The sequence below is a fragment of the Paenibacillus plantiphilus genome, assembly GCF_927798095.1.
Classification (GTDB): domain Bacteria; phylum Bacillota; class Bacilli; order Paenibacillales; family Paenibacillaceae; genus Paenibacillus_Z; species Paenibacillus_Z plantiphilus.
In genome coordinates, this window is the sequence record NZ_CAKMMF010000005.1 from 114737 (window position 1) to 172407 (window position 57671).

Below are 57671 nucleotides of genomic sequence, written 5' to 3' on the forward strand. Positions count from 1 at the left end.
CATAGTTCCAATACTGCGTATATTCCGCTCCCTGCTCCAGAACAATTTGTCCCTCCTGCAGCTTTGTCTCCTGAATACAGAATATATCCGCGTCCATCTCGCTGAAATAATCGTTGAAGCCCTTGTTGACACAGGCTCTAAGTCCATTCACATTCCATGATACGAGCTTCATAATCGTCGGTCTCCCTGCTGTTCTCAGTGAATTCTATCTTTTAGTATTTGGATTCTATTGTAAATGAAGAGACGTTTCGTGCTGCCAAGCAGCACTCCACTCTATCTGCCAAGAACCATTGAATGCTATCTACCAGTGTATCATAGATTCTTCGACTAGTTGCGAGTGACAGGAGAGTGTATGGCGATGCTTGACCATGCCCGTGCCAACAGCTGAATTCCCTGTTCCATGTCCCGATCATTAATCCCCCCAAATCCAAGGTATAACCTTGGATTTCCACTGCCGTTCCCGCTACTCTCGCTACAGCGCTCACTCCCACTCCCGCTACTGATCTCTTCCTCAGTCTCGCTGTCGTTACGGCTATCGCTGCCGTTATCTTGTCCAGCCTCCAGCAATTGTGATCCATAGACACGCACACCTGCGGCTGCGGCGAGCTTGATCAGCTCATCGACGCTGCATGCGGCATTCACGGTTAGCTCGACATAGAGGCCTGCGCCTTCCCCGCTAACCTCTGCCGTGCCGGCCAAATGTGCAGCTATAGCCTGCAATAATTTTGCATGTTTCTTGCGATAGAGCATGCGCATTCTTCGAATATGCCGATACCAGTGTCCCCTCTCAATAAACAATTGCATAGCCCACTGATCGATGCGCGATGGGCTGGATAGAGTATGCTCGATGGCAGGGAGCTGTTCCAGCAGTTTCCTCGGAAGTACCATGTAGTTCATTCTCAAGGCTGGCGTCAATGCTTTGGAGAATGTCCCCATATAGATGACAACGCCTTGCTGATCCAAGCCTTGGAGCGATGGAATTGTTTTGCCGCGATAACGGAATTCACCGTCATAATCATCTTCAATAATATAGGCGTCATTATGGTCTGCCCAGTCCAATAGCTGCTGTCTCAGAGAATAGGGCAGCGGGCTGCCTGTAGGACGATGCGAGGGTGTTACATAAATGGCATTCTTATTGCCCTTGTCCGGCGCATTTGCGTGGATGGCCTGCAGAGGCACAGGAGCAACCTTAAATCCATACCCGTGAAAAATATCTCTAATTCCAGCGAAGCCAGCCTCTTCAACAGCAATCGTGTCCACATCCGCTAATAGCTTCGAGAGAACGTGAATGCTATAGGAGATGCCAGAGCCGACGATGATCTGCTCAGGGGAGCAGTTCACGCCTCGTGAATGTTTTAAGTATTCACAGATGGATACGCACAAGGAGTATTCGCCCTTGGGATCCCCATACTGATGAACGGCGTCGAAATGTTGGGATAACGCTTCATTCAGGACAGACTTCCATGCACGCACCGGGAAGGACGCTCTATCGATGGCTAATAAATTGAAATCGATAGGCTGTTGTCCATTCCCGTCCTGAGATATCGGGAGATGCCGATGCGGACGATCCCGCTGTATAATGTCAGCAGCATTGTTATATGGCTTGACCAATGATGAAGCAAGTCTCTCAGGGTTCACGACAAACAAGCCCGAGCGGGGCTTGCTATAGACATAACCCTCCTCCAAAAGCATCTGATACGCTGTCTCAATGGTCGTCTTACTCAGGCCCGCTTGTTCCCGCAGGGAACGTATGGAGGGAAGCTTCTTGCCATCCTTGATGAGTCCGCTTAGAATAAGCTCTCGAAGCCGTTTATATAATGCCAGGTAAAGCGGCCCCTCATTTTTATCGGGCAGCATAATATCGATCATTGTCCCCTCGCAATCTGACCCTTAAAATGGATATCCAACTGACTCTATAACAAGGGTCAGCAATAGTATAAACTTTACCATAGTATCCCATCAACTGGGATTTATGAATTTACTGTAGGGGGCGTATCAATATGATGGAATCCGTGGAGAACAGGCTGATCAAGCTTGGCATTAAGCTTCCAGAGGCAAGCGTACCGGCGGCGAAATATGCTAATCTCGTCCGTGTTAACGGTCTGCTGTTTGTTTCAGGCAAAGGGCCTGCGGGCAATCCCAGTGGCAAGCTGGGCCAGGATTATTCAACAGAGGAGGGCTATCAGTATGCCCGGTTGGCTGGCATTGAGGTGCTTGCTGTGCTGAGGGGAGCGCTGGGCAGTCTGGACAAGGTGGGCAGGGTTGTCAAAATTCAAGGCTTCGTCAATGCTGATCCAAGCTTTCAAGAGCATCATCTTGTATTGGACGGAATATCCGATCTTATGCTGGAGGTATTCGGCGAAGAGCAGGGCTTGCACGCGCGGTCCGTGCTGGGAGCCAATTCGCTCCGCAATAATCTGCCGATTATTGTGGATACGATCTTTGAGGTTGCTGAATGAGCGGAGCTGCAAGCAGGGAGGGGGATGGCATCATCTATCCGAGGCTAAAACATAGTATATAATGAAAGAAATGCATATGAAATCGGAGTGATTGCCATGTCAGCGGAACAGGGAACGGCCTTGCTCGCGGGAGCCAGCGGTTTAGTAGGGGCCGAGCTGCTGCAGGAGCTGCTGGAAGGACAGCAATATTCGAAGGTGAAGGCGCTCGTCCGCAGCCCACTAAGTATGGAACATCCGCGTTTAGAACAAATTGTCGTTGACTATGATAATCTAGACAGCTACATGGAGCATTTCAGCGTGGATGCTGTTTATTGCTGTCTGGGGACGACGATCAAGAAGGCCGGATCGCAGGAAGCGTTCTAAAGGGTGGATCTTGAATATCCGCTAACACTCGCCAAGCTGGCAAAGCAAAATCGCGTGCAGAGGTTCCTGATAGTCACGGCGGTGGGCTCGAATCGCGGTTCGCGGAATTTTTATTCCCGTGTGAAAGGCGAGGTGGAGGAGGGGGTGATGTCGATCGGGTTACCTTCTCTGCACATATTTCGGCCTTCGCTGCTGCTGGGCGACCGTCAGGAATTTCGGCTGGGCGAGAAGCTTGCGATCATGCTGAATCCATTATTCAAGCTGATTATGCGGGGCCGTCTCCGCAAATTCAAGCCCATTCTGGCTGCGGATGTTGCACGAGCTATGGCGAAGAAAGGCCAGGCATCGCAGAAGGGCTGTTTTATCTATGAGTCCCATCAAATTTATGATATAAGCCGGGCTCCGCTGTCATGAAGCGGGAGAGGCTGCTATCTGTTGCTCTCCGGCAGACTGTTCGCTATCCGTACATAAGTATAGATGCCAAGTATCCGCGAAGGCGTTTGCTGATTCAGACGGCCTGATTATGTTAGCGGCATTGTCTTGCAATAACCAGTGAAGGGAAGCGAATGTATTGAAGGTCGAGCTTGGGCGTTGCCTGCTGCAGGAGCGGCTGGACGAAGCGGGAATGACAATTGAAGAGCTGGCGCAGGAGCTGCTGTTCAAGAAGGAGCGTATCGTCGATTTTATCGAGAATAAGAGAGTGATGTCTCTGAAGATTGCATTGTCGGTTGCAGATACAATTGGCTGCGCTGTAGAACGCTTGTATGAGAGGATTGACTAGATGTCTAACCGACCGAGAGTTTGCGCCGCCATTATTAGAGACAATGAAATACTGATGGTTTATCACGATAATGGACCTCACGGCCACAGCTTCTGGACCTTGCCAGGAGGAGCCATAGAGGATGGTGAAACGCCTGAAGAAGCTGCCATTCGCGAGGTTCGAGAAGAGGTTCTGCTGAACGGCAAAGTGGAGAGGCTGTTATATGAGAGCAGCTATGAGCTGGGCCCTGAGTGCTGTTATTTGGTGCAGGTCAATGCTCATGAGGAGGCTCGGCTAGGCGCGGACCCCGAGCTCCCGCCCGAGGGACAAATTTTGAAGGGAATCGCATGGATTCCCTTGGACCAGTTGAAGGATGATAGTCAAGTATCGCTAGTCTTGAAGAGCTTGGAGCAGCATGCGAGCTCTATGTAAGCATGGTTGCAAGCTCTATGCAAGCAGGGCTGCGAGCTCTTGCACTGACCTTACGCAATACGTTGGTTTAATGGCAGCGAGCTCACTTTCGCTGCCGTAGCCGTATCCGACACCTATGGAGGCAATGCCGGCATTATGAGCCCCGATAATATCATGCTTCCGATCGCCAATCATAACGGTCGCGGGTTTCTCAAGCTTGTATTCCCGGATGAGGTGCTCAATAATCTCGGTCTTGTCGGACCTTGTGCCGTCCAAATTACTGCCGCATACGGCTTGGAAGTAAGAGGCAATCTCGAAATAGCTTAAGATTTTCTCCGCAAAAACAGTCGGCTTTGAAGTAGCTACCATCAAGACATGACCTTGATTCACCAACGCTTCCAGAAGCAGCCGAATCCCCGCGTAGATTTCATTCTCATACATGCCCTTTTCCCGAAAATATTCTCGATAGTATTCTACTGCTTGCACAGATTTACTGTCTGAGAATGCATAGATGTCCTTGAAAGACCCCGCCAGCGGCGGTCCAATGAAGGGCTCAAGCTTGTCCAGATCATCCTCCGCAATGCCGAGCTTCGCGAGTGCGTACTGAACGGATCTTGTAATCCCCAGCTTGGGGTCTGTTAAAGTGCCGTCCAAGTCAAAGAGTAGGGTCGAATAGTGCAATGTCATGCCCTTCTTTCAAGGTTAGTATGAGGGATGCCAGCGGTCTGCATAGCACCTGACTCAGAACACTAATACTTCTTCCCGCGCCGGTTGTCCCACATCTAATAATTTAATATATATAATGGTCTTCTTGCTCTCTTCCAGCTGGCCAATGGATATGGAATATGATTGGGCCATTTCCTCTTGGAGCGTCCAGGTGTGCCCATTCCATCTTCCTGTCACCTGCTGCTCGTCTGAAGCGCTGATCTCGTTGCTATACGTCAGCTCTCCCAGCTCAGTCGTCAGGATGTTGGCATCTAACGCAAGATTCATTTTTTTCAGTATAGGGGATGCGCTGTTAAGGATCTCAATGCTGGAACGGTTATACTTGATTTCAACTGTGGTGTCGCTTTCCTTGATTAAGGACATATGATCATTCAAATTCAGAATGAACTGATAATCATCCTCTGAAACACCTAGTCTTTTGTCATACGGAAAGGGCTCCCCGCTCTTCAGCTCACCAAGTGTTTTCATGTACCACTCACTATGAAGCTCTAAATTTTCCTTCATTTGCTCGGTGAGGGCGGCGGCCTTTTCATTCAGCTCTCTCGGCAGTGCAGTGATCATTACATCTGCTTGATGAGATTCTTCTATTAAGTAGCTTTTAATAGACGCGATGCGGCTGTCGGCGGTTGTAATCTCCGTATCGGAGGGCTCCCCCGTATCCGGCGTGACCGTGTTCTGCTCGGTGTTCTCAATCGGAGGGCTGCTTGTATCGCTGCTCTCTCCACAGCCGGATAATAGTGAGGCGGCGAAAACAATTATAATTAGCAGATGTGCAATTTTATTCGGGGCATTCATGGTTATGCTCCTTCGGAGGGTATGTATTCAACTGCGGTATGATTGGAATTAAATTCAAATATAACATGGTCCATACTAAAGATAAACCTAAACCAGCAACAGGATGTCACAGAGGAGGGCTTTCGTTTGTTATATAAGCAGCTTTAGCAGAGAGGAGGGAGAGAGTTGGATGCTCAGCAATTGCACGAGGCTGTTCAGTGTGTCAAAGCAGGGGATAAGGCGTCTTATGCATGCATTGTGAAGCACCACCAGCAGGCGCTGTATATTTATTGCTATCATTTGCTCATGCAGCGGGAAGAGGCGGAGGACGCCCTTCAGGAAGTGTTCATCAAGGCTTATGAGAAGATTCACACGTACACCTATGGGCAATCGTTCACGGCTTGGCTGTACACAATAGCTTATCACCAATGTGTCAATGTGCTGCGGAGGAGGAAGCGTTCCCAGCTTATGAAGCTGTTCGTAATGCGCCAGGCCGGGAGTCAGTCGGAGGAGACAGGGTACGAGAATATCGAGCGAGAGTCGTTCGATCCGCTGCTTCGTCGCGCTTTGCTGCGATTGTCCCCAGCGGAACGGGCGCTGGTTGTCCATCGCATTATTGAAGAGAAATCCTATGAGGAGATTAGCGTAATTCTGAATAGCAGTCCGGCCAACCTCCGCAAGAAGGTGGAGCGGGTAAGAAGGAAGCTTAGACATATTTGGAGTGAGATGGAGGAGAAGGAATATGGACAGGAACGAAACTATCAATCATCAGCTGAACCAACGGTTGGCAAAAAATAAGCTCCCCATTGTTGATGTGACAGCGCGTGTGATGGCGAGAATTGACGGAATTCGGCCACAACGCTCGTTTGCCGCTCGCAAGCCGTTAAGGGTCGCCTCGATTGCAGCGGCAATCTTGATCATAAGCGGCTTCGGATATGCGATGGTTAATTGGCAGCTTCATCGTGCCGATGGCTCGGTGAGTCTGGAATACCGCAATTTCATGCCTGGTGAAGAGTCTGCGGACAGTTTGGATATATCGGAGCTGAGAAAACAGCTGAACCCTGGAGAAGCTGCATTTTTTGTCACGCTGAATAAGAAGGGCGAGGCAGAGATCAGTGGTACTGAGAATTATCTTCTGTATAACTCACTGGAGCAGTTAAAAGCGGTATTGGAGCTGCCTCTGCACGTGACGGATTCCCTGACAGGGACGATGGTGTTCAAGGAAGGACATCTTATTCATTCCCTTGATAATCTTGACCTCGACCTCTTGCGTGCCGAGTTGGAGCAGTCAGGCTTGGACATCTACATGAAGAAAGTGGGGCTAGGGGACCCTCAGGGAGTCAGCCTTCTGTATCAAAATGATGGTGGCGGCGAGATTCGGGTTACTGCCTTCAAAGGCGATATGTGGCGAACGGTAGTTAGCGACTTGGAGGATCAGGAAATAGAGAAGATTATGGTTCATAATCAGGAGGTCCTTGCCGTCACAGAACATCATACTGGAAAACGGGAGCTTCATTGGATGGATGAGGGAAGCAGTATCCCGATGTATGTCACGGTCACCACGGAGACTCCGGAATTCGTGTCACAGGATGAGCTGCTTGCAGCCGCTCGCACCATCCTGCAATAAGGAACTGGGGCTGCTATGTCATGGATGACGTAGCAGCCCCTTGGTTTATTTTCTCATGCGCACGATATGAATGATGACAGTACCGAAGATCACGATCAGCGTGACAGGCAGCAGCCAGATTCCTAGTCCTGAGGAATGCCCGGCGGCGTTCTGTATAGTGGACCATTGCAAGTATCCGAAAAGGATAACCAGCTCTACCTTAATCCAGCTTAACAGCGACTTTGCTGTTCTGTACTGATGGGCAGCGTTCTGCGCTGTGATTGGACGGAGATAGTTGAATTTATGCGGTATTTTGCTCAAGAGGGATAGTCCAATGAACAGGACGATAGTTAATAGCGGCATGAAAAGCAGGAAAGCTCTGCTGCCCCATCCATCAGCATTCCCGTGTCCGTCGAAGTGAATAGGAATCGTCTCAGGAAGATCCGTCCATCTCAGAATCAAGTACACGACAGAATACACCAGCACAACAACAGATATGCTGTCATGCAATCGTTCAAGCAGTGTTTTTGGAACTGATAGAATAGGACGTTTTTCCATAGTAACAGCACCACCAGTCCTTCTTTTGATAGTGTTAGTATAGCTTAAAATCCAGCTTGTGGAAACGATTGCGGAATCGGAAGAAAGGCAACGTGCGTTTGATTTTGTTGAAAGCGAGTATGCTGTTCCTAAGGAAGTGCTGCCGGGAGTGAGGGGAGTGAGAGAGCAGCCGGCCTTTATTCGGCACGAGGGCTGCCCTCTTGGGGAGATAAATGGCGGATGGCGCTGAAATGATCGATCATCGCGTAGATTAAGCCTGCGGTCAGGAAGAGTATAATGGAGGCAGCAGAGTTCAGCCCATACTCGCGTATGAAGCGTTCGTCGTATAGCGAGTTAAAGACCCAACGGCCAATAGCGGCGCCTGCGGCGGTGTAAATGAGGATAATGATGAACGATATTCTCACCCATTTGCGGATAAGCAGGGAGACGGGAACCAGTGTTAAGGGGAACAGCAGGAAGGCGGTTAAGCCAATCATAACGATCAGGATAGGGCACATATCCATGAGTCCCATGTATTCGGTGGTGCGAATTTTATTGCCCTCCAGCAGCTCCAATCCGAGCACCGCTGCGCTCAGCAGAAGGGTCGAGCTCACCCATAGCAGAAAATAATGTTTAACCATATGCCAACCATCGCATCCTTTCAAGCTCCTGAAGAAGCGCATCAATGGATCTTATAAAGTCTATCAGAGATTCGAAATTGTTATCTGCATTATTTCATTGTATGTTAATAATAGACTGCAAACGGATCGAATTTGTTGCGCGAGTGTAGGAGATTGGCGGATTTGAGGCACACCGGAAGCGGGTTGAATATATGGACGGGTTAGGAGGAAGCTGCTGTGAACATGAATTATTATAATACATTCATTACAATTGCATCGGATTGTCCGGCAGATTATGGAGTGATCCCGCCTGAGAAGAAGAGCGGAAGAACGAAACCGAGAATTGAATATGATTTGATCACCAGCCACCCCTATACGTACACGCAAGAGGATCTGCTGTATGAGGTGCATGTGCTGCACAAGGAAATTCCAGCGGAGGAGCTGGCGGAGCGAGGGACATCGCTTAGGGACGAGTTCTTCCAGAAGTCGCATGCTTGCCTTCGCGCTTCCATGCTGCCGAAGAAATACGGGTGGGGCATTCACTTCAATACAGAGGGGAAAATAGCGCTCGTCGCGATGGAATCCCCTGATTACATGCATTTTGTAGAGGGAGACAACGGCGACTTGAAGCTGGTGCCGGCTATGCGGAGCAGCAGGAAGAAGTAAGAGATGAATCCGCAAGCTACGGGGTTTAATTCCGAATGGAGTGAAAGTGAAGCTCTGTCCATCAGAAGGTTCCCTACCCCAGCTCGATCGCTACAAAAGCTGCTATAAAATTCATTTTTAAGGCTCCCCTGGTGTGGAGCTTTTTTTGCTTGGCTTGAAGAACTCATCGGTCCTCCAAAACGATCACGCTCTCTTGGACAGTTTCCGATGACAACGACAGCTATCCCAAGGTGTATGTGAATGATCAATGCGTTTAACTGAATAATTGCTTATAAATTACAGAAAGGCAGGTGCGGGATGGTTTTTGGCGAGAAACTAAAACGCGAAAGAAATAAAAGAGGCTGGTCCCAGGAAGAGTTGGCGGAATGGGTTCTAACCTGCTGAAAGATAAGTATAAGGAATAGACGATAACTGATCAGGGCCGCGATAGGGCATTGCTTTTGCCCAGCAGACTCTAAGTAACGGCAAGTTTTTTGGTGACACCCTTGATCCGCGTCAGCTTCTCCGGGTTGGAGATCAGATAGACGGAACGAACCTTGTTGAGGCCACTGTTTGGCTCGAATGTAAAAGCGAAAGGGGGACCATCCGCGCGCTGCAGGAGCAGTCCCCGCTGTCCGCTGATCGATACTTGAATCATCGTCCCTTTGAGCGAGCCTTTGCCGGCAATGCCGGAGAAGAAGGCGCCGATCCGATCCCGGCCTACGATTGGATTAAGCGCCGCGCGTACGACGCCTCCGCCATCGCTAAGCAACACGGCATCTTCCGCTAGCAGATGGATGAATGATTCGAATCGGCCGGTGTCGGTCGCTTGGATGAACGATTGCACGAATCGGTCGATCGAAGCATCGAGTGCGGCTTCGTTATCGATACGCGACCGATGGCCGATTTTTGCTATGGCTCGACTATAGATTTTGCGGCATGCGGCTTCAGATTTATTCAGAATCGCCGCGATGTCGGCGTAATCGTGGCCGAGTGACTCGCGCAATACGAAAACGGCCCGCTCAGGCGGCGTACATGTCTGCAATAAAACGAGCAGCGCATAACCGAGCTGTTCACGGCGGAGGATATGCTCCTGCGGTTCATTCTCCGAACCGGGCTCGATGACAGGCTCTGGAAGCCATTGTCCGGGATAGTTCTCACGGTTGCGTGGAGCGGCCTTCATCATATTTAATGTGCGGTTCGTGATCATTTTGACAAGATAGGCTTTCGGATTCGTGATGTCGGCCATGTCGAGCTTGCTAACGGCTACGAATACATCCTGTACCGCGTCCTCGGCTTCGCTAACTGAGCCGAGCATTTGATAGGAGATGGAAGTAAGCAACGGCTTGTATTCGCGGTATAGCTGTTCGACTTGAAGCGTCATTCCGTTCGATGACATGGGGCATCGACCTCCGATCCGTATTTATATCATCTTATCCATGCACGAACAACTTATCAACTTCACAGTGGTAGTGGTGGTGGTGACACCCGTACCGCCCCACCGCGCGCTGGGTGCTGCGCGCGGTGCAGAGAATGGCTGAATTTGCTTGCTCAGATGTCGAAGCAGCCTGGATACATGCCAGTAGAGATTGCGATGCGGTTCCAGCAGTTGATGGCGTTGATTGTGATGATTAATGCGACGAACTCGCTTTCGCTGAAGTGCCTCCGCACCTCGTCATAAACATCCTGAGGCACGCCGGCCTCGGAAATGAGTGTGACCGCTTCTGTCAGCGCGAGCACTGCCCGTTCCTTCTCGGTGAATATAGGCGCATCGCGCCAAACGACGATCAAGTTCAACCGCTGCTCGGTTTCGCCCATGTTGCGAAGGTCGCTTGTATGCATATCGACGCAGAAGGAGCATCCGTTAATTTGTGAGGCTCTAATTTTGATTAGTTCATACAGAATCGGATCGAGCCCCATCTTTTTGGCGGATTCCTCTAATTTAAGCAATGACTGAAAGCCTGCGGGATTGGCCTCGCGATGGTTCATTCGTAGTTTCATTTTCATTCCTCCAGATGTTTTTGATGACCTCATTATTAAAGACAATTGAACAACCGGATTTGTGACAAGTCGAAACACGACGAAGGCTAGCCAAAATGCATTATTTACCTGTATTTGTTCTTATATCATGCTCCAATAAGAAAAGGTGAAAAGCCCCCTCTCAGAATGAGGAGGCTTTTCACCTTTTCTTTCGAAACCGGGGTGGAGACCTTCTAGCCGGATTTCGTGCAAAACGTTGCCTGTATGAAATAGGTAGTGCATGCTGACCGTCCACGTATTTGCTGACGGGATGCGAAGTCGTAATACGCTCGATAAAGAATGAGCGCGGATAGTAAGTTTCCCCATCAGTTTCTTTGTCCAAGCCAATATGCACCCAAGAGTTGTCGTAAGCATCAAATAAAATTAACTCACATTGAATTGCACTGGTGGGTATAGGAACATAACGAATCATAGCTGTACTTGATAATAATAATTTGGGTAAATTATAAAAGAAGAGAAGTTTATCTTTGCAGCCATTGAAATGATTTTTACCTACATATGCCCGAAAAGAATTTATTTCTATGGTGCCGTTCTTGATGCCCTCCCAGCCCGAAATCCCTTTGTATCGAGAGCGAGCAGCTAAAGCAGCAGGTGAAGAAAGCCTGTTTTTTGGAAACAGACCCTTTACCGCTGACTCAAGACCGATAAGGTGACAAAAACGATGTTTCTCAAAGAATAACTGTATGCGCTTTCCATTAGGCAACAGATAGTCGTACGAGTAAGGCATCAACACTTGGTCATAAACATCTTGTATCAACAAAAATTCTATATCCGAAATCAGTGGTTTAGATGGTAGTGCGAGTAAGTCAGAAAGTGTTAGCGGCACTTGAGTTTTCATCCTTTTACATGAAAAAAGCCCTGATGTTTCCATCAAAGCTACAGGCTTAGTTTGAAGGTAGCAAAAATGCTCACGTCACGGAGATTATAAGCCCCCCGGCGGGGCATCGAGGGCTACCGTCCTCGACGGTCCTGCGAAGCAGTGACCTTACTCATTACTATGTACATTATATAAACATTTATGCGCGAAATCAACCCGGTTTTAGCGGAGTTGCATCATAATTTCCGTCTCACTTGTATATCTCAACGGCTCCGATAATTTCTAACTGACTCAACCATGCAACGAGGTGAATCGCATCAGGCAGCAAATTATATTTTTTCGCTTGAAAACCGTGTCTTCTCGTGGTCCTGCAGCCATCATTCATGTGCGTCTAGTTGAAAATACCTAAAATTTCGTCAAAGTATCCTAATATAGGGTAGAAATAAATCGATGTTCCACGGTATAGTGGAGAAGGATATAGCCGCCATTCTATTTTGTATAGGGAGAGGAACCGCAAGATGAATCAGAGGTATCGCAAACGGAACACGGCTGCGTTCACCGCGGCATCGTATTTTGCATTAGGCGCAGGTCTTTTTCTGTTCTGTCTGGGCGTGTACAACGCCGATTGGGAATTGAACGTGAAAGGGTATTATCTGCTTTGCATGGTATTGATTACAATCACCTGTATTGTGATGCAGAAGGTCGTTCGAGACAACACAGAAGATAAAGAAATTCGCTTGGATAACCCGAAACACCGGATGAGGAACACAGGAGCTTTCACAGGGATGGCTGTTGCCGGTTTGATTATCGGGTATGCGATGTTCTTTATTGGCCTGTACAACGCTCCATTTGAGTTAAATGTAAAGGGGTATTACATAGCTGTTATTCTGTTGATCTCATATAGCGCCATAGGTGTTCAGAAAGTGACGAGGGATAACGCGGAAGACAATGAAATTATCGCAGAGCAAGATGCCAGACGGAACATTCAGGGATAAAGAGCATCGAAGTTTTGTTCAAAATGAGGAAGCCCATCCAGTGGAGGATGGGCTTCATTCATATCTGAGAGCTTTCCCTGTCCTTCTTCTCTAGATACCGAATCGCCTGCTCCATTCGTCATTCGGCTTGTCGTCTGCCCGTTGATTGAGCCATTTATCTACTTGCGGGTAGTTTGTGCGAAAACGCTGTATCAGTTCCTTCTTGTCTTCATCGGATACGGTACCATGCTCCAGCATGATCATCAGTCTTTCTACGGAATCATCCTCCTCCATTACATCCCGATGAAACTCATAATCGGAGCCAGTCTTGGGATCGTAGCCTTCCCGGCTTGTCTGTTGCCTTTGTACGACGGTGGGTATGGTAAAGCTGTTAAGCTCTGCCCATGAATTGTAGTATTCATGCCTCAGACCTTCTTTTTGATGGATGCATGCTATCCCTTGATTATTAAAGATATGGGCAGGGACACATGCAAAGGACCCGTCATGAGGGTTATAGCCGACAACAAAATCGACAGAGCGCAATGTAAAGCTATCGCGTTTCCCATTCGGGTAAGCTTTGATTTTGTAAACCTGATAAGGCAAGGCTGAGTTGTTATAGTTTTCGTCAAATTGCAAATGGCAGATCCGTATGCGGGCAGCTCTATCTTCGCTATTCACAATGAGATGATAGTTAGGCTCGTTGCCGGAGTTGATGGCGATGCTTAACCCTTTGTCACGGAGCATCTCAGCTACTTTTGGAATTGCTGCTTCTAAAGAGTAACGCTTCTGCATGAAATACCACCTTTCTCTAGTCATTCTTCAACCGCGTTTTGTTAGCACCGGGGTAAAGGTTGGACTCATGTCTTCCGCAGCTGGGCTAGCCGTTAGTAGAGACACTGTTATAGTATCATATATGGATTTTGCATGAATCCGAATTGGAGGCCATATTTAGCCGAATTCGGGGGAATTCAGCGATTTTCCTGAGAAGGCGATAGAACGATCTGCTAGATTTCCTATAACAGTCTTAGGAAAAAGTCACAAATGCTCGGTTTCGGACATTTATTGTTCAGAAAAGCAAAATTTTCAATAATAAAGAGGTTTGCAAAGAGGATTTTTAAACGTGGTAGAGAAAATATTAATTGGAAAAATTTACTTAGGGGGACGATGGTGATGCTCCGACGTCGTGATCGCACTCAAGCCAGATGGATGCCCGCAAGGCTGCTCGTAGACAACATAAGAAGTCTGCTGCGAGGCTGGTTATTTCAAATGACAACCCGAAAAGCGAATGCAGATTATGAGTTATCGAGTTATATAGTCCTCTCGGAATCGATCATCCAGGTTTCTCGTTGGGATGGGGATGAAGAGATTAACAGGCGTCGTTTTCATAACATGCATACGGCATGCACCCTCATGGATGGGGTATGGCTCGAACCGAACCAAATTTTCTCTCTCCGAAGGTTTTATAAGGATACCCCGGGCGAGCTGGGATTCCAAGAGGGTCCAGTTATTATTAATGGCAAGGTTACCTTCGCGAATGGCGGCGGCGTGTGTGCGGCTGCTTCTTTAATATTCGATGCGGCATTGAAAGCCAATCTCTCCATTCTAGAGAAGCACAATCATAGCGCTGACATGTGGGGAGAATCGCGATTCATCCATCTCGGAGGCGATGCCACCTACGCATACGGCCGCAAAGATCTGAAGCTGCGCAATTCGCATGAGGGCGATATTATCGTGAGAGCAGACTTTGATTATAATACCTTGACGCTGACATGCCGCCTCTATTCGCCAATCCCTCTTGCGGGGACGGTTCGGATCGACAATGAGATTCTTCAAGAGTTGCTGCCCGCCCAAGAAGATGGTCATAAGTACCGCAATGGCAGCATTGTATGGACACGCCGGTATTTATGCTCAGCTTCGGGCCGAGAAAGGTTAACATATTCCAAGAAGGAGATCTATCAACCTTTTCGCCTGAGAGAATAGAGGAGGCTTGCCAAGGGCATCGCATAGTAGGTCGGGCATAATCGTGTAGAAAATAGTTATTTTGCACCTGACAATTGGTAAATGTGATCGAATATAATTTTATTTGGATATAATATCATCGCATAACCATGAGGAGGCATAATGAAAATCATTCGTTTAGCAATCGTAATTTGTCTTATGGTCACAATGGCAGCGTGCAGCAGTTCGAACAGCGACAAAGGGACCGAACCAGCGGGAGGTTCGACGACCCCATCAACGACGCAGCCGACAAATGGAAATTCAGAGTCTTCGGATAAAATAAAGATCACGAAAGAGCAATACGCCAAAATCAATAATGGAATGACCTATCAGGAAGTGACCGATATTGTCGGCGGCGAAGGCGAAGTAATCACAGAGAGCGGCGAAAAGGGCAGCGATATGTATGGAATCGGTGTTATGTATGAAGGCGAGGGAGGCGTTGGAGCGAGCGCCAACTTCGTATTCATTGGAGACAAACTGCAAACGAAAACGCAGTTTGGACTTGAGTAGAGGCTGCTCGGGGAAACGTTTTGAGGGCTGTGACAGGTCATGAGCAAGTGATCTGTCACAGCTTAAAGCACTCATCACAACAGAAGAAATATCGGGGGGTTGGCTGCCCAGAATGCTTCCCCATCGTTGCTGTTTGGCTGACCGATGTGAGCTTGTTGTTCGGAGACCAGGCACATGGAATGCACCTGTAAAATAGAAAGGTGGAATTGACATCGCGCCTCGATATAACTATACTGGTTACAACGGTGGTGATGACATTGAAGCAAATAAGTACGCGCTTTTCTATTGCAGTGCATACCCTGTCTCTGATTGCTGTGAGTCCGAACGATTGCACCGGGGATTTTATCGCGGGGAGCGTAAACACTAATCCGGTTGTAATCCGAAGAATTATGGGGATGCTAAAGAAAGCAGGCTTAGTGGATGTTCGTCCTGGGGTAGGAGGAGCTACCTTGCTCAAGGATCTCGACCGGATTACACTCCTTGATGTATATCGTGCTGTGAATGTGACGGAAGAGAACCAGTTGTTCCGCATTCACGAGAACCCCAATATCAACTGTCCTGTGGGACGAAATATCGAACAAGTCCTTCAAGCAGAATTGAAAGACGCGCAATCCGCTATGGAACAGCGGCTGGCAGGAACGACGTTGGATCAACTGATCAGCAAGTTCGAATAAATAAAAGCTCTCCAGGGAGCTTTTATTATATACCTAAGTTGTAACTAATATTGTTATAACTAAAACTATTACAACAAGACATGGAGGAAACATTCATGAAAATTTTAGTTACTGGCGCAACAGGGAAATTGGGAGCGAAAGTGGTTGAAACGCTATTGAGATCCGTACCGGCGAGTCAGTTGGCTGTTAGTGTCCGCAATCCCGAGAAAGCGGAAGCCCTTCGCAACCGAGGAGTAGACGTTCGGCAAGGAGATTTTGACCGTCCGGAAACGTTGGATGCGGCCTTCGCAGGGATCGACCGGATTCTGATCATCTCGGCAGATGGAGATAACGAAACGAGAATTCGTCAGCATACGAATGCGGTAGAAGCAGCTGCACGCGCACATGTAAATTTTATTGCTTATACTAGCGTGGCGAATGCCAGTGAAAGTAAATTGTTCCTTGCCCCACCACATCAAGCTGCGGAACAAGCGATACTGAAAACGGGCATTCCTTACTCGTTCCTGCGTAATAACTGGTACCTGGAGAACGAGACTGCGGGCATTCAAGGTGTGATGGCAGGAGCGCCTTGGGTGACTTCTGCGGGCTCTGGCAAGACCGGCTGGGCGCTGCAGCAGGATTATGCGGAAGCAGCGGCGGCTGTATTGACAGGGGACGGTCATGAGAATACCGTCTATGAGTTGTCCGGCGAGCTGCTGACGCAGGATGAACTGGCTTCCGCTCTGGGCACTGTATTGGGCAAGGAAGTGCCGGTGCAGCATGTCGAGGATAGCGTCTATGCTGACATTATGGAGGGTGCTGGCGTACCAGAATTCGTAATTCCCATTCTTGTAGGCATTCAGCAAAGCATTCGCGAGGGCTCCCTGGAGATCGAGAGCAATGATTTCGAGAAGCTTCTCGGCAGGCCGGCAACGCCACTCGCGGAGGGTCTCAGCCAGCTTGTGAGTCAGAAAGCTTAACCACCGCAAGGTGCTCCCTATTCCTATCACCGATCTCTCTGAAGCTGGAGAGGTCGGTTTTCACGTTAAATACAAAATCAAGCGGTCTTGGTCCTGATTGCAGTGGATTAAGGCCGCTTTATGTTATATTCAAGTTAAGACAGCTTTGTCCTTAATGACAAACCACTCAGAAAAGGAAGTGCGAACAATGAATCTGGACACTGTTATGGAAGAGCTTGAAGCTCTCGGCAAGGAACGAACGAAGAAGATATATCTATCCAATGGCGCCCACGAGCCGCTATTTGGCGTGGCTACAGGCCAGATGAAGCCCATCTTCAAGAAAATAAAACACAATCAACCATTGGCCGATCAGCTCTATGCGACAGGGAATTACGATGCCATGTACTTTGCCGGGGTGATCGCGGACCCGAAAGCAATGACGGAGACGGATTTTGAACGGTGGATCGACGGCGCTTATTTTTATATGCTATCGGATTATGTGGTGGCAGTAACGTTGGCAGAAACGGATATTGCGCAAGAGGTTGCCGATAAGTGGATTGCAAGCGGTATAGAGCTGCGAATGTCGGCGGGCTGGAGCTGTTACTGCTGGCTGCTCGGCAACCGTCCGGACAGTGAATTTTCGGAAGGGAAAATTGCCGATATGCTGGAGCTTGTAAAAAATACGATTCATGATGCTCCCGAACGTACCAAGTATGCAATGAACAATTTCCTCTACACTGTGGCGGTATCCTATCTGCCGCTCCATGACAAGGCGGTCGAGACTGCGAAGGAAGTAGGTCCGGTACAAGCCGCCGCCAAAAACAAGCTCTTGGACGCTTCTGCTACTATTCAAAAGGCGATCGAAAAAGGGCAGACCGGCTTCAAACGCAAGCATGTGAGATGTTAGATTTCGCTTTAGAGTGATTCGGTGAACCGTATCATAAGTAGTGGTAAAGCGGAAAGTTGAGCTAAAGGTAGAAGCTACAATGTTGACGGGAGGAACATAAATAAGGGCAGCAAGTTGATTAGCAGAGTGTTTAGAAACAACAATAATTTTTAGCGATAGAGATGTATCAATGAAGGGTATTTTGAATATAATATCAAATACAGAATTAATGTTCACCTTCTAAAAAAGGCTTATTCAGATTTGGGTAATTGTGGTTCCGGATTTCATAGTATTTTTCACATCTAAGATACACATAGTACTACTGGTGATGGAGACTCGCCGCCTTAGATACAATTTTATTGAAGTGTGCTGGGTTTAATGTTAAACTGGGTATAGTTAGTCATGGTGTTTCGCCACCAAATTAAGGGCGAGTTGTAAAGTTGGTGCTCACCACCATAGAGCGTGAGAAAGAGCGCACCTAGCGCTCTTTTTTTATGGGGAGAGAGCAGGATGAGTGAAATTGGGGAGATCGAGAAGTTAAAGTTTTATTGTATTACTGATGATTATATTAATTTCCTACATAGTCACGACAATGGTGTCCAGCTTAACGAAAAAGGCAAACTACGACCATACATTGGTATATTGATGGAGTTGGAGGGACATAAATATTATGCCCCCTTATCCTCATACAAACCAAAATTCAAGAAAAAGAACAAAGGTTTTTTCAAAGTTTATGATGATCCTGAAGAGGATCCAGTTGCAGTAATTAAATTTAACTGTATGATACCTATTCTTGAAAGTGAATTAACATATGTTGATTTTGAAAATTATAGCCATGACAAGAAGTATAGAGCATTGCTAGAGGCAGAGTACCAGTATATTAAAAGTAACCGTTCGGCTATTGTAGCTAGTGCATTGATTTTATACGAGGCTGCAAACAAAGGAAGAGGCTATTTTTATGAAAATTCATGTAAATTTCGCACATTAGAAAGTATATATAAGCAATTCCCAAAGACAAAGAGCATTTAGAATGTAATTTATTTCAGCCCCTAAATGGGGCTCTTTTTGTGTTTAGAAACTGCGGAAAACTTGCCGTTACAGACAGCGCGGTGAACCGTATCATAAGTAGGGTGAATAGCTGTATTGGAGAAAATTGGTGAGCGCTAAAATTTTCAAAGTTGCTGGAGGTGCACTCATCTCCTTTTGAAACGGGCAGGGTTGTATTACAATGGAACGCAACAAATACATCGATGAGTAGCGTGGTAAGAACATCAATGAAGGAGCATGCCGCGGCAGCTCCTACATAAAAAGCCTTCTAGATTTAGGCGTTACTGTGTCATTAGAAGCACGAGAACGATTCGATGCTATTGAGGTCAATTCCGGAGAATATCCAGAAGAAACCGGTCCAGCGAAAGCCTGCGACCGACGTTCGGCCGACGAATGTCGGAAAGAACCAAAAACCAGGTCCTCGTCTCGGCCAAATATACGTATTACGGAAAAGGCACCTAGAGATGGCGCCCGGATCAACGGCAAAAGTCGAAGTTGCGGGCCGCGGGGGAATCGTTTGCGGAGGCGGGGAAGAGGGAGGCTGCATGCCGCCTTGCTGTCCGAAGGGAGGCGTAAAGGCCAAGTTCATCACTCCTTAGGTAGTTGGCTGACGCTGCATTTCAGAGCAGCGAGATGGTAAGCAGGTTAAACAAAACTAGAGGCAGCACGAAGTTGTTATGAAGGGGAGGAGGGGGGCCTGGGAAGAAACCTCGCTCGGAACCTTCGTTCGAGAGGCGCAAGTATACGATGCCTCTATCGCAATGCACGATGTGCCCTTCGAAGACATCGCCGTCTACGGTCTCGACTCTGACTAGTCGCTTAGCATGATGCCGGCATAACTGGTGCAACTGATCTTTAACGGACTGCATCGTCTGATGAATATGGGGCTCGCATTGATAAATCGGCTTCATTGTGGGTTTTACAGCAGGTTGTGGATTCATGGGAGAACCTCCGTTTGTGCTTTAACATGGGTTAGTCTATGCGGGAGCCCGGTCCGGGGTTACGGGAATGCATTCGTTGACCAATCCATGAAAGATGGCAACGTGTTTCAGAACAGAGCAAAGGCCCGTGTCTTCCGTTAGGAAGAGCGGGCCTTTGCGGCAGAGAGGCTATTATTGCGCTGGTGTTGCTTCAGGCAGAACCGTCGTTTCGAAAACCTCGCCGGTGCTTGCATCAATGAAGTTGAAAGTAACTTTGATGTCTGCTTCTGCTACTCCCGAATAGACCTGGTACATCATGCTTTGCATGGCAAGTCCGAAGACGACTAGTCCATCCAAACTCTCCTCAGATTCATAAGCGGCTTTGTCAACCGTTAAGCTGTATTCCTGGAACGTCTCTTCATCGTAGGTCAGATCCTTGATGGAAGATGTGTTTGCGTTCGAATGTATACCTTCAATCATGGTCGACAATTCCGATTTATACTTTTCCAGCAGTTTATCAAGATTTTCCTGAGATATGGCTACAGTTACGCTGCCGTTACTATTCTCTACAATGTTCGTAGCGCCTGCTTCTTTCACTTCGGCGGTCATGCCTGCAACGTCCCCATTTTCGTTCAAGGAAGCCGGGAAGACGATGGACACTTCGCCCTTTTCTGTGGCACCGCTTGTTTCCGTGTTTTTGCTAGTCGCCGTGTTATTGCTTGTCTCGGCGTTGTTTTTCGCCCCTGTGTTTGTGTTCTTTTCTCCGTTGTTGCTTGAACATCCTACCATCAGGAAGGCAATAATCAAGACTAAGACCCAAGTTTTTTTCATTTTTTCTCTCCTTTAGTAATGGTAATGTGGATTTCCTAAATCTCACGCTCCGAAATAGTAGTATATTTCAATAAAAATTATATAGTAATATTCTCCAGTTGTATAGTGAATAATGTTATCAACTATGTTATGTTACAAATTGTATTATATTGGTTTTAAGTTCTTGGAGAGCCTGTTAGGATTCCTTGCGATGTAATTTATGAAATATAGAAGGATTTATCTATGTTTAGTGTAATATTATTACTATGCAGGTAAAAACGTACTTAGGATCGACGTGCTGAAAGGGTCGAAAGCCGATTTTTGTTAGCTGTCACGTATACTGGAAATTCAGATTATGCACGTTTGGTACCCGCAGGCTTATTACTTGGAAGCTTGATTTATCATTGAGGAAGCAGGTGCAACCAGTTGAATACTAGGCTTTTTTTTCTGGATAGTCTTAAAGTGGCACTCATATGTTTAGTCGTTGCGCATCATGCGGGACAACCCTATGGGGGTTCTGACGGTTTTTGGTACTTTCAGAGCCATCAGGAAGCGATTAACCTGGGGACCTTCTTTTCTATTAATAGTGCTTTTTTTATGAGTCTGTTCTTCTTCATTTCCGCTTATTTCGTCCCCTCCTCCTTCGATAAGAAGGGACCTGCTCTATTTATTAAGGAACGATTAAAAAGGCTAGGTCTCCCGCTGCTTTTAGGTTTCTTCATTTTAATTCCGGTGTTAATGTACGCTTTTTATATAAACTTTAGAGGGTATGAGAGCATTTCATTTTACAATTACTATACGAATATTTACTTAGGATTGGGTGTACAGCCGGAAGGCTGGACAGGGCCCTCTTGGCCCGATCTGCAGTTTGCGCATTTGTGGTTTATTGAGCACCTGCTAGTTTATGCTGTCCTATACAGCGTAATTCGACTGTTGTGGAAAAAACGCCCATTAGAAAGGCTTGTGAAACAGCTGCCAAGTACAGGCGCGGTGGTTCTGTTTGGTGTTTTGGTGGCCTTGGCGACATTTGCTATCAGAATTCTGCATCCGATTGACGAGTGGACCGGTTTTCTCGGATTCATACAAACCGAATTTGCTCATGTTCCTCAGTATGCCGCTTTTTTCATAGCAGGAATACTGGCTTACAGGAACAACTGGTTACATTCATTAAGCCATGCCGTAGGCATCACATGGTTGGCGGTCGGGGTTGCGCTGATGGTGTTCCGGTATGCGGGGTGGGTGCCTTTCCTTTCGAAGGGTGGGTTTAATGGGGCTTCTTTGGGTTACTCTTTCTATGAAACATTTCTTTGCTTAGGCTTAAGTATCGGTTTACTATATGCCTTTCGTGAGCTTGGGAACCGAACGAATTGGATGACGAGTATGTTAGCAAGGAATGCATTTACGGTGTATGTTCTGCATGTTCCGATAGTGGTTTGCTTACAATACGTATTGGAAAATACGGAGTTGTCGACGATGACGAAATTTTTGGTTGTAGCCACCGGAGGGATCGTATTGAGCTTTTTTGTAAGTCACGGTATTAATCAAATTACAAGAAGATTCGGAACAAAAACGAAGCAAAATGACTTGCCGTCATAAATGGCGCGGTGAACCGTATCGCAAGTAGCGTCATGTTTTGTGAGGGGGAGATCTGGTGCAAGCAATACGATTGAAACTGGAAGCACACATTAACAAATATCTGAGATTGTGGGATTTTTATGGCGTTGTTCAAGTCATGAAAAAAGGCGAAGTGCTTTTTGAAAACGCATATGGCTATGCAAGTATCGAGTTTGGAATTAAAAACAATATAGAATCATGCTTCTCAATCGCTTCAATGTCAAAACAGTTTACTGCCTTTGCGATTATGCTTCTTTGGGAAAAGGAAATGCTGGACATCGATAAGTCTGCACAATTGTATCTCCCTGCTGATATGAAGATTGACGAGTCGATCACTGTACATCATTTATTATCGCATACTTCAGGATTATATAATTTTCATGATTTTGAAAATGATTTTTTTGCTGGATACAACAGAATGGATTATTCGCGAAACGATTTCTTCCAGCGGTACATTAATAAAAAGCCTGCAAAGCCACCGGGCACGGCATACGATTACAATAACTCAAACTATAATTTGCTGGCATGGATGATTGAACATGTTTCAGGAGAGAAGTATGAAGATTATATTCGACACCACATATTTCTGCCCTTGAATATGATGAACAGCGATATTGATGACGGCTGTAAACCTATTAAAAACAGAGCTAGTAATTATGTGAAAGATTTTGATGCAACTATCAAATCTTCGTATTATAACGAGAAATTTAGCATCGGTGCAGGCGCCATCACCTCAACCAGCGGTGATTTGTACAAATGGTATACTTGTTTGCGAGATCGTAAAATGCTGTCGCAAAAAACGTATAGTAGGTTTTTCAACGAGAATATAAACAATTACTGCTATGGACTGGAACATCATCATGTTTACGGCACAGACAGATATTCTCATGATGGAGATCACCTTGGGATAAGCACATATATGCAGAATTATTTCGATGAAGATATTTGTATCATCATTCTTTCAAATAATGAAGCTATCAATCCGTACAGACTGGGTAATGCAATTTCAGATATACTGCATGATGTTGATACAGAGGCTCCAGCAAAACACGAGGAGATTCTCATCAGCGAAAGCAAGCTTAAAGAGTATTATTGCGGAACATACTTAAAAGATAAGATCCAAGTAGAACTTATTAACGGAAAATTATACTTTACGAGATTCTCTGGTAATCTTCATATTGAGATCTACCCGGTAGGTGCAGGGCGATTTGCTCGCAGATATTCTGACCAGATCAATCTGTACAGTATTGCTGAGAATGAAAACGGCAAAATGACGTTTTTCGGGTATGTAAAGGATAGCAAGGTGAAGAAGGGTTAACCTTTGCGGATAGTCCTAAGGCATGCCGTTTCAGCCGGTGCGGTGAACCTTATCACAAGTAGTGGTAAAGCGGAGAGTTGAGATATTGGTGTGTTTAAAACATTTCTGCTATTGCTAATATTTTCCTGGTATAATATATTGGTTTTATCCTACTTAGAAAGTGAGTGATTATGGTGAGAACAATTCAATTCGTTGGAAAAACAGTTATTTTAGAGGTGCGGAAGGGATAACCATTTAAGCTATCTCCTTCCGTGCAAAAAATTAAAACCACGGAGGGTAAATATTATATGTCTTTTAGTTATTACGGTGAACTTTGCACAGAGGTTTATGACCTGACCAAGAAAATAGGGCAGTCCTTTAGTGGGGATATTGAATACTATCAAGAAAGACTTAAACATTGTGAGGGACGAGTCCTAGAAGCAATGGTCGGTTCTGGTCGTGTCACTATTCCGCTTCTTAAATCGGGTCTTCTTGTCGACGGAGTAGACTACTCTTCTGAGATGTTGGATTCATGCCGACAGCGTTGTGAAGTTCATGGCTTTAAACCAAATTTATATCAAGCTGACTTAAAGGAACTTGCATTGCCCAGCAAATATGAAGCGATCATTATTCCTGGCGGTTCATTTTTGTTAATAGAACAACGGTCTGAAGCGAAGGAAGTCTTAAAGCGACTGTACGATCATCTGGAAATAGGCGGGCGTCTTATTCTAGACCTACATTTACCCAGCAATAATTACAACAGTTCCGATAATGGACACTGGGGCGGTTCATCGACATTCCATTTACCAAATGGTGATATTATCACTATGGAAGGAAAGTGTGTCGAAGCTGATTTATTCTTTAATCAATACAGAGTAGACTATATAAAGTATGAAAAGTGGCGTAACGGAAAACTAATCCAAACTGAATTACAACGTTTTGCAAAGCGTTGGTACGGAGTGGAAGAGTTTAAGTTTATTCTAGAAAGTATCGGTTTTACCGACGTAACTGTATCTGCTAATTTTGAGTTCGGGAAGATACCCAGCGATGGGAATCAACAATTCGTTTATGAAGCTACAAGATTATAATTAAGTAATATGTTAATACAAAAGAAGCCACCCACAATTCGGAGTGGCTTCTTATATAATTACGTATATGCGCGTCGTACTTAGATACATTAAGTTGAACCTAACTCAGTAGAATTGCGGAGAGTTGAATTTAGCTTGAAGAACTAGGTCTGAATGGTATAGCTGTAGGATTAACAACCCATAGAAGAAGAAGCTCATCGAGAAACAAAAGAAGCAGGATGCGGACTATTATGAAGAGAAGATTAAAGCTGAGCTTTATAATCGTTTATCCGAGGCTTTGGAATTGGAATTAAATGAGTGCAGACGAGTCATAGTTGAAGCTGACCGCAAGAGCATAAAAAACATCGTCTTCTGGTTTACGGAAGACGATGGGAAAAGTGCGTTCAGTGCTTTACCAAAGCATGAAGAGGGGAGAACCGTATCACAAGTAAGGGCAGCTTTTTTTGCAGAATTCCGTTCTCCGCAATTTATATTTATGGTATAAAATAGGAGTTGGAAAGGAATGAGAACCATGTAGTCCTAATTAGAAATATAGATCCTCGTGCAAGATCTCCACCATCCCTCTTGGGAGGGACAGGGAGTGAAACAAATGAAGTAGGAGGGTCTATATGAATAACAATATCTGGTCCGGCAACAAAATAAGATTGCGCGCAGTTTTACACACCGACTGGGAAATATTCCCAAGAATGATTTTGATTCTGAATGTGCTAGACGTTGCGATGTGATCTATTTTCCAAGGTCAGAAGAAGGTACGAAGAGTTGGGCTGAGCAGCAAGCGTCTAAAGGTCCAAATGGTGATAACATCATGCTCGCAATCGAGACACTTGACGGTGAACTCGTTGGTAGTATTAGTACTCATAGCTGTGATACCCGGCATGGGACTTTCAAATATGGCATAGCAATTTTTCGAGAGCACTGGCGAAATGGATATGCTTCAGAAGCAGTTAAAATCCTTGTAGGCTACTATTTCGAAGAGTTGCGTTACCAGAAAGTAACCGCACATGTCTATGCTTTTAACGAAAGCTCGATTGCACTTCATGAGCGTCTTGGATTCGTTCAAGAGGGAAAACTGAGGAATATGATTTATACCAATGGGCAGCACTTTGATGAATTTGTATATGGATTAACGAAGAGCGAATACGAAAAGTTGAAAAGCTAGGGATTGAACAGAATGGCTGCCATTAATGTGGCAGCCATTTGTTCATTCTTGCAATTTCATTATTACGGGCTATGACAAACAGAGAGAATACAAAAAGAAGGCCGAGCAGCATATAGAACCTAACAAGGAGGCGAACAAATGGTAAATATACGTTTAGCTGCATTGCACGATGTTGATGAACTTGTTCAAATGCGCTGGGATTTCTCGAAAGAGGACTATGGCAATAGTTCGGCCAGTTTCGAAGAGTTTCACCAGATTTGTAGTGAATTTTTGGTTAAGGCAATTGAAGGTGGAGATTGGTACATTTGGGTTGCAGAAGTTGAAAAAAGTATAGTCTCCCATATGTATCTTCAGCTAATACATAAAGTGCCGAGGCCAGGAAAATCCCCGGACCCTTATTTCGGATATGTAACCAATGTCTATACTCGCCCTGAATTCAGAAGTCAAAGTTTCGGATCCAAGATTCACATCGCTATGGAAAAATGGTCAAAAGAAAATAAAGTCGAATTTCTTATTCTTTGGCCGAGTAGTAACAGTGTACAGTTTTATTCAAGAAATGGCTTTTCTCGATGTGAAGAAGCGATGGAAAAGCACTGGTAATTGAAGCAGGGTTACTCTACAAAGAAAGGGCCATCCTAAAACATGCCGGGTACGTAGCCAGTACTTTAACTGATCCTTGGAAACGCGATTCTCGTCGCACCAAGCTGTCATGGTCTGACCGCTAGCCTGATACGCGGCAACGCGAGCGGCCCATTCCCGTAGAGGTTGTTCTTGTTTCCTCATTGGACAACCTCCTGTGAATTGAAGTTGACTCATTTTGGGAGAGGTAAGCAGGCAATAGCAGGCTAGTTTTCAATCTAGTTTCTCTTTAGCCAGCGGAGAGAAATAACCTTCCTAGCCTGGCGTAGCGAATATATTTTTTCACTTGAACCTTACGTAACGTAATGTTTTATAATGGGGTTACCGGTAATGAGCTAGCGACAACGAAGGGATTGACTATGAACAAACTTTGGAAAGTCGGGGACCTTGCCAAGCTGACAGGGCTCACTGTAAGAACGATGCGCTTCTATGATCAGATCGGCTTGTTCTCGCCATCCGGACAGACGGACTCCGGCCACAGGCTGTACAATGCATCCGACTTGGCGCGTCTTCACCAGATTTTAACGCTTAAGGAACTAGGCTTGTCGCTTGATGAGATTAAGCTGGCCTTGGCCGGAAATCAGATCAGCCCGCTGGAGATCGTGTCCTTGCAGAAGGCCCGTGTTAAGGAGCAGATCAAGCAGCAGCAGAAGCTTCTGGAGCAGCTCCATCATGTGTCCAAGCTGATGATAGGGAAAGCGCCCTTAACCGTGAATGATTTTACCAATCTGCTGCAAGCGATGAAGATGGAGTTCGAGAAGCCCGTTATCGAGCGGCGGAGGAGCTGGGAGCACCGTCTGGATGTGCTGGACGACTACCTTGCTACAGAGAATGGAATGCCGAAATCTAAGGAGGAAAATTTATGAACGAACGATTCGTTAACCACGCGACCTTCGTTGTCGAGCGGACTTACGCCGCCTCGCCAGAGCGGGTCTATCAAGCATGGTCCAACCAGGAGGCCAAAGCCAAATGGTTCTCGAAAGCGGATATCTTCGATTTTCAGGTGGGGGGACGCGAGTACAGCAGCGGCGGACCGCCCGAAGGTCCGGTATTTGTATTCGACGCCGTCTATCAGGAGATTGTGCCACAGCGGCGTATTGTGTATACGTACACCCTGGATTCGGGCGACACGCGTATCTCGGTCTCGATTACGACGATTGAACTGATTGAGGTAGAAGGCGGTACGACGTTGATTTTCACCGAGCAGGGAGCGTTCTTCGACGGTCACGATACGCCGGAAGTGCGCGAGCACGGCACGAATGAGCTGCTGGATGCGCTGGGCAAGTCTTTGGCAGGGGAGGTGTAAGGATGGCGGCTATGATGGTTAATAACGAAATTGTAAATACACGCGAGCTCGACGCACCGCAGGAGCTTGTATTCCAAGCATGGACAAACCCGGAGCTGCTGGCTCGATGGTGGGGACCAGAAGGCTTCACGAATACGTTTCACGAGTTCGACTTAAGACCGGGGGGCTCATGGCGATTCATCATGCACGGGCCGGATGGCGTGGACTATCCGAATCACATCATTTTCAACGAGATCGTACCGAGTGAACGGATCGTGCTCGACCATCTGCCCGATCACGAATTTCGATTGACGGCTACCTTTGAAGCTTTGGAAGGCCGCACGAGACTTACATTCCGCCAGCGGTTTAAGAGTGCAGAGGAGTTTGAGCGCATCAAAGCATTTTGCACGAAAGCCAACGAGCAGAATCTCGACCGATTGGAAGCGGTGCTGGCTGGGTTGGCTGTGTAACGAACCTTATCACAACTAATCACAACTAATATTGGACTTGGTGGTTCCTGCAAACGTGCTTCTGGAAGCTGTTTGGGGGCATAGAATGGTGCGGCACATAGAGGGGGACTTTTGCTTGTGAGAAGCAAGTCCCCCTCCGCCGTTTTAGCGGAAGCGGCTGGTTCAAAATTTGGGTTCATCCTCCAGTTGCAGAAGGTATCCTTCGACTTGATCGGGGTGTGTCGCGAGAAGTGCTTCGGCGCGAAAATGCCCCCTCGACAAGGGAGTCTTGACATAAGAACAAACGTTCTGTACTATATGTGGTAAATAAAGTAAATGGAGGGCTGAGGCAAAGATGGGTGAAGATACATACAATAAACATTCTTGGAGCTTGATAGAGGAGCTGCCACAACTTGATCTTGGAGATTCAGATGCATGCATAGGCGAATGGCAAGGAGTCAAAGCGTTGCATATAAAAAAGACAGGAACGCCGGTTTTCATAAACCATGAGGTTCATTGGGAATCTTTCCGTATTCAGGCTTTGGTAGCTATACCTGAAGCGATAGGGTTTATTGGGGTGGTTTTTGGAGCGCGCGATTCGGCTAATTATGAATTAATTTATCTTTCTCCAGTCAGCGGTGAAGGGACTGGGGAAATTCAGTATGATCCAGTAATGAACGGGTCAACCACATGGCAGATTTATAATGGACCAAACTATCTAGCCTATACACCTTATGACGTCGGGGAATGGGTTAAACTTACCATTGATGTGGATAAGCGGTCTGCTAAAGTTTACATTGGTGACGATACCCGTGTTCCTCAACTTTATATCTCAGAGCTTCAGCACGGAGAGAGCAAAGGGGACATTGGGGTTTGGGGTTACTTGCCAGGATACATACGAGATCTATCGATTGAAGAAATGCCGAGTGCTCCACAAACGGTTACGAAGAGAAACAAGGATGAGTTTGTTAATGACTGGCTTGTATCTGAGCCTTATTTCCCTCATTCCGTACCGAATGAACAACAGTGGACAACAGCCTGCACCGAAGAGAATGGAACATTAAATATCAATAGACTCTACACCTCAGAAAAAGATAAATCGGTACAGATAAGAAGCACCATCACCTTGTTAGAGGAAGCAAACGCTACAATTTCGTTCGGTTTTAGTGATGCTTTGCGGCTTTGGTTGAACGATGAGGAAATCTACCAAGGGGTGTGTATGTGGGACCCGCCAGAACATGATGGCCGAATTCACCCAGAGCATATATCGATCCCCGTTACCTGGAGGGCAGGTTCCAATACAATCCGGGCAGAGCTAACCAATAAAGAAACGGTGTTCGGCTGGGGATTTTGTCTCAAGACGGGGCTTCATTCCGGCGAACAACCACAATAGATTTCTTACACCAAGAATTTTAGTATCCTATCTGTTTGGTTGACAATTAGGTGGCCCGTATCAGGCAGCAGCTCGATCCTAGCTCGTTGTGCAAATTGTTTAAGTCGCTTAATACTCTTGCTTGCAGGTATTAATTGATCAGAATCGCCAAAAAGCATTAAAATCGGCATCGTTAATTGATGAAGTGACTGATCACTAAAAAGTGGCATTTTTGCCGTTCGTGGTTTGAAATATTTGAACGTAAGTGATGCGAATGTAAGACCGTCTCCCAATCCGGATAATGATGATGAAGAAATCTTACCACCCACTAATTTGAGTGTTTGTAGCTGACCCCATTTTCCAAGTAGTGAGAAAAAAATTGCTTTCCATAGGAAACTGGCTTTTTCATGTGCAAGCCCTCCGGGACAAAGCAAAACCAATTTATCAACCTTATCCGGATAGGTGGTGGCGAAACTCAATGCCATCCAGCCGCCTAATGACATCGCTACAATTGAACACGTGCTTAATCCAAGTGCATGTATGGTTTCATTCAACCATAGAGCATATGCACCACTTTTGTAGCTTGGTCGGCTTGCCGCTGATAATTTGATCCAGACTCAATGACAAAAGTCGGCCCAAGACTTGTCTCAACTTCGTATTGGTCGTTTTCCACTGGCCAGCTAGCGAGTATTTGTCGGTACTGTCCTAAAACTTCTCGTTTGCCTACTTCTGACTTATATATATTTTCCATTATATCTCGCCTTTCTTTCTATTTCAGAAGCCATTGTTCAGCTTCTTCTTTACTTTCATACAATCTAAAATGATTGCCTTTGTTCGTTTCCATGGCCATTTCTTTAAATCTGCCTTTTTGAATGGTATCCTGAGGAACAATAACAGCGGCCTTTATACCATAGTTTGTAAATTTCTGAATAATGTCGCCAGCTAATTTGGTCTTAAGTTTGAAGAAGTCTTCTGATAAACCTGCGTAGTGTAGCATAAGCGCATTTGTCTCATGTTCCCAGCATAAAGCCACTAGATCAAGTGCATCATTCTCTGTACGTAAAGGTTCAGTAGTAGAAATGAGTTCAATATATTTTTTACTCTCTATTACTCTAATTTGATAGTTCATTTTGTCTTTTTCCTCCACACCTTCATTTTCAAACAACTTCTGACGGGTTTCACGGACCCAATTAAGCTCATTATTATAGGTTGAAATAATGTTTTCTGAAATCATCTCCCATATTAAGCTTTCCCTGGTGCTTCTATTGGGTGAATGAAGAGCACGTCTGTATTTCTCATTCTGCATAATCAATTGCAGTTTGATTTCATTTTCATATTTTGAGAGTACCTCACTTAATTCTTGATTACTTAACAGATCTGACCATGCAAGCTGCACCAAAAATGTTTTTTTTATCTCAGGAGCTTCTGGTGATGACACAAGCCATTTTTTTAGTTCTTTAAGTCCTTCTTCTGTTATGGTATATATTTTTTTTGAAGGAGAGTTATCCTGATGGACTACTGAACTGGTAACAAAACTTTCGTTTTCCATATTCATTAGAGCTTTGTAAATTTGATTATTATTACCGGACCAATACATGAAGGAGGAATCTTCAAAAATCTTTTTTAGTTCATATCCTGTTGAGGACTTCCAACTCAGTATGCCTAATATTGCTAATTGAATGGACATCATTACACCTCGATTATTAATAACATAGGTTAATAGTAACATATGTTATTGTAGTTGTAAATCTAAGCGTGCATGTACGATGGAGGTATTGCCCGCAAGCGTATATCTTCAAGGTGACGCGACAGGAGAGTTCCGTGCGAACGACATTCCTGTCGCGTCTTTTTGTTGTCTGCACGTACAGTAGGCATAGCATTGACAAATGATCATGATTCTAATAATATAAAGCAATTAGATTTACTCTGTACAGAGTAATATAAACAAAGTAAAAAGAGAAACATGGAGGAGTAAGAGCCATATGAAAATTGTTTGGGATTATTTGAAGGACAAATTATTTGTTGGCGGAATAACGATGCTCATTTTTTATCAAATTATTATGATCACTATTTATATGGGCGGCTATAGTGCCATTCCCAAGAATGTGACGGAGCTTACGGTCGCGATCGTAAGTGAGGATGCCGAATATGGGACTGAATTTGCAGACAAGATCAAAGAAGAATTGCCATTTAAGGTGAAGAGCGATCTAACGCTCGACCAGGCCAAGGAAGAGCTTGATGAGCACGATCTATCTATGGTTGTGCATATTCCGGCCGACTTTACCAGCAAGTTATCGAAGCTAGAGGAGCAGGTTCAATTAAATTTTTATATGAACAACGCGACGGCTCAGAGCGTAAGCGGCACGATGCAGACGGTTGCAAACCAGATTGCCAGCGAGGTTAGTCAACAGCTGAAAGTGGAGAATATGCAAGGCATTCTGCAAGGCATGCAAGTACCAGAAGAGCAAGCGAGCTCACTTGCTGAGGGCGCAGTCAACAAAGTGAAGACGAATCTTATTCAATCTAATGTTCCACCTGCAGGTATGCATAACTCGATGGCGCCGATGTTCCTTACAATCGTGTCCTACGTAGGAGCTATGATCTTCTCGATGATGGCGGTAAGCACACTGAATAAATTGAAGAGCAAGCATGGGAAATGGAGGGCCTTCTTTACGTTGCAAGGTCTTAGTATGGGGCTATCACTCATCGGGCCGCTTGTCGGTCTTGGCATCTATTTCGCAATTCAAGGGTACGGGGTTGATGTGTTCTTCAGTATGTGGTTGTCTCATGCGTTGGAAATGTTCGTGGCGATACAAGTGACGAGCGTCATCACGATGCTGTTAGGGCAAGCGGGGATGCTTGTAAATATGCCTTTTCTATTGATTCAAGTTATTGGCTCAGGTGCGATCATGCCTCAAGAAATGCTGTCAGGATTCTTTAAGTTCTTCAGCAGCTTTTCTGTCCTGCATTACAGTGTTGAAACCGATTATAGCTTGCTGTTTGGCGGGGGCAACATTGCAGAAAGTATAAGTATGATGGGTGTAATTGGCGCGGCAGCCTTACTGATCAACATGGTCATTCATAAGCTTAAAGCTGTTTCTAATACGGACAAAGCGGAGATAAAAGTGACAGCAGCAGCGTAGGCTGGGGCCGTAAACGAAAAGAAACAGGGATGAAGGAGACGGAGATTGTATGAGAATAATTCGTGAGTACCTTAAAAGCAAATCAATCATTGGCGGCATAGCGATGACTATTTTCATCCAGGTTGTATTTATTAGCATCTTCATGGCGGGGTTTAAACCTGCTCTAGATAATGTTTCAGAGCTTACAGTCGCTATTATCAATGAGGATACGCAGTACGGAGCAGAGATGGTCGAGAAGCTTGAGGGCCAGCTCCCGTTTAAGATGGTAAGCGACCTCCCGCTTGGGCAGGCTAAGGAGAAGCTTGACGAACGCGAGCTCCATATGATTGTGCATATTCCAGCAGACTTTACGCAGAAGCTGACGCAACAGAACGAGCAAGTAGAGCTTGATTTCTACATTAATCAATCCAATCCACAGATGACAAGCACGACGATGCAAACCGTTGCAACCCAATTTGCAGACGGGATCAAGAATCAACTGGGAACGGAAACGATGAAGGGCATTCTGCAAGGGTTGAATTTGCCGGAGGATCAAGCGGGACAGCAGGCAGAGAACATAACCAATAAAGTGAAATCAAACATCATGAACTCTAATACGCCACCAACGGGAATGCATAACATGATGGCTCCGTTCTTCCTGACGTTGGCAAGTTACGTAGGGGCAATGATATTTACGATGATGGCGGTTGCTCAAATGAAACAAATGAAAATAAAGGTTGGAAAGTGGAAAGCATTTTGGGCGATGCAAGCTGGGAATGCGCTTATTGCCCTCCTTGTTCCGCTTGTCGGTTTAACTATTTATTTCTTATTTCAAGGCTACGGGGCCGATGTGTTTGTTAGTATGTGGTTAACGAATGCCCTGGCGATGTTCGTTGCGATGGGAGTGACCGGCCTCTTCGCGATGCTGCTAGGTCAAGCCGGCGCCTTTATCAACATGCCGCTCATGCTGATCCAGACGGTCTGCAGTGGCTCGGTCATGCCACAGGACATGATGCCTGCGGTATATAAATTCATCAGCCACATCTCTGTAACGTATTATAGCGTCCAATCGGGCTACAGCCTTCTGTTCGGTGGCGGCGTCGCTGCAGAGACCATAGGTATGATGGGTGTTGTCGGTGCGGCAGCCTTACTGATTTCCATGGTCATTAACGGATTTCAATCCTCTGCCAGATCGAATAATGGCAAACAGGAAGTTGAAATAGCGGCCTAGACAAGGGGAAATAAAATGGTCGATAGCATGGGGTTCATGATACGATAATGTTACGCCATTTAGGAGGTTCGCAATGTCACTTCAAATATTCATTCTAGGTTTATTGAGTAAGGAAGACCTTCATCCTTATAGTGTGAAAAAAATGATTAGCAAATATACGAAGGATGTTCTAGAAATTACGGACGGAAACCTGTACTACAATTTTGATTTCTTATATAAAAAAGGTCTCATTCAAAAAGTGCAGGATGTTCATGGAGAAAACCGACCGAGTAAAACGACGTATGGGATAACGGAAGAGGGTCGAAAGGCACTTAAGGAAAATATATATGAAACCTTTAAACATGCGAAATCCATTCAATTGTTGTATTCTTCGTTGTTATTTATTGACCTCGTAGATCGCAGCCGACTTTCCTATATGGTCAATGAAACTATTCTCGAAATAAAGAAAAAAATCGAATGGATTGAAGCTCTTCATAAAGAAGGCAATGAGGACTTGGGCTTGGGTGAGTCTCGTATGGTGGAATTTGCTGATTTTATTGTCATTAATTCTACTAACAGCTTGAAAGCGGAGTTGAATGCATTTGAACGATTGCTGCTGCTTCTCACGAAGCAATTGTAAGTTCGAGTCCTATCGATGAAAGGGGGGCGGGGATGTGATTACATGGCGTTCAAAGCGTTTGGAGCCCTATGTAGAAAAAATCGTATGGTATGGGAATGGCACGGTTGAACCATTCACTGTGTATCCTGATATTTATCATGTCATGGGGTTTCAAGTCATAGGACAAATCGCGCATGTGAGCGATGATCACATCCGGCCTCTGGAGCCCGCAGGATTGACAGGGATTCATCAGAAACCAAAAGTGTTTCAAGCCACTGCTTCTCTTTCATCAGTCCTCATATACTTCAAACCGGAAGCTCTCTATAGATGGAGGCTATGCAGTCCAAGGGAATTAACGGATGCAAGCATTTCTCTAACCGATTTAGGCATGCGCCCGGCAGTTTGGGAGCGGCTTCTGGAATCCCAAGCTACAATGAACCCGGGGGAATTCCTTTGCTTTATCGAAGAGATGATTTGGGATATGTTCAAGGATAATGAAATTGATCACTGGGCGAGCTGGGCCATAAACCGTATATGTGCTTCGAATGGCTCGATACGTGTGGGGCAATTAGCAGAGGAATCTGCGCTAAGCAGAAGACAGTCCGAACGGCGGTTTGTCGAGAGAATTGGGGTTTCACCGAAATCACTAGCGCAAATTGTGAAGTTCCAGCATGTCTTGCGATCTTTGCGGTTTGCAGAGCGGCTCACGCAGCTGGCGTATGATGCGGATTACTATGACCAATCCCACTTTATTAAGGAGTTTCGGAAGAGAAGCGGAACAACTCCCAAACAAATGCAGGGTCTGGAGATGTTTCGGATGACAGAATGAAATGTCGCTTTTCTACAATTGCTTGCATCCTTTCAAGGTTATTATAACGATGAGAGGAGCGATTGCTTATGAATATTGAAGAGGTGCAACGGATCAGCGAGGTGTCCAAACGGGAAAAGTGGCCCTACCCAAGAACGTTTCAGGAATTGCTCGGAGCAGGCGTGATCTCCTATCGGACAAGCATAGCCAGTAACCATACCGTGTATCGTGGAGCAGTTAGCCAGTATGAGGAAACAAATGATGCATCGGTTGTAGAGCTTGAGGTTGCGGAGCTTTATCAAGCGGATGCAGTAAAGAGAGGATTAGCACATCATCAGAGACATCGGACCCCCTTCCCGGATTTTCTTAGAGATATGGCTAATGCGGGTGTGCAGTTTTACGAGGTGAATATGGAGAAGCGTACCATTAACTACACGAGCGGGAAACCCGGGGAATCATATGTAGAGGCTATTCCTGCTGTTGACTAAGCGAGATGGAGCGGGACGCTGGGCAAGCTGAGTCATTCGTAACGGAAATTGTAGGAATTGGGATGGCTCGATGCAGCCGGCTGCCAGTAGGCAGTCGGCTCTTTGCTGTGAAATTACAGCTGCGTAGCGCTATGGGATTGATTTTACTTCCTTTTATTACTATGAGCAGGTTATGATAGGGACTGATAATCTAGGGGGAGCGATTCAACGAATGAAGGACATGCTAAAAATCTTTGCCGCTGTTGTGAGCATCACGTTTCTGCTCGGCAGCTTGACGGGATGCGGGACCATGACAGGAAGCGGCAACTTGGATACCGATTGGAGCAAGAATATGGAGGTCACACAAATCCGTACATTGATCGACGGAGAGCCTCTTGAATCAAGCAAGGCCGTTATGAAAGACGGGAGAAAGCGGTTTGTCCCCCTGCAGGAGGTGCTGGAACAGTTGGGCTTTAAGGTGGAGAGTTCACCGGGGCTGATTGAAGTCATTTATCAGACGCCAATCGGAAAGATAGACTTCACCAGCTCGCAGCCAATGTCCTTCGGTACCACTTATCTACACTTGGATAATGAAGAGGACATTCGTATGGTAGGCGATGTCGCTTACATCGACATGTACCGATTGGAAGGTGTCAGCAGTGCGGAGGTGGTGTGGGATGAAGACGCCTCCACGATCATCATTACATCTGGCGATCCGGATGCCCAGGTAGAACCACCAACGTACGAGGACATAGAGGAGCGGCCCGAGCTGTCAGGAGAAGAGAGTATGAAGGCGAATTACGGCAAATACGGCTCTTCCCCGACGTTGGATGCGTTAAGCGAGTTATACGAGGAGCTTGATCAAGAAGGCTATGATGTTGGGAGCGTTCTGGGGTTTTATCCGGATTATCATCATAGCGGCTATACCGACACACCGCTTGACGTTGTTACATTCGGGTGGAGGGGCATTGACGGGGAACATTACGGGTTTCTTACCGATTTCGGGATGGCTTCCAATCTGGAGGAGGCTCCGATTGTACTGGTAATCCCAACGTACCCTTCCGTAGTTGTGGCCAATAACATCCGGGAGTTCCTCCGCATCGCTATGATAGATTCGAACATGGTATACTTCGAGTATCAAGATGAACAGGACTACCTCGACCAGATGGAGGAGATAGGGGGGGCCTACTTCGAGGGGACGGGAGAGACACGCGCGTACAAGCGCCTTGTTCTGGAACGGCTGGAGGCCAAGCTGCATCCCCCGATCATCCGTGACCCTTACACGTATTCGAAGCAGGTGCGAGCCGAGAGAGAGAACCGAATACTTGTCCCGACACAGGACAAACTGGGCATCGTAAATGTGCATCCTGCAGACCAGGGGCAGCAGCATGAAGGGATTGTGCTTGACGAGGATATCGGCTTGAAGGAGCTGGAGACGTTTTTGAAGAGCGCCACGTATGCGGAGAAGCTGGCGCTCATCCGAGACTATCACTTCAATCTGGAATCTTACTTTTATCATGAGGATGGTATTGATGAGGCGATCATGCGGGAAATGGAGCGCATGGGACTTCATGATGAAATCGCACGAATGAACGCCATTTACTAGTTGGGCAAAGGGTTCGACGAATTATTTCACTGAATGATAAATAGGATCAACATACTTGGTGATGGATTCATCATAATCTGGATAGTCATATCCAAGACTGTCTGCCACGGCTTTGGAATATTTTCTAAACAACGCATAACAGGTAAACAAAGACTGCCACATGCTTGAATAGCTGCTCTCAGAATAAGTGGACAGCAATAATTCCCAATCTTCCTTTGGAAGGCAACGATCAATAAACTTATAGTTTTTCCCCACGCTAAAGGAATAGCCTTGCTCGGATCCAATTTGCCAAGACATCATTCTTAACAAATTGGGTCTAGCAATCTCGTTCAAATGGTCAATTGCAAAAAGAATCTCTTTTCTCGCCAGTCCCTTTACTACGTAAGTTGAAACCATCCAGAATTCATTGCAGCAATCATCAAATTCTCGCGCAGTCGGCTTTTTGATCCAATATTGACGGTCATTTGCTGTCACTTCATTTTGGACGAGGCCATCTTTATCCAGCAATAATTCTACTAAACCATCGCTATTCGTGAAATATTCTTCTGCTTCGTCTATCGGAATCAGTGTCAGGTCTAGTTTATTGCCGTCTTCAAATAGAATGATATATGAGAACCAATTGCCTAATTCTGATGGAAAAAGCTCCATATCTTCAGGTTTTTGCATCATAGCGCGATTCCCGAAACGATTCAGCCATTGATCATTTCCCTTGAAAGAATCAATATCGGTCACAAAATAAGAAACATCAAAATCCTGGAATGCATCAACGGGAATGTTCCGGTTTGTGCGTGACCCTTCCAGTGTTGCCAATCGAATTCTAGTATCATTCATAGCGAAATCCACAAGCATCTTCATCATTTCTTGTTGATGAATAGGTAGCCCTCCCGACTGTTCTTGTTGTATACCAACAACCCGAATTTTGAACCCAAGGTTACATGATTTAGTATACCATTTTACAGATGGATTCCGGTATTGCTACGCTGCCTCTATCCGTAGTAAGTTTGGATAAACAATCCAACGCGAGGTGAGAAGAATGAGCACAACATTCGAAGTCTATCCAACCGTAACGGAAGTACCGACTCTGGGGAATCTGTTGAAAGTAGCCAATCAGAAGCTGCATGATTTTCTACAGCTATGTCATGAGCTGTCCGCAGCTATTGAGCGCCACGATATAGATTTCTGGGTCAACCCCTTATGTATTGAAGATGGAGAGGCCATTAGGAAGCAGATTACATAGCAGGCTTGAGCAATGGGTTCAGAAGAGGGGGAATCTAGATATACATGAACCTACGAATTACCAAAGGAGCTGTCCGGGAATAAAAATGTGCTATTGTTAGTCGTATAGGTTAACAAATGCCTGCGCTCATTAATGGTTTCCAATAATGTGGAGAGGCCAATGGGGTGAAATTAAAGTCGTGCCTAACGATTCCTTGCTTGCGGCGCTTCAGCGCTATGCGGTCATTCCTGAGGAGGAATGGCTTTATTTCCTAAGCCAGATCAGCTGGAAAAGCATTCAGAAGGGACAATATGTATTGCATAGCGGACAATCCTGCGAGCAGATCTATTATTGCGAGCATGGATTATTTCGCATGTTTTATGAGAATGAAGACGGTACTGAGCATATTAAAAGCTTCGTGACGGAAGAGCAGTTCTTCACAGACTACAGATCGTTCCTCACCAATACGCCCAGCTTCCTGTCCATACAGGCTCTGGAGGGCTCCCGCTATGCCTTATTCTCCAAACAGACGGTCGAACAGTTATATGAGCGGCATATTTGCTGGGAGAGGTTCGGCAGACGGTTGGCCGAAAGCCTGTTCATCCGCAAGTCGAAGAAAGAGCGGGAGCTCGTCGAGTTGTCGGCGGAAGAGCGGTATCGCCTTTTTTTGCAGCAGCATTCGGGTCTGGAAAGCCGTATTCCACAATATCAAATCGCCGCTTTCCTCGCCATATCCCCCGTGTCGTTAAGCAGAATTCGCAATAAGCAATAGAGTCTAGTCTCCATACGGTAAAAACGAGTATAGTGAATATGAGGCAACTTATCACCATTTGTTTTGATCGAAAATAGGAAAGGGACTGCTCATCAGAATTGCTTATGAGCGAGTCCCTTTATATGAACTGTCAAATGCCAAGAACGAACTGGTTTCGCTTACCTGTTATTGTATACCCTGTACAAAATCATGGCTGCTTCCGCTCTGGAGGCTGTATTGAACGGATGAATCTGTCCATCATCTCCATTGATGACTCCTGCTTCAATTAGGGCAGCAACGTCTGCGCCCGCATAGCCGGATACCTGCTGTCCATCCTTGAACGCAAGAAGCACCTCTTGTGTTCCTGTCTCAAGCTTGCTGGCAATCCTCATGGCTCTGGCGGTCATGACCATAACATCCTGACGGGTAATGTGTTGATTAGGGTTGAAGTTCCCTTTCTCATCCCCTTTAACGATACCCAGATCTTTCGCGATTGCGACCGTTTCGTAATAATATGCTTCCTTGCTTACATCCGGGAACGTTCCCGAGGCTTTATCCTTCAGATCCAATGCAGCGACCAGAAGCTTCACGAAATCGGCTCTTGTTACGGCAGCTGCTGGATCAAACGCCGCCTCCGACCTGCCGTTAACAATTCCTTTGGATGCCATAACCTCAATGGCATGTTTTGCCCAAGGGAACGCCCCGAGATCAGCAAAGGTTTTTGGGGCATACGCTGCAGCATAATAGCTGAAATGCGTTATTGTAAACGCAATTTCCCCGGTTGAGGCATTATATATGGCATTGGTTACAGGAATGATCGCATTCGTGGAATCAATGTACCATACGGTAATTTTTTCTTTGTTCTGTAGTTCTTCCGCCGTAGGTGCGTACTTGAACGATACTGTAACAGGAGCCTGAATGTTGCTCCATTCGATTTGTTTGTTTCCTGCATAAGCATGAAGTTCAATTACCGGACGACCGCTGATTTGGCTAGCTACTTTCGAATCGAGGCGGCTTGGATCCACTTTCGCAACGGAAATGGAAACAGAGTCGGTTTGAACGTTCATTCCATCAAACATATTGCTTGGCAATTGCAGCTTGGCAAATTCGGTATCGATTTCAATCACCGTATCTTCTTTGCTGGACGAAAGTAATGGAGCAGGAAAGGTTTGGCGATACTGTGTTGTTCCCTCTACAGGCTCTATTGTCAGAGCGATTTTCTTCCGTCCTTGCTCTTGCACTGCAGCCGCCAAAGCGGTGTCTATCGTCTTCTGATCAATGATCGATTCAGCTACTCCGGTTTCTTTGTTCAATATCGGTGTTACAGATTTAGTTCCCGGCGTAGCGGGAGTCGTTGGTGCAGGTGTAGGTGTAGGTGTAGGTGTTGGTGTTGACGTGCTGCTGTTTGCTATTGCTGTAAAGGATTTCGTTTCCGTCATGCTCCAGGTCGCGCCTTCATCAGCCGAGAAGCGCATCACATACGTCCAGCTTCCTGTCTTGTTCGGCGCAAAGGTTCCCTTATACTGGTCTTTTTTGTCCATATCCGTGTCTCCGCTATAGACCGCATCGACCCAAGTGTAGTCCGCGCTGCCTGCGGCCTTGTAGCCCAGCTGCGCTTTCACGCCAGCTCCCTGACCTTTACCTAAGGTTACTCCTGTTACACTTACTTCTGCGGAGGCATTCACCGCAGTGTTGATTAGTGTGTTGTTCGAGATCTGTGTCAGGCCGCCTGCTTCATCCACGATTCCAACCGGAGTTCCTACAGCAGTAAACGACTTGGGTGCTGTCATCGTCCAGGTGTCCCCGGCATCACCGGAAAATCTCATTGCATATTGCCAGATGCCTGCCTTGCCTGGTTTAAATGCCGCTGAATATTTATCGTTATTTCCCGCATCTTCGGAATAGCTCGCATCAATCCATGTATATTCCGCGCTGCCTTCGAGCTTGTACCCCAGTTGCGCGCGCACATGTACGCCGCGTCCTTTAAATTGAGTGGAATCTTTGGCGTTAACCTCAGCATAAACTGCCTCTGTAACGGAATGCTGTCCCAGATCAAACCCGTCAGCCAGCTGTGCTAAATTACCTGTCCAGTCAATAGGCAGCTTTGGAAGCTCCGCTTGCGGCATCTCTGTACCTGCTTTATCAATCACATATTCATCATATAATGTCCCGTCTAAACCGATCATCTTGATGTTCAAACGGTCTTTGTCTACTTGTACAGCCACGTAGTTGGGCTGTTCGAGCATATTATTATAGTACGCATCCCATACCATCTTGCGCGTATCGTAGTAATTCTTGTTCCCAGTGCGGCCCACAATATAATAGACAGTGCCTTCGTTCGTGCTGTTTACAAAATTGTTATTATGAATCGGATACGTTCTTGTCATCGTATGGTCATGAGCCGTGAACACCACATTCACATGGTGCTTGTCGATAATCGGTTGAAAGGCTTGTTTGACCGGCTCCGCATCAGTGGTTCTTCCGTCTCTGCTGAAATAGGAAGCCTTATGATACATAACGACCTTCCAAGGCTTGTCTGTCATGGACAGATCTTTATCCAACCATGCCTTTTGTTCCTCCAGAATATCTCCCGTTGGCGCTTGCTGCTGCTGATTCTCATTCGCTTCACGCTGCTGGGAATTCAGCATGACAAAATGGACATCCCCGTAATCGAATGAATATACGGTTCCCTTCAACCGATCGGGCCCGTTTGCGGGAACCTTGAACAGGTCTGTAAATCCGCCGGCTTGCCCGTTATTGCCGTAGCCCAAATAATACTCATGATTTCCTGTGGTAGGCATGCTCGGCAGCTTGTCCACCACGCCCTCCGAAGCCTCAAACCATTTATGCCAGTGTTCAAAGGTATCATTTTCTACAATATCGCCAGCATTCAGGAGGAATTTTGCTTCAGGATAATCTGTTATAGCCTTCTTTGCGACTTCTCCCCAGATAGCGTAATCCGGCTCTTCCTGTCTGCCGCTTTGGCTGTCACCCATCACAAAAAACGTAAATGGTTCCGTTTGCTCCGCTTCCGTAGTAAAGCTGTAGGTATCGCTCCAATTCGTTCCGTCTCCAACCCGGTAAATATACGTTTCCCCAGGCTCCAGGCCGATTAACGTAGCTGAGAAAACATGGGCTTGCGAATATTCACCTGCTTTTCCATTCTGCTGCGACTTGAATAGCTCTTGCGCTGCATGAACAGTAAGGGCTTGCGCAGGGAAGGCCGCTTCCTCTGCTTTCTTTGCATACAGCACCTGACTATTGGTAATCGAAGTTTCTGTTTTCCATGTAATCGTTTGAGTATGCTTCGGGTCTTGAGTCCAGCTTAATGTGATATGGTAGGGCTTGTCTAAATCCTCTGCTTGGATGACTTTAAACAACTTAGGTCCCAAAATCTTATTATCCCAGGTTGCGCGATCATCCAGAGAAAACCGCATCGCATATTGCCACTGTCCGGGCTTGTCTGGTGTAAAGCTGCCTTTGTAACGGTCATAGGATCCTGCGTCTTCAGCATACTCCGCATCCACCCATGTATAATCCGTTTCGGATTCATGTTTATATCCTAGCTGAGCAGCCATTGCGTTCCCTTTGCCTGATTCATCGGTAATGCCCGAAACAAGGACATCCCCATATACCGCATTGGTCACCTGATTTACAGAATGCCAGCCAACGAGGTCCGTCAACTGTACCACATTATCGACAGTTGCGGCCGGTATTTCAGACGCATCAACAACGTTCAGCGACTCAACTTTGGTGTTGGACCAAGTTGCTCCGTTATCTCCGGAGACGCGCATCGTATAATTCCATTTCCCCAACTGATCCGGAGTAAATCGCCCTCGATAAGTATCGTTATTCCCAACATCTCCATAGTAGCTTATCGTCTTCCAGGTGTAATCTGTGCCGGTTTCATGCTTGTAGCCCAGCTCGACCAGCAGTGACGCTCCTTGGCCTGGTTTATCAGTTACGCCATCAATCCATACCTCTGCTTGAATATTGCTAGTCTGCAGATCCTTCCCCTGAGGGGCCGATAATTTCGTTAAATTTCCCGTCCATCCGATCGTTACAGAACTGCCAGTCGCAGCATATCCAGTCACCGGCAGCAGCATATTCAACAGCATGACTACCAATAACAACTTGCACCACAGCTTCTCTCTCATGTCATCCTCCTAGTATTTCTATCATCCGTCTCTCTCTATTTATAGACAATCTTGAGTATAGTAGGGAAATATAATGGGGTTGTTTGGTGAATGTAAAGATTATGTGGATAGGGCCATCTCATAAATGACTACTATCCCCCTCTGATTTCTTTAAATTTACAGAAAAACAAGGATGTGTTATGTTAGGTTACAGATTAATTTGGCATGGGAAAAATGAATAAAATTGCCTACTGGATAAACCAATGGCCTCGAAACTTATTACGCTTTTGCGTAATAGGTAATCGAGGTTTTTTTATTGGATTTTTCTTGACGTCAGATTGATAACATATTAATGTATTATTATTCCTATTAGATTACTTGGTTTTAAGGGAAGAGGTGATTTTCGTCTCACTATCCAATCAAATCTTGCAGTTTATTGGTAACACCCCCATTATCCGACTGACCCGACTGGAGCTTGCCCTTCAGCGTCCCGATGTCCAGCTGTACGCGAAAGCGGAGCATTTGAACCCTAGCGGGTCGGTCAAGGACCGCGCTGCGCGGGCGATGATATTGGCAGGCATCGCCTCTGGCCGCTTGGAGCCGGGAAAATCGATCATCGACGGAACGAGCGGCAATACCGGAATTGCTTATGCCATGATTGGAGCAGCGCTTGGTTACAAGGTAACCTTGTGTTTACCCCGCAACGCCAATCGGGAACGCAAGCAAATCTTGCAGGCTTATGGCTCAACAATTATTGAAACCGATCCCCTGCTCAGTTCGGACGGCGCGCAGCTAGCCGCCAAGCAAATTGCTGAGGATCATCCTGCCCTTTATTTTTACCCCGATCAATACAATAACGAAGAGAACTGGCGCGCCCACTATACGACGACAGGGGTAGAAATCTGGGAGCAGACGAACGCTCAGGTCACTCATTTCGTTGCCGGTATGGGCACCTCCGGCACGTTCGTCGGCACGGCAAGGCGTCTTAAGGAATTCAATCCAGCCATTCAAGCAGTAGCCATGCAGCCCGACTCTCCGATGCACGGATTAGAAGGAATGAAGCATATGGAGACCACGTTAAGACCAGGGATCTATGATGCATCTGTCGCTGACAGGATCGTCGAGGTGGGGACGGAAGAGGCGCAAGCGATGGCACTGCAGCTTGCTCGCGAGGAAGGGCTGTTCGTCGGCATTAGTGCAGGGGCCAATGTACGTGCCGCCATGCTTACGGCTGCCACCGCTCCACCGGGGTCGGTCATTGTGACCATTTTGTGCGACAGCGGCTTGCGGTATTTAAGTGAGGATCTCTGGACAAAGGAGACGGACGTGTGATTATTTTAACACCTGACCAGATTCAAATGATTAGGCAGCATAGCGAACAGGATTATCCTAACGAATGTTGCGGTGTTGTGCTCGGGATCTTCGGGGAGGATGGAGCGAAACGTGCGGAACGCTTGCTTCCAATTAACAATGCACGCGAAGAAGAAGCCCGTTATAATCGCTTCCTGATTACGTCCGAGGATCTCATGCGCAGTGAGCTGCAGGCACGTCGGTTGGGGCTGGACATTGTCGGATTCTACCACTCGCATCCCGATCACCCGGCGCAGCCATCTACATTTGATCTGGAACATGCCTGGCCGACATACTCCTATCTGATCGTAGCGGTTGCGGGAGGCGTATCTGCCGAGCTCACTTCCTGGGAGCTTAAGAGCGACCGAAGCGCATTCGATCAGGAGTCGATTAAAGAGGAGGAAGCATAAATGTCGGTCATTATTCTCATACCGAACGCACTACGGGCTTTTACAGAGGGGCTAAGCCAGGTTGAAGCTGAAGCGAACACCGTTGAAGCTGCTCTCACTGCGCTAACCACACAGTACGAGGATTTGCAGCGCCATCTCTTTACCGATGATGGACGCCTTCGCAGTTACGTTAATGTCTATGTCAACGAAGACGATATTCGTCAACGGGAGGGCATGCAAACGCTACTGTCTGAAGGCGATACGGTTATGCTTGTTCCATCAATCGCGGGAGGTTCCAGTGCCTTGAGGGCACAGATCCCCCCCGAAGAATTGCCCGAGCTGACCAAGTCGGAGAAGACGCGTTATAGTCGACATCTGATCTTGCCTGAAGTAGGTGAGGAGGGACAACGCAGGTTGAAAAACAGCCGCGTCCTCCTCATTGGAACAGGCGGCCTCGGTGCCCCGCTTGCCATGTACCTTGCGGCTGCGGGCGTTGGCACGCTGGGTATTGTAGATTTCGACTATGTCGATGAGACCAATCTTCAGCGCCAGATTATCCACGGCAGCAGAGATATTGGAAGACCGAAAATTGCCTCGGCCAAAGACCGAATCAAGAGCATCAATCCCAACGTGAACGTGATCGCTTACGAAGAGAAGCTAACGAGCACTAATGCGCTTTCCATTCTGAAAGACTACGATGTCGTTGCGGATGGCACGGACAACTTTCAAACCCGCTATCTGGTCAACGATGCCTGCGTGTTGTTGGGAAAGCCCGCTGTCTACGGCTCGGTATTCCGATTTGAAGGGCAAGCCAGTGTCTTCCATGCGGCAGAGGGTGCCTGCTATCGCTGCCTATACCCGGAACCGCCTCCGGCGGGGCTAGTGCCTAGCTGTTCGGAAGGCGGCATTCTAGGCGTGCTGCCTGGTATTATTGGAACCATTCAAGCGAACGAGACGATTAAGCTGTTGCTTGGCAAGGGTGACTCACTAGTCAATCGACTGCTCCTGTTCGACGCCCTGAAGATGAAATTTCGTGAGCTTAAGCTTAACAAGGACCCCCATTGTCCGATCTGCAGCGCGAACGCTACGCAACAAGAGTTGATTGATTACGAAGAGTTCTGTGGCTTGAAACGGCCGGTCGAGGAAGTTGTACCGATTCCCCATATTACCGCCAAGGATCTACATGCCCGATTAGAGCAAGGAGATGATCTTCAGATCATTGACATTCGGGAGCCACACGAACTTGCACTAGGCAAACTGCCGGGCACTCGGGCCATTCCATTCGGGCAGCTCGTGCGCCGCAAGGCGGAGCTAGACCCCGCGAAGGATACCATCGTGGTCTGCAAGATTGGCGAGCGCAGTTTGCTTGCCATTCGAGCGCTGCTTGACGCAGGCTATACAGGCCGTGTGATGAATTTGCAAGACGGCATCAACGGCTGGGCCAGCACAGTCGATGACAGCATCGCCCGTTATTAACACTCGTCCTTAACTTTTTATATTCTGATTCATATTTTGGAGGTATAACCATGTCCAATCAAGCCAATTCAACGGTCATATCCAATCAAGCCAATCCGACGGTAGCCGCTCTTAGCGCCTCGGCAGCCTATCCATTAGCTAACGTTACGAAGACAGCGCCCCAGTTTGAAGCCATCACGCCTCGCTGGCTAACACGCCTGTTCGAATGGAAAGGGCTTGATACGGGTATCTACCGGCTTAACAAGGTGAAGGAAGGCGATTCACCGCTTGAGGTGCTATGCAGTTTGACTCATACGGAAGAGATTCCACAAAGCTTCGTTAATTACGAGGAAACACCACGGGAATATGTTCTTAACTCCATATCTACGGTAATTAACGTACAGACCCGCGTAGCGGACCTATATGGAAAGCCGTTTGACCAAGTGCAGGAGCAATTGCAGCTCGCGATTGAGAGCATTAAGGAGAAACAGGAAAGTCAGCTCATTAATAGTGATGACTATGGGCTGCTTAAGAATGCTTCTGATTCCCAACGTATCCAAACCCGCAATGGGCCTCCGACGCCAGACGATCTCGATGAGCTGATCTCGAAAGTATGGAAGGAGCCTTCCTACTTCCTGGCTCATCCTCGTGCAATTGCAGCTATTGGACGCGAGTGCACACGCCGAGGCGTTCCGCCACAAACGGTACAGCTATTCGGTTCCCACTTCCTGACGTGGCGGGGTATACCGATTATTCCAACAGACAAACTGTTCGTTGATGGACATAAGAATCCGAAGGGGCTTGGCGGTAAAACAAACATTTTGCTCGTTCGTACTGGAGAAAGCAAGCAAGGAGTCGTAGGCCTCTACCAAGCGGGCTTGCCTGGTGAGCAATCCAAAGGGTTGTCCGTGAGATTCCGTGGCATTGACAGCAATGGTGTCGGTTCCTACCTTTTGTCACTGTATTGCTCTGCAGCTATTCTAGCGGATGACGCGGTCGCTGTCCTCGAAGACGTAGATGTAGGTAACTACTATGACTATCAATAATTTTGCCGGTTCCGGGTTGCCCGATCCTTCTGTGCTTGCCGCGATCGCCAATCAGTTCTTCCCGGAATTCTCGACGCCTGCTGTGCCAGTAGTTCCAAGTGCTTCTAGCGTTTCTTCAACAGCGTCTGCAGGAACGGGAACGGCTGCAAGCTATTCGCCATCCCTACAGAGCGAGATTGTGCCCGTGCATGCAGCTCTATATGAACAGGATTTCCTTCGAGCTGCGGCTGGATTATCGGAAGGATATGCTTCCTCCACGGAAACCGACTCCTTTGGAGGATATACTTCCTATACGGAAACCGACTCCTTTGGAGGAAATACTTCCTATACGGAAACCGACTCCTTTAGAGGATATACGCCGGTTATTGTTACGGAACCTGCATCTTCGTTGCCCGTGCCGGGCAGGTTCGATATCCATGCCATTCGTCGCGATTTTCCGATTTTGTCCGAGAAGATAAACGGCAAGCCGCTCATCTGGCTGGACAATGCTGCTACCACGCATAAACCAAGGCATGTCATTGACCGAATCAGCTATTACTACGAACATGAAAATTCGAACATTCATCGTGCCGCTCACGAGCTTGCAGCACGTTCGACCGATGCTTATGAAGGTGCGCGGGAGAAGGTGGCGCGGTTCTTGAATGCTCCTTCTCCACAACAAATCGTCTTCGTTCGCGGAGCGACAGAGGCGATTAACCTGGTGGCCAACAGCTATGCCAGACATAACGTAAAACCTGGCGACGAGATTCTTATTACATGGCTGGAGCATCACGCCAACATTGTTCCTTGGCAGATGATCTGCAACGAAACGGGAGCCAAGCTTCGTGTCGCTCCCGTAGATGAGGATGGCCAAATCATTCTTAGCGAGTTTGCAAAACTGCTTAGCAAGCGTACGAAACTAGTCTCCCTGACGCAAGTCTCCAACGCGCTGGGTACGATCACGCCTGTGGCAGAGATGGTGCATCTCGCGCATCAATATGGAGCCAAGGTGCTGGTCGACGGTGCTCAAGCGGTCTCGCATCTTAAGGTAGACGTGCAGGCCTTGGATTGTGACTTCTATGTGTTCTCGGGACACAAGGTATTCGGCCCTACCGGCATAGGTGCATTGTACGGCAAAGCGGAAGTGCTCGAAACGATGAAGCCTTATCAAGGTGGAGGAAACATGATCGTTGACGTTACGTTTGAGAAAACGATTATTCACCCTGCTCCTAACCGGTTTGAGGCGGGTACAGGCAACATCGCGGATGCGGTCGGACTCGGCGCTGCGATCGATTACGTCACGACCATTGGCATAGAAGCCATTCATCAATACGAACACTACTTGCTTGAATACGGCACCGAAGCGCTTTCCAAGGTACCTGGTCTGCGATTCATCGGTACGGCGAAGAACAAGGCCAGTGTCATGTCCTTTACACTGCAGGGATTCACGACCGAGCAGGTTGGCCAAGCGCTAAGCGCCGAAGGTATTGCGGTTCGTTCCGGTCACCACTGCGCACAGCCTATTCTCCGCCGCTTCGGTGTAGAGCACACGGTTCGGCCGTCGCTTGCGTTCTACAACACGTGCGAAGAGTTGGACAAGCTAGCTGAGGTTATCTTGAAACTCAAATCATAGACAAGCCATACCAAAGGAGCTGATGCATTGAGCTTCACTTTCCATTCTCAGCTGAACCAGCTTGTTGCGGATATGGCAACAAGCTACCGGGAGCATCCGATTACGGCGTCTTTCGATCCGGATTTATTGCCTAATCGCAATCGGATCATCGAGATTATTCACCTCGTGCGCGAGCTTGTGTTCCCTGGCTATTTCGGCAGACAAAATCTTCCTGACGCAACGATTGAATATCATATCGGTGATCTGCTTATTCAAATTCACGAGAAGCTCAGCGATCAAGTCGGCCGCGTGCTTCGTTATTCGGTCGGCAATGATCCTGCCTTTATGTATGACATTAACGATAAGACGGAAGCCATTGTCACCAAATTTTTAGGCCAACTGCCTAAACTTCGTGAGGTGCTTGCGACGGATATTCAGGCTGCATTCGAGGGCGACCCGGCTGCTAGCGACAAAAGTGAGATTGTGTTCTCCTACCCAGGTATCTTCGCAATCGGTATATACCGAATGGCGCATGAACTGCATCTGCTGGCCGTACCGCTCATTCCGCGCATCATGTCGGAGTATGCTCACAGTTTGACTGGCATCGACATTCACGCAGGTGCGCGTATTGGCCATTCGTTCTTCATCGACCATGGAACCGGCGTTGTTATTGGCGAGACGACGCTCATCGGCAACCGAGTCAAAATCTACCACGGCGTCACATTGGGCGCACTTTCCACTCGGGGTGGACAGTTGCTCAATGGCGTTAAGCGCCACCCGACGTTATTGGACGATGTAACGGTATACTCTGGCGCTTCCATTCTTGGCGGGGAGACGATCATCGGCAAGGAAGTTATCATAGGCAGCAATGTCTTCATCTCCAAGTCCGTGCCGGACGGAGCCCGTGTCACGGTCAAGAATCCCGAGCTGGTCATCCGCGGACGAGCCCCGCAAGAATTTAAACAAGAGCTTATCTTTGATTGGGTCATTTAATTTATTATTTAGCGCATCCCTTTTTCTATAAAGCACCAAGCGCATCTTATCCATGTGCATGGTGCTTTATTCATTCTCCGACATGCGCTCAACATTTTCCTTGCACGGCGGGGGTTCACCCCATCGCGTTAACAGCGAACCATATAGTAAAATACTAGGAGGTCGCCTTTTTCTGTTTATGTCAGATCACGGGGCGAGTAAAATAAGTTTCAAGGAGCTGTTCACTTACGGTGACATATCATCGGGATTTGAAGCCGAGGTTTACGTGGTCTGATTTCAGGAGGGAGAGTGAAATATGCTCAACTGGATAGAGGAGTTTAAGCCAATCAATGATAGAATGGAGCAGCCGCCTCTTAGGCGAGTTCATGTAAAGAAAGTCTCATTGGAAGCACCATCTTCCATGACTGAATTGGCGCGTTTTGTTTCTGCTGGCAGCGTTCTTCTCGCAGACAATATGATGAATGGCCTATCGGCGAAGGATGAAACGGCGCGGAATTTAATAATGAATGATATAGCGCCTCATTTTATAGATGTAAAGCTTGTATACGTCGAAGGTGAAGTTGAAGCTGTTAATATGCAGTATCTAAAAGAAGAATCAAAAAAACGATTTGATAGCACGAGTAATGGAGTCATTCAGGTGATCCATGACTTATACAGAACGAGAGATATGAGTGTGTGGAAGTCCGAGCATAGAAGAGAACTCCTCCGATTTGCTGTGAAAATCAACGAGCTGGACACGTATGACATCCCCCATACAGAAGATATAAAAGAGTTTCTTAAGAGGGGATACTTCGATTTGGGCGAGGAGGTTTGCCTTATACCGACAGGCTGGACACTTGATGAGGAATTGAAGGAGTCGATAACGCTGCGGTTCTTTGCAACCTTCACTCCATGTATCGCTTTATTTGTTGATTCGAGTAATGGGCAAGTTGTGATGCTGCAGCTTTCCCGATGAATCCCCTTTTCAAAAGGTCAAATCTTTGGTATTGTTAATAGTAAATATTACGATTTTTAATTTGTGCATGGATAATTGACCTTGAAAGTCGGCAGAAGGAGCTGCAATAAACAGTGAGCAAAAACAAAAATAATAACCGAACTCTTCCCCGGGCCAAGGGGATGGACATGGCAGCCGTATATCTCCCTCATGAGTGTGAGAGAAAGGTGAAGAGAATCGTGCTGCATCCGACAAACCGGCAAATTGTCGATGAGTTCATCGTCATTCTGGACAAGAGGGATGACTTTATAGCACATGATGTGCCTATTCCGAATAAGGTGGTCATGTTTGGCCCTCCGGGGACGGGGAAGACATTAACCGCATTCTATCTCGCGCATCGCCTTCAGCTTCCGCTGGTCCTTGTAAGGCTCGATACGATTATACATAGTCATCTGGGGGAGACGGCGAGCAATATCCGCAAGCTGTTCGAATTCGCGAGATTAACGCCATGCGTCTTGTTTCTGGATGAATTCGATGCGGTCGCCAGAACCCGTGATAACAATGACGAGGTGAAGGAGATGTCGCGGGTTGTTAATACACTGCTGCAATGCCTTGATGAGTTCGAGGGGGACAGCGTCTTTGTAGCCGCAACCAATCTGGAAGAGGAGCTGGATCATGCTGTATGGCGCAGGTTCGATACGAGGATGACTTACGCGAACCCGGATGATGCCAGCAGAAACGAATATCTGAGACTGCTGCTGCAGGATTTCGCGTGTAAAGAAGGAACTGATCTGCAGGCTGCGAGCCTGTTTCAGGGATGCAGCTTCGCGGATATGGAGCAGATTGTGCTGAAGGCGAAGCGCAAAGCAATCATTGCAGGCACGCCGCTCTCATTGGAGCAGCTGCAAGGTTCATTCCTCGAATATAAGCCAAGGAGTTAACGTGTGTGCTTCGCAGCTGTGTGACTTCCCTGAGAATGATTTCTTCATGAACTGCATCTAGGAGGATTTTTTTATAAGTAATAATAGTAATTTTTACAATTAAAATGACGGCCTCTCTTCCTTCTATATCGGACATAACCGATCCTTCTGTCTGTTGATGCAGAGCTGCGGGGAACTGCTTAAATCCCCGGAAGCTGAGTAAGGGTCGCCATACATGGGTTTATTGAGAATGAACAATTGAATAATTCAACTGAGGAGTTGCACACATGAGAAGGATGAAGAGAAAAGGAATTCTATTATTGCTGTCCGCGTTATTGCTGCTGGCTGGCTGCGGAAGTGAGACGGAGAGCGGCAATAACAATACTGAGCCAGCTGCGGATTTCACACCGCTAACTGTTGCAGACGCAACGGGAGTTGAGCTTCAATTCACCAAACCCGTAGAGAGAGTTGCCTGTGTGGTCTCGCTTTGCATCGATGTGCTGGCCGAGCTTGGCCTTGAGCCGGTAGCGATAGGAGAAAGCGGAGTGAGGACGATTGCTTCGGAACCGGAATTCTATGGCGAGAAGGGAAAGTCGTTCACATCGATCGGCGGCAGCTTCTTTGAACCGAATCTTGAAGATATCGTAATAGTTAAGCCGGAGCTCGTGATTGGCCTGAAGGGAGCTCATGACACGCTTCGGGATGGCTTGACGGGCGTATCTCCGATTTATCTTGCGTCTCCCAATAGCTATACAGAATCGATCGCCTTCCTGGAGACGATGGGCAAGCTGACTGGCCGAGTGAAGGAAGCGGAGGAGGCAAAGAACAATTTCCTCGACAAGCTTGCAGAAGCGAAGGAGAAGTCACCTAAGGATAAGAAAGCGCTCATCATGTTCGGCTCCGATGTGAACTTCAGTATCGTTACGGACACCGCGCTTGGCGGCACGGTGCTGAAGGAGGTTGCCGACTATCCGTGGAAAGTGACGGATCCTGCTGCTGACCCGTATGGTGAGGGGGGAATCGCTTATTCGCTGGAGAAGGTGTTGGAGCAGAATCCGGAGGTGCTGTTTGTAGAAAGTTATTCTTACAGTCCGGGAACCAAGCCGCTATCCGAGCAGATGGCAGCCTCTCCATTATGGAGCAAGCTAAAGGCTGTTCAAGATGGTCAGGTTTATGAGGTGCGTTCCCCAATATGGGGAGATGGCAGAGGAACAAGATCACTCAGCATTCTCCTGGAAGAGTCTATGCGAATCCTTTATCCCGAGAAGTTCTAGGAGGTCGAGCGTTATTATGCCTGACCATCACCGTTCTTTATCTGCTGGGAGAAGAAGCATTCTTCTTCCGGTTCTTCTTATGGTCCTGTTATTAGCTGCTATCTTCGCAATCGGAATCAAAACCGGCGCACCTGCCATGACTTGGCGGGAATTATATATGATTCTAACTGCTGGCGGTGGAGATGAGCTTGCTCGTGTCGTTGTATTGGAAATCCGCCTGCCCCGTATCCTGCTGGCGCTGCTGGTCGGAGCCATGCTTGGGACTGCTGGAACCATGCTGCAAGGCGGCATGAACAATCAACTGGCAGGTCCGGAGCTGCTGGGCGTCTCATCCGGAGCTTCATTGGGAATGGCTGTTATTACCGTGCTTCATATTCCGATCCCGTTCGAGCTCCATCCGGTCATAGCACTGCTTGGAGGACTGTTGGGCGGCTTCATGGTCATACTTGCTGCCAGAGGCAGCCGTGGAATTGTCGGCATGCTGATGATCGGGATGTCAGTGTCAGCTATTCTAAGCGGACTGCTAATTATATTGATTGCGATGGGCACTAGCAATGATGTTCAGCTCCTGTATACGTATCTGCTTGGATCACTAGCTAATCGGACATGGGATCATGTCATCCGTATCCTCCCATGGGCAGTTGTTGCACTTCCGATTGCCTTCACCTTTGCCAGTAAGCTTAATCTGCTTCAGTTGGGCGATGACGCTGCATCCGGCTTGGGAGTAAAGGCTGAGCGGACTCGCATTCTTATTCTAATCGTGTCTACCTTGCTTGTGGCGATTACGGTAGCACAATGCGGGCCGATCGGTTATATTGCGCTGCTTGCGCCCCATGTAACCCGAATTGCTCTGCATACGCTTGATACGCGGCTGGTTCTTCCATTTTCAGCTCTCTGTGGAGGCATCCTGCTGGCCGCAGCGGATACAGTCGCACGGTTATTGCTGTATCCTGTAGAAATTCCGGTCGGCATATGGACGACATTGCTGGGCGGCTCCCTGTTCCTATTCTTCTTATTGAAGCGGCGCGGGGGTGGGCAGCGTGTATAAAGGTCTGTCAATGGGCAATAGCGGCCAAGCGCGCAGATTCCTCCTGACAATTGTTTTGCTGATGGCGGTACTTGCTGTTCTGATCGTGCTTCATATCGCGTTAGGCAAGGTCATGCTGACTCCAATGGAAGTGATTCATGCATTGTTCAATCACAATAGCGATGAAGGCTATCGCCATATCGTCTTCAATTTGCGGCTGCCGCGCGTGCTCATCGCAATTACGGCAGGACTGATGCTTGGAACAGCAGGAGCGATTCTGCAGGTGATGCTGCGTAATCCGCTAGTTGAGCCGGGACTGATCGGCGCTTCGGCGGGCAGCGTTCTTTGCGCAGTGCTGTGGATAACCTATGGATCGCAGGCGATGGCATTATCTCCAGAAGCATTGCCCTTCGCTGCTCTTGGGGGAGGGATATGTGCAGTTGTCGCGGTGTATATGATTAACGGCAGCAGAGGAGGGGAGGGAGCAGGTCTGGCGCTCACCGGCATCATTGTAACAGCGATTCTACAAGCCGGGACTTCTCTTATACTGCTCAAAAACCAGCAGGGGCTGACTGCTGTATTCCTTTGGAACTTCGGTTCATTGAACGGCCGGGTCTGGACCCAATGGAACATGCTGTGGCCTTGGGCGATTGTCTGCCTTCCGCTGGCAATGGCATTCGCGCGCCGGGCAGGTGCCCTGCAGCTTGGGGACAGCGTTGCGACAGGTATCGGACTAGCCATCCAACGGACCCGGCTTATACTGCTCATTATCGCTGCTGCGCTTACCGCTGCGACAGTATCCGTCATAGGAGCGATAGGATTCATCGGCTTGATCGGGCCTCATATCGCGAAGCTGCTGGTAGGAAGAAACACCGTCTACTTATTTCCGACAAGCGCGCTGTTATCCTCCGTTTTGCTGGTAGGGGCCGACTGGGTCGGACAAAGTATTACGTTCAAGCTGCCCATACCTGGAATGGAGAATCATCTCACCAATCTGCCAGTCGGTGCAGTTACTACATTGATGGGGGCGCCATTCTTTCTTTATCTGCTGCGCAAAACGGTTATCAAAAAATAGAGGTGCTGCAATTATAGGCCATCATCAAGCGTTGTTGTGGAAGAATCGTTCGTTTCAAAAATTTTATCTCTTCAATTTATTATCCTATTTCGGTTCTGGAATGACCATGGTCGCCCTGCCGCTGTACGTCTATAAGCTTACGGAATCGCCCATGTATACATCACTGGTCGCAGTATTTACCGGGCTGCCTTACTTTCTATTCGGTTTATTTGCAGGAGCGATGGCGGATCGTGGCAATCGGAAGCTGATTATGATAGGCTGCAGTCTGTTCAGTGGTCTGCTGCTGGCGACAATTCCTGCGGCTGCAATGATGGGACAGGTATCGGTGTTTCATTTGCTCGCTGTGGGTCTTCTGGTATCGACCGCCTTTGTATGGTTCGATGCTGCAAGCCATAACATGCTGTTCCAGCTTATCGGACGCGAGCGGCTGGTTGCGGCTAACAGCCTGTTAAGCTCCACGGATACGATCATAAGAATTGGAAGCCCGGTTATAGCCGGGTATATTATTTATCAGTTTGGTCCCCAATGGGCGATCGGCATCGATGCGCTATGTTATTGCGTTGCAGCGCTGTTGATCTTTTCGCTAACAGGTTCTTACCGATCGGAGCCCTCTGTTACTAACCAGTCCCTGCTCCGCAGACTCGCAGGGGATATCAAGGAGGGTCTGGGCTTTATCTGGTCGGAGCCGCTTGTTCGCAGCCTGACCGTTCTAGGCTTTGGCAATAGCTTTATTGGCGGTGCCGTCACCGGTTTGATTGTTGTGTTCGGTGTTCAAGTACTGGGCATTGCGAAATCCGCCCCGGCGATGAGTCTGCTATTCACATGCGGCTCGCTCGGAGCGCTTGCGGCAAGTCTTATTCTTCCGCAGCTGCGCAAACGATTCAAGCCGGGGAGAATTACAATAGCCGGACTTGTCATTAACGCAGCTTCTTTGGCGGGAGTGGCCTTTGGCGGCTCGCTTGCGATAGTTTGCGCCTTTTATATCCTATGGAATTTGGCTAATTTCCTGGTCATTGTGAACGGGATAACACTTCGCCAGCAGCTTACGCCTGACCATCTGCAGGGAAGAGTGCATGCAAGCGGCAGAATGATCGCATGGGGCGGGTATCCCTTCGGATCTTTGCTGGGGGGAATAGCCGCGACGGCATTTGGGGTGCAAGCAGTATATATCGTGTTTGCCCTTCTGATGGCCCTACTGTTTGTTCTTGCGCGGCTGACCCCGCTGTACCGATATGAGCTAGAGCTGCCGGGTCGTCACGATTGATGAGGAGGTGAAGGAATGAGAGTAGTCGTAACACTTGCTTGTACGGAGACAGGAGATCGCAATTATACGACAAGCAAGAACAAGCGGACGCAAACCGGACGTCTGGAATTGCGCAAGTACAGCCCGCGCCTCAAGAAATATACCCTGCATCGGGAAACTCGATAATAAATAATCAAATAAGCCGAGCGGATGCGCTCGGCTTCCCCCTTAAACCGGAACAATGCCCTTCCCTTACTTGATTTTCTTAACAACTAAAGTAATACAATCGCTGCTTAGCAATACAGGCTTGCCATCTCTGCTTATTTCGAATTCCAACGGTTTAACGATGCTCGTAATTCGTTCCCAGTCGGAGTCGGAGTAGGAGTGGTCTAATATCGACCAAGCCTGCTCTGTTGTCAAATTGATCTCGATTAATGGTTCCAGGCTTTCGTTTGTTGTCAAGTCTGTCTCCCTCACGTTCGTGTTGATGATGAGGCAATTTACCCCGTTGTTCTTCGTTCCGATTGCCATATCGCTGAGAACCTTATCCAACTTTTCTATCGAACGAACATGCTCAAGGCTGGAAACAGCAACGATTATATCAAAGTGATCAGGTGCAATGCAGTACTCCTCGATATCGCTCTTAACAGGAGTGATGATATCTTCAACATTGTTTTCTTTGCTGTAAACCTTTAATTTTGCCAAAGCGGAATCTAACAGATCAACGCAAATAATTTGCCCCTTCTTGTTCCGCACAATTTCGGCCATCGGAATGCTATTTCTTCCGACACCACAGCCTAAATCGAGTACTGCTAGTTCATTCTTACCCTCGAAGCGGGAAAATAGATCCATAACCGTTTTAACCGGCTTATGCAACCAGGAACCTTCTGCAAACAATTGATTATTCTCGTAGCAGTGTTCATGGTACTTCTTCTCTTCCTCACGGATGTAATCGATCCTATCCTGTGCAGCGCCATAGACGAGGTCTGGGCAAGTAGATAACCAGCGGCCCCCGTAAGTA

At 47.2% G+C, this 57671-nt stretch carries 63 protein-coding genes and 1 pseudogene (1 of these 64 cut by a window edge); 46 read left to right on the plus strand and 18 right to left on the minus strand.

Translation table 11 applies throughout. The annotated features are described in order from the left end of the window. Positions 1-172 carry the beginning of an exodeoxyribonuclease III gene (locus tag L6H65_RS05835; RefSeq protein ID WP_236339560.1) on the minus strand. It extends 593 nt beyond the left edge of the window, so only the first 172 of its 765 coding nucleotides appear in the window; it begins with the start codon at positions 170-172; its stop codon lies beyond the left edge, outside the window. Positions 173-327: 155 nt separating this feature from the next. Next, entirely contained in the window at positions 328-1869 is a 1542-nt protein-coding gene (gene pdxR, locus L6H65_RS05840; RefSeq protein ID WP_236339561.1) for a MocR-like pyridoxine biosynthesis transcription factor PdxR, read from the minus strand. A gap of 131 nt (positions 1870-2000) precedes the next feature. Between pdxR and L6H65_RS05845 the strand changes: the two genes are divergently transcribed. The 5 genes from L6H65_RS05845 (at position 2001) to L6H65_RS05865 (ending at position 4014) form a co-directional block, all read left to right on the plus strand. After that, positions 2001-2459, plus strand: coding sequence for a RidA family protein (locus L6H65_RS05845; protein WP_236339562.1), 459 nt, complete (start codon positions 2001-2003; stop codon positions 2457-2459). 96 nt (positions 2460-2555) lie between these two features. Further along, positions 2556-2822 (plus strand): NAD(P)H-binding protein, encoded by a 267-nt coding sequence (locus L6H65_RS05850; protein ID WP_236339563.1) that lies wholly within the window; start codon positions 2556-2558, stop codon positions 2820-2822. Between the two features lie 3 nt (positions 2823-2825). Beyond that, positions 2826-3236 carry a Rossmann-fold NAD(P)-binding domain-containing protein gene (locus tag L6H65_RS05855; RefSeq protein ID WP_236339564.1) on the plus strand — a complete coding sequence of 137 codons (411 nt, stop codon included), beginning with the start codon at positions 2826-2828 and terminating at the stop codon, positions 3234-3236. 157 nt (positions 3237-3393) lie between these two features. Continuing rightward, a complete protein-coding gene (locus tag L6H65_RS05860) occupies positions 3394-3603 on the plus strand; it encodes a helix-turn-helix domain-containing protein (RefSeq protein WP_236339565.1) in 210 nt (69 codons plus the stop codon). Next, complete coding sequence (locus L6H65_RS05865; protein ID WP_236339566.1) at positions 3604-4014, plus strand: NUDIX hydrolase; 411 nt, start codon at positions 3604-3606, stop codon at positions 4012-4014. 15 nt (positions 4015-4029) lie between these two features. Here L6H65_RS05865 and L6H65_RS05870 read toward each other — a convergent pair whose 3' ends face one another. Together L6H65_RS05870 and L6H65_RS05875 are read right to left on the minus strand one after the other, a co-directional pair. After that, complete coding sequence (locus L6H65_RS05870) at positions 4030-4680, minus strand: HAD family hydrolase (protein WP_236339567.1); 651 nt, start codon at positions 4678-4680, stop codon at positions 4030-4032. 54 nt (positions 4681-4734) lie between these two features. Continuing rightward, the gene (locus L6H65_RS05875) at positions 4735-5514 is read right to left on the minus strand and encodes a hypothetical protein (protein ID WP_236339568.1); all 780 of its coding nucleotides are present in this window, start codon (positions 5512-5514) and stop codon (positions 4735-4737) included. A 165-nt stretch (positions 5515-5679) separates the two neighbouring features. Here L6H65_RS05875 and L6H65_RS05880 point away from each other — a divergent pair, with 165 nt between their 5' ends. Then, positions 5680-6291 (plus strand): RNA polymerase sigma factor, encoded by a 612-nt coding sequence (locus L6H65_RS05880; protein ID WP_236339569.1) that lies wholly within the window; start codon positions 5680-5682, stop codon positions 6289-6291. Beyond that, positions 6236-7120, plus strand: coding sequence for a hypothetical protein (locus L6H65_RS05885; protein ID WP_236339570.1), 885 nt, complete (start codon positions 6236-6238; stop codon positions 7118-7120). The genes L6H65_RS05880 and L6H65_RS05885 overlap by 56 nt, the downstream gene beginning before the upstream one ends. A gap of 45 nt (positions 7121-7165) precedes the next feature. Here the strand turns inward: L6H65_RS05885 and L6H65_RS05890 are convergent, their stop codons facing one another. Both L6H65_RS05890 and L6H65_RS05895 read right to left on the minus strand, forming a co-directional pair. Continuing rightward, positions 7166-7657 carry a DUF1648 domain-containing protein gene (locus L6H65_RS05890; RefSeq protein WP_236339571.1) on the minus strand — a complete coding sequence of 164 codons (492 nt, stop codon included), beginning with the start codon at positions 7655-7657 and terminating at the stop codon, positions 7166-7168. Positions 7658-7833: 176 nt separating this feature from the next. Beyond that, positions 7834-8277, minus strand: a complete 444-nt coding sequence (locus L6H65_RS05895) for a hypothetical protein (RefSeq protein ID WP_236339572.1) — start codon at positions 8275-8277, stop codon at positions 7834-7836. 222 nt (positions 8278-8499) lie between these two features. Here L6H65_RS05895 and L6H65_RS05900 point away from each other — a divergent pair, with 222 nt between their 5' ends. Continuing rightward, positions 8500-8922 carry a DUF6157 family protein gene (locus tag L6H65_RS05900; protein ID WP_307728306.1) on the plus strand — a complete coding sequence of 141 codons (423 nt, stop codon included), beginning with the start codon at positions 8500-8502 and terminating at the stop codon, positions 8920-8922. A 454-nt stretch (positions 8923-9376) separates the two neighbouring features. Here the strand turns inward: L6H65_RS05900 and L6H65_RS05905 are convergent, their stop codons facing one another. From L6H65_RS05905 to L6H65_RS05915, 3 genes are all read right to left on the minus strand, one after another. Further along, a complete protein-coding gene (locus L6H65_RS05905) occupies positions 9377-10300 on the minus strand; it encodes a sigma-70 family RNA polymerase sigma factor (protein WP_236339574.1) in 924 nt (307 codons plus the stop codon). A gap of 152 nt (positions 10301-10452) precedes the next feature. Beyond that, positions 10453-10902, minus strand: coding sequence for a carboxymuconolactone decarboxylase family protein (locus L6H65_RS05910; RefSeq protein ID WP_236339575.1), 450 nt, complete (start codon positions 10900-10902; stop codon positions 10453-10455). A 178-nt stretch (positions 10903-11080) separates the two neighbouring features. After that, entirely contained in the window at positions 11081-11767 is a 687-nt protein-coding gene (locus tag L6H65_RS05915; RefSeq protein WP_236339576.1) for a PBECR4 domain-containing protein, read from the minus strand. Positions 11768-12276: 509 nt separating this feature from the next. Between L6H65_RS05915 and L6H65_RS26675 the strand changes: the two are divergent. Together L6H65_RS26675 and L6H65_RS26680 are read left to right on the plus strand one after the other, a co-directional pair. Continuing rightward, a pseudogene (locus L6H65_RS26675) lies at positions 12277-12459 on the plus strand (YiaA/YiaB family inner membrane protein); the annotation flags it as partial. Further along, a complete protein-coding gene (locus L6H65_RS26680) occupies positions 12451-12753 on the plus strand; it encodes a YiaA/YiaB family inner membrane protein (protein ID WP_371877669.1) in 303 nt (100 codons plus the stop codon). The pseudogene L6H65_RS26675 and the gene L6H65_RS26680, both read left to right, overlap by 9 nt. A 90-nt stretch (positions 12754-12843) precedes the next feature. On the opposite strand, the gene L6H65_RS05925 is transcribed toward L6H65_RS26680, so the two are convergent. Then, positions 12844-13524, minus strand: a complete 681-nt coding sequence (locus L6H65_RS05925) for a group I intron-associated PD-(D/E)XK endonuclease (protein ID WP_236339578.1) — start codon at positions 13522-13524, stop codon at positions 12844-12846. Positions 13525-13902: 378 nt separating this feature from the next. Here L6H65_RS05925 and L6H65_RS05930 point away from each other — a divergent pair, with 378 nt between their 5' ends. The 6 genes from L6H65_RS05930 (at position 13903) to L6H65_RS05955 (ending at position 18767) form a co-directional block, all read left to right on the plus strand. Further along, positions 13903-14712: a VanW family protein gene (locus tag L6H65_RS05930; RefSeq protein WP_236339579.1), complete on the plus strand. Its 810-nt coding sequence runs from the start codon at positions 13903-13905 to the stop codon at positions 14710-14712. 141 nt (positions 14713-14853) lie between these two features. Then, positions 14854-15240 carry a hypothetical protein gene (locus L6H65_RS05935; RefSeq protein WP_236339580.1) on the plus strand — a complete coding sequence of 129 codons (387 nt, stop codon included), beginning with the start codon at positions 14854-14856 and terminating at the stop codon, positions 15238-15240. A gap of 251 nt (positions 15241-15491) precedes the next feature. Beyond that, on the plus strand, positions 15492-15914 hold the full coding sequence (locus tag L6H65_RS05940; RefSeq protein WP_236339700.1) for an Rrf2 family transcriptional regulator: 423 nt from the start codon (positions 15492-15494) through the stop codon (positions 15912-15914). Positions 15915-16009: 95 nt separating this feature from the next. Next, entirely contained in the window at positions 16010-16873 is an 864-nt protein-coding gene (locus L6H65_RS05945) for an SDR family oxidoreductase (protein WP_236339581.1), read from the plus strand. Positions 16874-17060: 187 nt separating this feature from the next. Next, entirely contained in the window at positions 17061-17759 is a 699-nt protein-coding gene (locus L6H65_RS05950; RefSeq protein ID WP_236339582.1) for a DNA alkylation repair protein, read from the plus strand. A gap of 489 nt (positions 17760-18248) precedes the next feature. Beyond that, positions 18249-18767, plus strand: a complete 519-nt coding sequence (locus L6H65_RS05955; RefSeq protein WP_236339583.1) for a type III toxin-antitoxin system ToxN/AbiQ family toxin — start codon at positions 18249-18251, stop codon at positions 18765-18767. Positions 18768-19405: 638 nt separating this feature from the next. Here L6H65_RS05955 and L6H65_RS05960 read toward each other — a convergent pair. Continuing rightward, positions 19406-19726, minus strand: coding sequence for a hypothetical protein (locus L6H65_RS05960; RefSeq protein WP_236339584.1), 321 nt, complete (start codon positions 19724-19726; stop codon positions 19406-19408). Positions 19727-19897: 171 nt separating this feature from the next. Further along, positions 19898-20536, minus strand: coding sequence for a hypothetical protein (locus L6H65_RS05965; protein ID WP_236339585.1), 639 nt, complete (start codon positions 20534-20536; stop codon positions 19898-19900). Between the two features lie 405 nt (positions 20537-20941). On the opposite strand from L6H65_RS05965, the gene L6H65_RS05970 reads away from it, so the two are divergent. From L6H65_RS05970 to L6H65_RS05990, 5 genes are all read left to right on the plus strand, one after another. Further along, complete coding sequence (locus L6H65_RS05970) at positions 20942-22111, plus strand: acyltransferase family protein (RefSeq protein WP_236339586.1); 1170 nt, start codon at positions 20942-20944, stop codon at positions 22109-22111. A 55-nt stretch (positions 22112-22166) separates the two neighbouring features. Next, the gene (locus tag L6H65_RS05975; protein WP_236339587.1) at positions 22167-23447 is read left to right on the plus strand and encodes a serine hydrolase domain-containing protein; all 1281 of its coding nucleotides are present in this window, start codon (positions 22167-22169) and stop codon (positions 23445-23447) included. Between the two features lie 287 nt (positions 23448-23734). Beyond that, positions 23735-24514, plus strand: a complete 780-nt coding sequence (locus L6H65_RS05980) for a class I SAM-dependent methyltransferase (protein ID WP_236339588.1) — start codon at positions 23735-23737, stop codon at positions 24512-24514. Positions 24515-25235: 721 nt separating this feature from the next. Beyond that, positions 25236-25673, plus strand: coding sequence for a GNAT family N-acetyltransferase (locus tag L6H65_RS05985; RefSeq protein WP_236339589.1), 438 nt, complete (start codon positions 25236-25238; stop codon positions 25671-25673). Positions 25674-25811: 138 nt separating this feature from the next. Then, on the plus strand, positions 25812-26273 hold the full coding sequence (locus tag L6H65_RS05990; protein WP_236339590.1) for a GNAT family N-acetyltransferase: 462 nt from the start codon (positions 25812-25814) through the stop codon (positions 26271-26273). Here the strand turns inward: L6H65_RS05990 and tnpA are convergent. Continuing rightward, the gene (gene tnpA, locus L6H65_RS26890; protein ID WP_443093980.1) at positions 26223-26489 is read right to left on the minus strand and encodes an IS66 family insertion sequence element accessory protein TnpA; all 267 of its coding nucleotides are present in this window, start codon (positions 26487-26489) and stop codon (positions 26223-26225) included. The two genes, L6H65_RS05990 and tnpA, sit on opposite strands and share 51 nt — an antisense overlap. A 182-nt stretch (positions 26490-26671) precedes the next feature. On the opposite strand from tnpA, the gene L6H65_RS05995 reads away from it, so the two are divergent. The 4 genes from L6H65_RS05995 (at position 26672) to L6H65_RS06010 (ending at position 29439) form a co-directional block, all read left to right on the plus strand. Continuing rightward, entirely contained in the window at positions 26672-27178 is a 507-nt protein-coding gene (locus L6H65_RS05995; protein ID WP_236339591.1) for a MerR family transcriptional regulator, read from the plus strand. Continuing rightward, a complete protein-coding gene (locus L6H65_RS06000) occupies positions 27175-27618 on the plus strand; it encodes an SRPBCC family protein (RefSeq protein WP_236339592.1) in 444 nt (147 codons plus the stop codon). The genes L6H65_RS05995 and L6H65_RS06000 overlap by 4 nt, the downstream gene beginning before the upstream one ends. 2 nt (positions 27619-27620) lie before the next feature. After that, positions 27621-28067, plus strand: a complete 447-nt coding sequence (locus L6H65_RS06005; protein ID WP_236339593.1) for an SRPBCC family protein — start codon at positions 27621-27623, stop codon at positions 28065-28067. Positions 28068-28401: 334 nt separating this feature from the next. Beyond that, the gene (locus tag L6H65_RS06010; protein WP_236339594.1) at positions 28402-29439 is read left to right on the plus strand and encodes a hypothetical protein; all 1038 of its coding nucleotides are present in this window, start codon (positions 28402-28404) and stop codon (positions 29437-29439) included. 5 nt (positions 29440-29444) lie between these two features. Here L6H65_RS06010 and L6H65_RS06015 read toward each other — a convergent pair whose 3' ends face one another. Beyond that, the gene (locus L6H65_RS06015; protein WP_371877667.1) at positions 29445-29972 is read right to left on the minus strand and encodes an alpha/beta fold hydrolase; all 528 of its coding nucleotides are present in this window, start codon (positions 29970-29972) and stop codon (positions 29445-29447) included. 215 nt (positions 29973-30187) lie between these two features. Then, positions 30188-31108 (minus strand): PadR family transcriptional regulator, encoded by a 921-nt coding sequence (locus tag L6H65_RS06020; RefSeq protein WP_236339596.1) that lies wholly within the window; start codon positions 31106-31108, stop codon positions 30188-30190. A gap of 292 nt (positions 31109-31400) precedes the next feature. Here L6H65_RS06020 and L6H65_RS06025 point away from each other — a divergent pair, with 292 nt between their 5' ends. The 6 genes from L6H65_RS06025 (at position 31401) to L6H65_RS06050 (ending at position 37250) form a co-directional block, all read left to right on the plus strand. Further along, positions 31401-32561 (plus strand): YhgE/Pip domain-containing protein, encoded by a 1161-nt coding sequence (locus tag L6H65_RS06025; protein ID WP_236339597.1) that lies wholly within the window; start codon positions 31401-31403, stop codon positions 32559-32561. 49 nt (positions 32562-32610) lie between these two features. After that, on the plus strand, positions 32611-33771 hold the full coding sequence (locus tag L6H65_RS06030; RefSeq protein WP_236339598.1) for a YhgE/Pip domain-containing protein: 1161 nt from the start codon (positions 32611-32613) through the stop codon (positions 33769-33771). 73 nt (positions 33772-33844) lie between these two features. Then, a complete protein-coding gene (locus tag L6H65_RS06035; protein ID WP_236339599.1) occupies positions 33845-34390 on the plus strand; it encodes a PadR family transcriptional regulator in 546 nt (181 codons plus the stop codon). A gap of 34 nt (positions 34391-34424) precedes the next feature. Further along, positions 34425-35198 (plus strand): helix-turn-helix domain-containing protein, encoded by a 774-nt coding sequence (locus tag L6H65_RS06040; RefSeq protein ID WP_236339600.1) that lies wholly within the window; start codon positions 34425-34427, stop codon positions 35196-35198. Positions 35199-35266: 68 nt separating this feature from the next. Next, positions 35267-35665, plus strand: coding sequence for a DUF1398 family protein (locus L6H65_RS06045; protein ID WP_236339601.1), 399 nt, complete (start codon positions 35267-35269; stop codon positions 35663-35665). Between the two features lie 211 nt (positions 35666-35876). After that, a complete protein-coding gene (locus L6H65_RS06050; RefSeq protein WP_236339602.1) occupies positions 35877-37250 on the plus strand; it encodes a hypothetical protein in 1374 nt (457 codons plus the stop codon). Positions 37251-37271: 21 nt separating this feature from the next. Here L6H65_RS06050 and ant(6) read toward each other — a convergent pair whose 3' ends face one another. Further along, positions 37272-38108: an aminoglycoside 6-adenylyltransferase gene (ant(6), locus tag L6H65_RS06055; protein WP_236339603.1), complete on the minus strand. Its 837-nt coding sequence runs from the start codon at positions 38106-38108 to the stop codon at positions 37272-37274. A gap of 175 nt (positions 38109-38283) precedes the next feature. Between ant(6) and L6H65_RS06060 the strand changes: the two genes are divergently transcribed. Both L6H65_RS06060 and L6H65_RS06065 read left to right on the plus strand, forming a co-directional pair. Then, on the plus strand, positions 38284-38487 hold the full coding sequence (locus tag L6H65_RS06060) for a hypothetical protein (protein ID WP_236339604.1): 204 nt from the start codon (positions 38284-38286) through the stop codon (positions 38485-38487). A gap of 178 nt (positions 38488-38665) precedes the next feature. Next, positions 38666-39238 carry a Crp/Fnr family transcriptional regulator gene (locus L6H65_RS06065; protein ID WP_236339605.1) on the plus strand — a complete coding sequence of 191 codons (573 nt, stop codon included), beginning with the start codon at positions 38666-38668 and terminating at the stop codon, positions 39236-39238. Positions 39239-39396: 158 nt separating this feature from the next. Here the strand turns inward: L6H65_RS06065 and L6H65_RS06070 are convergent, their stop codons facing one another. Further along, positions 39397-43374 carry an S-layer homology domain-containing protein gene (locus L6H65_RS06070; protein WP_236339606.1) on the minus strand — a complete coding sequence of 1326 codons (3978 nt, stop codon included), beginning with the start codon at positions 43372-43374 and terminating at the stop codon, positions 39397-39399. A 375-nt stretch (positions 43375-43749) separates the two neighbouring features. Here L6H65_RS06070 and L6H65_RS06075 point away from each other — a divergent pair, with 375 nt between their 5' ends. The 13 genes from L6H65_RS06075 to rpmG all read left to right on the plus strand — a co-directional run bounded on the left by L6H65_RS06075 (position 43750) and on the right by rpmG (position 56836). After that, positions 43750-44685, plus strand: a complete 936-nt coding sequence (locus L6H65_RS06075) for a PLP-dependent cysteine synthase family protein (RefSeq protein WP_236339607.1) — start codon at positions 43750-43752, stop codon at positions 44683-44685. Further along, positions 44682-45113 carry a M67 family metallopeptidase gene (locus tag L6H65_RS06080; protein WP_236339608.1) on the plus strand — a complete coding sequence of 144 codons (432 nt, stop codon included), beginning with the start codon at positions 44682-44684 and terminating at the stop codon, positions 45111-45113. The genes L6H65_RS06075 and L6H65_RS06080 overlap by 4 nt, the downstream gene beginning before the upstream one ends. Continuing rightward, entirely contained in the window at positions 45114-46568 is a 1455-nt protein-coding gene (moeB, locus tag L6H65_RS06085; RefSeq protein ID WP_236339609.1) for a molybdopterin-synthase adenylyltransferase MoeB, read from the plus strand. Between the two features lie 50 nt (positions 46569-46618). Next, positions 46619-47593, plus strand: a complete 975-nt coding sequence (locus tag L6H65_RS06090) for a family 2A encapsulin nanocompartment shell protein (RefSeq protein ID WP_236339610.1) — start codon at positions 46619-46621, stop codon at positions 47591-47593. Next, positions 47580-49205, plus strand: a complete 1626-nt coding sequence (locus tag L6H65_RS06095) for a family 2A encapsulin nanocompartment cargo protein cysteine desulfurase (RefSeq protein WP_307728304.1) — start codon at positions 47580-47582, stop codon at positions 49203-49205. Before L6H65_RS06090 ends, L6H65_RS06095 begins: the two co-directional genes overlap by 14 nt. Before the next feature lie 27 nt (positions 49206-49232). Further along, positions 49233-50177 carry a serine O-acetyltransferase gene (locus L6H65_RS06100; protein WP_236339611.1) on the plus strand — a complete coding sequence of 315 codons (945 nt, stop codon included), beginning with the start codon at positions 49233-49235 and terminating at the stop codon, positions 50175-50177. A gap of 295 nt (positions 50178-50472) precedes the next feature. Further along, the gene (locus L6H65_RS06105; protein WP_236339612.1) at positions 50473-51132 is read left to right on the plus strand and encodes a hypothetical protein; all 660 of its coding nucleotides are present in this window, start codon (positions 50473-50475) and stop codon (positions 51130-51132) included. Positions 51133-51245: 113 nt separating this feature from the next. Next, on the plus strand, positions 51246-52052 hold the full coding sequence (locus L6H65_RS06110; RefSeq protein ID WP_236339613.1) for an AAA family ATPase: 807 nt from the start codon (positions 51246-51248) through the stop codon (positions 52050-52052). A gap of 266 nt (positions 52053-52318) precedes the next feature. After that, positions 52319-53305, plus strand: coding sequence for an ABC transporter substrate-binding protein (locus tag L6H65_RS06115; protein ID WP_236339614.1), 987 nt, complete (start codon positions 52319-52321; stop codon positions 53303-53305). A 16-nt stretch (positions 53306-53321) separates the two neighbouring features. Beyond that, entirely contained in the window at positions 53322-54353 is a 1032-nt protein-coding gene (locus tag L6H65_RS06120) for a FecCD family ABC transporter permease (RefSeq protein WP_236339615.1), read from the plus strand. Further along, the gene (locus L6H65_RS06125; RefSeq protein ID WP_236339616.1) at positions 54346-55407 is read left to right on the plus strand and encodes a FecCD family ABC transporter permease; all 1062 of its coding nucleotides are present in this window, start codon (positions 54346-54348) and stop codon (positions 55405-55407) included. The genes L6H65_RS06120 and L6H65_RS06125 overlap by 8 nt, the downstream gene beginning before the upstream one ends. Positions 55408-55441: 34 nt before the next feature. Further along, the gene (locus L6H65_RS06130; protein ID WP_290370320.1) at positions 55442-56671 is read left to right on the plus strand and encodes an MFS transporter; all 1230 of its coding nucleotides are present in this window, start codon (positions 55442-55444) and stop codon (positions 56669-56671) included. Positions 56672-56686: 15 nt separating this feature from the next. Next, positions 56687-56836, plus strand: coding sequence for a 50S ribosomal protein L33 (rpmG, locus tag L6H65_RS06135; RefSeq protein ID WP_236339618.1), 150 nt, complete (start codon positions 56687-56689; stop codon positions 56834-56836). A gap of 66 nt (positions 56837-56902) precedes the next feature. Here the strand turns inward: rpmG and L6H65_RS06140 are convergent, their stop codons facing one another. After that, the gene (locus L6H65_RS06140) at positions 56903-57607 is read right to left on the minus strand and encodes a class I SAM-dependent methyltransferase (protein ID WP_236339702.1); all 705 of its coding nucleotides are present in this window, start codon (positions 57605-57607) and stop codon (positions 56903-56905) included. Positions 57608-57671: the final 64 nt, after the last annotated feature.

Excerpts from the sequence above, each read along its gene's own strand:
- pdxR (WP_236339561.1), bottom strand. The coding sequence starts at position 1,869 with ATGATCGATATTATGCTGCCCGATAAAAATGAGGGGCCGCTTTACCTG.
- L6H65_RS05845 (WP_236339562.1), top strand. The coding sequence starts at position 2,001 with ATGATGGAATCCGTGGAGAACAGGCTGATCAAGCTTGGCATTAAGCTT.
- L6H65_RS05850 (WP_236339563.1), top strand. The coding sequence starts at position 2,556 with ATGTCAGCGGAACAGGGAACGGCCTTGCTCGCGGGAGCCAGCGGTTTA.
- L6H65_RS05865 (WP_236339566.1), top strand. The coding sequence starts at position 3,604 with ATGTCTAACCGACCGAGAGTTTGCGCCGCCATTATTAGAGACAATGAA.
- L6H65_RS05870 (WP_236339567.1), bottom strand. The coding sequence starts at position 4,680 with ATGACATTGCACTATTCGACCCTACTCTTTGACTTGGACGGCACTTTA.
- L6H65_RS05875 (WP_236339568.1), bottom strand. The coding sequence starts at position 5,514 with ATGAATGCCCCGAATAAAATTGCACATCTGCTAATTATAATTGTTTTC.
- L6H65_RS05885 (WP_236339570.1), top strand. The coding sequence starts at position 6,236 with ATGGACAGGAACGAAACTATCAATCATCAGCTGAACCAACGGTTGGCA.
- L6H65_RS05890 (WP_236339571.1), bottom strand. The coding sequence starts at position 7,657 with ATGGAAAAACGTCCTATTCTATCAGTTCCAAAAACACTGCTTGAACGA.
- L6H65_RS05895 (WP_236339572.1), bottom strand. The coding sequence starts at position 8,277 with ATGGTTAAACATTATTTTCTGCTATGGGTGAGCTCGACCCTTCTGCTG.
- L6H65_RS05900 (WP_307728306.1), top strand. The coding sequence starts at position 8,500 with ATGAATTATTATAATACATTCATTACAATTGCATCGGATTGTCCGGCA.
- L6H65_RS05905 (WP_236339574.1), bottom strand. The coding sequence starts at position 10,300 with ATGTCATCGAACGGAATGACGCTTCAAGTCGAACAGCTATACCGCGAA.
- L6H65_RS05910 (WP_236339575.1), bottom strand. The coding sequence starts at position 10,902 with ATGAAACTACGAATGAACCATCGCGAGGCCAATCCCGCAGGCTTTCAG.
- L6H65_RS26680 (WP_371877669.1), top strand. The coding sequence starts at position 12,451 with ATGCAGAAGGTCGTTCGAGACAACACAGAAGATAAAGAAATTCGCTTG.
- L6H65_RS05925 (WP_236339578.1), bottom strand. The coding sequence starts at position 13,524 with ATGCAGAAGCGTTACTCTTTAGAAGCAGCAATTCCAAAAGTAGCTGAG.
- L6H65_RS05930 (WP_236339579.1), top strand. The coding sequence starts at position 13,903 with ATGCTCCGACGTCGTGATCGCACTCAAGCCAGATGGATGCCCGCAAGG.
- L6H65_RS05935 (WP_236339580.1), top strand. The coding sequence starts at position 14,854 with ATGAAAATCATTCGTTTAGCAATCGTAATTTGTCTTATGGTCACAATG.
- L6H65_RS05940 (WP_236339700.1), top strand. The coding sequence starts at position 15,492 with ATGACATTGAAGCAAATAAGTACGCGCTTTTCTATTGCAGTGCATACC.
- L6H65_RS05945 (WP_236339581.1), top strand. The coding sequence starts at position 16,010 with ATGAAAATTTTAGTTACTGGCGCAACAGGGAAATTGGGAGCGAAAGTG.
- L6H65_RS05950 (WP_236339582.1), top strand. The coding sequence starts at position 17,061 with ATGAATCTGGACACTGTTATGGAAGAGCTTGAAGCTCTCGGCAAGGAA.
- L6H65_RS05955 (WP_236339583.1), top strand. The coding sequence starts at position 18,249 with ATGAGTGAAATTGGGGAGATCGAGAAGTTAAAGTTTTATTGTATTACT.
- L6H65_RS05960 (WP_236339584.1), bottom strand. The coding sequence starts at position 19,726 with ATGAATCCACAACCTGCTGTAAAACCCACAATGAAGCCGATTTATCAA.
- L6H65_RS05965 (WP_236339585.1), bottom strand. The coding sequence starts at position 20,536 with ATGAAAAAAACTTGGGTCTTAGTCTTGATTATTGCCTTCCTGATGGTA.
- L6H65_RS05980 (WP_236339588.1), top strand. The coding sequence starts at position 23,735 with ATGTCTTTTAGTTATTACGGTGAACTTTGCACAGAGGTTTATGACCTG.
- L6H65_RS05990 (WP_236339590.1), top strand. The coding sequence starts at position 25,812 with ATGGTAAATATACGTTTAGCTGCATTGCACGATGTTGATGAACTTGTT.
- tnpA (WP_443093980.1), bottom strand. The coding sequence starts at position 26,489 with ATGAGTCAACTTCAATTCACAGGAGGTTGTCCAATGAGGAAACAAGAA.
- L6H65_RS05995 (WP_236339591.1), top strand. The coding sequence starts at position 26,672 with ATGAACAAACTTTGGAAAGTCGGGGACCTTGCCAAGCTGACAGGGCTC.
- L6H65_RS06000 (WP_236339592.1), top strand. The coding sequence starts at position 27,175 with ATGAACGAACGATTCGTTAACCACGCGACCTTCGTTGTCGAGCGGACT.
- L6H65_RS06005 (WP_236339593.1), top strand. The coding sequence starts at position 27,621 with ATGGCGGCTATGATGGTTAATAACGAAATTGTAAATACACGCGAGCTC.
- L6H65_RS06010 (WP_236339594.1), top strand. The coding sequence starts at position 28,402 with ATGGGTGAAGATACATACAATAAACATTCTTGGAGCTTGATAGAGGAG.
- L6H65_RS06020 (WP_236339596.1), bottom strand. The coding sequence starts at position 31,108 with ATGATGTCCATTCAATTAGCAATATTAGGCATACTGAGTTGGAAGTCC.
- L6H65_RS06025 (WP_236339597.1), top strand. The coding sequence starts at position 31,401 with ATGAAAATTGTTTGGGATTATTTGAAGGACAAATTATTTGTTGGCGGA.
- L6H65_RS06030 (WP_236339598.1), top strand. The coding sequence starts at position 32,611 with ATGAGAATAATTCGTGAGTACCTTAAAAGCAAATCAATCATTGGCGGC.
- L6H65_RS06035 (WP_236339599.1), top strand. The coding sequence starts at position 33,845 with ATGTCACTTCAAATATTCATTCTAGGTTTATTGAGTAAGGAAGACCTT.
- L6H65_RS06045 (WP_236339601.1), top strand. The coding sequence starts at position 35,267 with ATGAATATTGAAGAGGTGCAACGGATCAGCGAGGTGTCCAAACGGGAA.
- L6H65_RS06050 (WP_236339602.1), top strand. The coding sequence starts at position 35,877 with ATGAAGGACATGCTAAAAATCTTTGCCGCTGTTGTGAGCATCACGTTT.
- L6H65_RS06060 (WP_236339604.1), top strand. The coding sequence starts at position 38,284 with ATGAGCACAACATTCGAAGTCTATCCAACCGTAACGGAAGTACCGACT.
- L6H65_RS06070 (WP_236339606.1), bottom strand. The coding sequence starts at position 43,374 with ATGAGAGAGAAGCTGTGGTGCAAGTTGTTATTGGTAGTCATGCTGTTG.
- moeB (WP_236339609.1), top strand. The coding sequence starts at position 45,114 with ATGTCGGTCATTATTCTCATACCGAACGCACTACGGGCTTTTACAGAG.
- L6H65_RS06090 (WP_236339610.1), top strand. The coding sequence starts at position 46,619 with ATGTCCAATCAAGCCAATTCAACGGTCATATCCAATCAAGCCAATCCG.
- L6H65_RS06095 (WP_307728304.1), top strand. The coding sequence starts at position 47,580 with ATGACTATCAATAATTTTGCCGGTTCCGGGTTGCCCGATCCTTCTGTG.
- L6H65_RS06105 (WP_236339612.1), top strand. The coding sequence starts at position 50,473 with ATGCTCAACTGGATAGAGGAGTTTAAGCCAATCAATGATAGAATGGAG.
- L6H65_RS06115 (WP_236339614.1), top strand. The coding sequence starts at position 52,319 with ATGAGAAGGATGAAGAGAAAAGGAATTCTATTATTGCTGTCCGCGTTA.
- L6H65_RS06120 (WP_236339615.1), top strand. The coding sequence starts at position 53,322 with ATGCCTGACCATCACCGTTCTTTATCTGCTGGGAGAAGAAGCATTCTT.
- rpmG (WP_236339618.1), top strand. The coding sequence starts at position 56,687 with ATGAGAGTAGTCGTAACACTTGCTTGTACGGAGACAGGAGATCGCAAT.